The sequence below is a fragment of the Streptomyces sp. NPDC037421 genome (assembly GCF_055602105.1).
In genome coordinates this window covers 1-55,413 of sequence record NZ_JBVJWV010000015.1, presented here as the reverse complement: position 1 = coordinate 55,413, position 55,413 = coordinate 1, and the positions used below count along the sequence as shown (strand labels likewise).

Genomic DNA, 55,413 nt, shown 5'->3' with positions numbered 1-55,413 from the left:
GGCGTTCGGGTCGGTGGCTCGGTGCGGTGAAGCCTAGCCGCCGGCCCCGCCCCCAACCACCGCATCCCCCACACTGGCCGCCGCGCACACCGAGCGGCAACCGCCATGACCCCGGAGGTAATCGACCCCGCCCGGGGCACGGCGGCACAGTGGGGTCATCGGGTTCCGGGGCCGCGCACTCGGCTCCGGGACCCGTCCCCACCAGCACGTACGACCCCGATGGAGGCTGAACCGCCATGTCCGCGACCCTGCTCGGCAGCATCGCCCGCACCACCGTCCCGCAGACCATGCTGCGCCGCTTCCTCGCCCTGGACGCGGTGGTCACCACCGGCAACGGCCTCGCCTACGCGGCCTTCTCCGCCCCGCTCGGCCGGCTCCTCGGCGTCGGCCAGGCCACCCTCTTCGAACTCGGGCTCTTCCTGACCGCCTTCGGTGCCGGAGTCGGCTGGCTGGCCTCGCGCCGCCGTCCGCCGGTCTTCCCGGTGAAGTTCGTCATCGAGGCCAACTACGCCTGGGCCGCCCTCAGCCTGGTGTCGCTCGCCGTCTGGTTCCGGCCGACCGCGGCCGGCGCGCTGTGGATCCCGGCGCAGGCCCTCACCGTGGCCTCCTTCGCGCTCCTCCAGCAGCTGGCGCTGCGCTCGGCGGCCGGCCCGGGCTCAGGGGCCCAGTGAGCGCAGGTACTTCACCGTCGCCGGGTCGGCCGGGAGGAAGGTCTCGATGGCCAGCTCGGCGACGGTCACGTCCATCGGCGTGTTGAACGTCGCGATCGACGACACGAAGGACAGCAGCTGCCCGTCGTGCTCGATCACCAGCGGCAGCGCGATGTACGGGACCGGCTCGTCCGGTTCGCCGTCGCCCGGGCGCTCCGGTACCGGGTAGGCCGACACCTCCTCGTACAGCGCGCGCAGCGGCGCCGAGCGGGCCAGCGCGATCTGCCGCTCCATCTGGGCCAGCAGGTGCCCGCGCCACTCCCTGAGGTTGCGGATCCGCGGGGCGAGGCCCTCCGGGTGCAGGGTGATCCGCATCGCGTTCAGCGGCGGCGTCAGCAGGTGCTCCGGCAGCCCGTCCAGCAGCATCCCGATGCCCCGGTTGGCGGCCACCACGTCGTACACGGCGTCGACGACCAGCGCCGGGTAGGGCTCGTAGCCGGTCAGCAGCCGCTGCATGCCCTCGCGCAGGGTCTCCATGGCCGGGTCGTCCAGCGCGGTGTGCGGGTAGTGCGGGGCGTAACCCGCCGCGAGCAGCAGCGCGTTGCGCTCCCGCACCGGCACGTCGAGCCGGTCGGCGAGCCGCAGCACCATCTCCTCGCTCGGCCGGGACCGGCCGGTCTCGATGAAGCTGATGTGGCGGGACGAGGAGTCGGCGCGGCCCGCCAGTTCCAGCTGGCTGATCCCGCGCCGCTCCCGCCAGGTCCGCAGCAGGGCGCCGACCGTGGGCGCCGAGGAGGTCGTGGTGGTCATGGCCACGACGGTAGTCGAGCGGAGCCTGACCGGTCAGCCCAGGTCGAAGACGTTCCGCAGGCCGAGACGGTAGCGCCACAGGTCGTGCCGCTTCGCGGGCTCCAGCTCCGGAGGACGGTGGCGCGGGATGACCGCGCACCGCGCCGCACCCGAACCGTCCCGGTCCAGCAGGGCGTTGACGGCCGCGCGGGCCGAGGCGTTCGCGCCCTCCATCGTCGCGAGATCGATGTCGACGGCCACGTAGTCCCCGCAGAGGAAGAAGTTGGGCACACGGGTGTCCGCGCTCGGCCGGTCGTGGAAGGTCCCGGTCGGGTGGATCAGCAACTCGTCCTGGTTGGTGGGCTCCGGGGTGCCCAGCCCGTCCACGCCCGGGTCCAGGAACCACGAGTGCAGGGTGCGGTCGGCCAGCAGGGTCCGCCCGGTGTCGTTGAGGGAGGCCTTCAGCTGCGCCCACACCTCCCGCGCCACCTCCTCGCGGGTGCACTGCTTGGCCGTCTTGCCGTACAGGATCCCGGGCTTGTCCCACTCGGAGACGTCCACCGACAGGCAGTCCACGACCGTGCCGTCGCCGTAGTCGGCCGGGAAGTCGCGGGCCGGCCAGTGCTCGGCCTGCTGGATCGCCGTCAACGACCAGGGCGAGTCGATGCAGTTGAGGTGCCCGTGCACCAGCGGGGCGCGCTCGGTCAGATAGAACTGGATGCCGGTCATCCAGTCGGTCCGCAGCCGGTCGCAGCGCCCCAGCATGGGGTCCGCGGCCCGCAGCGCCGGGCTCCAGGTGCGGCGGGCGTGCTCCACGGGCAGGGCGCTGACGTAGTGGTCGGCGGTCACGGTCCGCCGGGCCCCGTCCGGGTCCAGCACCGCGACCCCGCTCACGCGGCCGTCCCCGTACCGCACCTCCTGGACGGTCCAGCCGATCCTGAACTCCACGCCGAGGGAGCGCAGGTGGCGCTCCCACGGGTCGATCCACGCCTCGTTGGTCGGCAGGTTCAGGATCCGGTCCGGCGGGCCGTCCGCGCCCCGGCCGAGCGCGTTGCAGACGAAGGCCTCCCCGAGGGTGCCGACCGTACGGGTCGAGGCCTCCTCGGCCTTGGTGGCCACGATGTTGCGGGTGATGCCCACGGCCAGGATGCGCTGGTACTCGCCCGACATCCGCGCGGCCCGGGTGAACTCCCACCAGGGGGTGCGCTCCCACACCTCGTCGCGGCGCTCGTCGCAGCTGGTGAGGAAGACCAGCACCCGGTTGACGAAGTACGCGGTCTCGTGCGCGGGCAGCCGGACGAGGGACTCCAGCATCCCGGTCAGGGCGCGCCGCAGCTCCTCCGGTGTCAGCCCGGCGGGGGAGTGGCCTGGCCAGGGGATGGGCGCGCGCAGGTCCTCGCGGCCGTCCGCCCGGGCGAACATCATCTCGGGCGGGGCCACCAGGTTGTCCCACACGCCGTTCGCGTTGCCGGGGAAGGGGATGCGCCGCATGGTGTCCGGGAGGTTGTGGTAGATCCCCGGGATGAAGCGGAACCCGTGCTCGGCCGGCAGCGGTCTGCGGCCGCCCCGCGCGCTGCCGGGCACGTCCATGCTGCGGGCCTTGCCGCCCAGTGCCCGGCGCTCGTACACGGTGACGGCGTAGCCGCGTTCCGCGAGCTCGTGCGCGGCCGTCAGCCCGGCCACCCCGCCGCCGAGGACGGCGACGGTACGGCCGCCGCCCTTCGGCGGGCCGGCGGCGGCCGCGGCCGGGGCCGCGAGGGCGCCCAGGGCCGGGAGGGTGCCCGCGGCGGCGGCCGCCGCGCCCGCACCCGCGATGAACACGCGCCTCGAACTTCCCGTACCACCCGTGCCGGACATGCCCCGCCTCCTCGTTACCGGTGGTAATGCTCGGTCCGGCGCTGGAGCATAGGGCGGGGGGACGGGGCCCGGAAGCGCCGTGAAGCACCCGGGCGCACTATGGCGGGAAAGGTTCACCACGGCGCACGCCGTGGAAAACTGACTGCACATCACGGGAAGACGTGCAAGAGGACGGGGAAGGAGACAGCGGATGCCGAGCGACCCGCTTTCGCAGAAGGAGATCGAGGACCGGCTCCGGGAACTCCCCGGCTGGGCCTTCGAGGACGACCGGATCGAGCGCACGTACCGCGTGGCCACGCACCGGGCCGCGAGCGCCCTGGTCGCCCACATCTCCGTGGTCCAGGACGAGCTGAACCACCACTCGGAACTCACCCTCGGCTACAACACCGTCCGCCTCTCGGTGAACAGCCACGACGCGGGCGGCGTCGTCACCGAGAAGGACTTCGGCCTCGCCGAACGCGTCGAGGCCCTGGCCCCCGCCCACGGCGCGAGCTGACACCGCCGGCGCCCCCTCCGTCACGTCAGACGGGCTCCAGCCGCCACCACTGGGAGGGTGAGTCGGTGTCCTCGCCCTGCCGCGCCCGGCCCTCGCCGTCGGCCTCCAGCGGCAGCCCGCTGATGCACGCCACCAGCGACACCACCCCCGGATCGTCGAGGTGCTCCTCCACCAGCCACTCCTGGGCGCCGAAGGCGTTGGCCCGCCACACCTGCACCCGGGCGCCGCTCTCGGTCGAGGCGTTCGCCACGTCCAGGCGCCGCCCGTTGTCCTCGCTCACCAGGTGGAAGACCCCGCCGCCGCTGTGCACGGCGGCGATCCGCCACCGCCGGGCGGCCGCCGGAGCGGGCGGCCCGTCGGGGCCGACCCGTACCCGGGATGCGCCCTCCAGCTGGAGCACGAGCCCGCTGTCCACGTTGCGGATCCGGTAGATCCCGTCGTCGATGCCCATCCGCGCCTCAGTTGTCGAAGACGGCCGGATCCGGCCCGATCCGGTGCCCGCCCGCGCCCAGCGCGTCCAGCGCCGCCAGGTCCTCGGCGTCCAGCTCGAAGCCGAAGACGTCCAGGTTCTCGCGGATCCGCGACGGGGTCACCGACTTCGGGATCACGACGTTGCCCAGCTGGAGGTGCCAGCGCAGCACCACCTGCGCGGCGCTGCGGCCGTGCTTGGCGGCGACCGAGACCACCGCCGGGAGCCCGAGGAGCTCCTTGCCCTGGCCCAGCGGGGACCAGGCCTCGGTGGCGATCCCCAGGGAGGCGTGCAGGGCGCGCAGCCCGGCCTGCGGGAACAGCGGGTGCAGCTCGATCTGGTTCACCGCCGGCACCAGCGGGCTCTCCGCGCGAAGCCGCTCCAGGTCCTCCGGCCGGAAGTTCGACACGCCGACCGCCCTGGCCCGGCCGCTCGCCGCGATCTCCTCGAAGGTCTTCCAGATCGTCACGAAGTCGTCGCGCATCGGACGCGGCCAGTGGATCAGGTACAGGTCGACGTGGTCGAGGCGCAGCTTGCCGAGCGAGTCGTCGAAGGCCCGCAGCGTCTCGTCCCGGCCCCACCGGTGCTTGGAGCTGTTCCACAGCTTGGTCGTGACGAAGAGCTCCTCACGGGGGATCCCGGAGGCGGCCAGCGCCTTGCCGGTGCCGCGCTCGTTGCCGTAGGCCGCCGCCGTGTCGACGCTGCGGTAGCCGGCCTCCAGCGCGGCCGCGACTGCCTTCTTCGCGTCGGCGTCCGGCACCTGCCAGACGCCGTAGCCGAGCTGGGGCATGGACGTGCCGTTGTTGAGCCGGACGGCGGGCACCTGGTTCACGTCTGGTCGTTCCCTCGGGTTCGGTGGTGCGGTGCGGGCGGTGCGGTTCCGGCCGCACCGCGCCGCGGTGTACGGGGGGCGGCAACCGGCCTCGCGCCCACCCTATTCCCGCCACCCGTCCGCTCCGCTCAGGGCGCGTTGATCCCGAGGTTCTGGTGGGTGGTGTTCTTGCCGCCGGGGCTCAGGATGTTGTTGTTGGTGTTGATGTTGTTGAAGAGCGTGACGACGCCGCTGAGGTTGACGGGGAGGACCGAGCCGCCGTCCTCGTCGGGGCAGCTTCCGCCGGTGATCGTGGTGGGGTCGTGCGCCGTGACCAGGACCCCGTCCTCGGGACCGCTGACGGTGACGGAGTTGGTCACGGTGCAGGCGGTGTCGGATGCGACGTTCACGGTGACGTCGAAGTTCGCCGTGCCGCCGGCGTCGAGTGTGAGCTCGCAGACGAGCCCGGTCTCCTGGTTACCGCAAACGGCCCCGAAATCGCTGCCGCTGATGGTGAGACTCTCCTGGGTGAGCCCCTGTGGATAGGTGTCCGTGAGGCGCAGGTTGCCGATGGTCGCCGTGTTGCCGGTGTTGGTGACCTTGATGTGGTAGACGCCTTGCCCGCCGCGGGTGAAGTCCCCCTCATGGGTCTTCGTGAGGCTGATGTCCGCCGCGGCGAACGCCGGGGCGGCACCGGTGGTGAACGGCAGGACGACGCCGAGCCCGATGACGGTCCCGAGGGCGGAGAGGCGGCGCCTCAACGTGTGCACGGACATGGGGAGCTGCTCCTGTCGGGCGGTACGCGGGAATCTCCTGCACCACACCGCAACGCACAGGGGCCGGGGGATCAAGGAAGGCAGCGGCCGGCTCACCCGTTCGTCCCCGGCATCGGGGCGAGCGTTCACCCCGGTGGCCGCATCCGGATCGCGGTGAGCCGGTGGGCGGTGTACGCGCCCACCGCGCACCGGCCACCGCCCACCGGCCCCTACGCCGTCCCCAGGTACGCCTCCCTCACCCGCGGGTCCGCGCGGACCTCGGCCGGGGTGCCCTCGGCGAGGACGGAGCCCAGGTCCAGGACGACGACCCGGGTGCAGAGGTCCATCACGAACGCCACGTTGTGCTCCACCAGCAGCACCGCGCAGCCCTCCTGCGCCGCCAGACGCCGTACCACCCCGGCGAGCCGCTCCCGTTCCGGCGCCGACATCCCCGACGCGGGCTCGTCGAGCAGCAGCACCCTCGGCGGGTCGGCCACCGCACGGGCCAGTTCCACCATCCGGGCCTGCCCCACCGGCAGCCCGCCCGCGTACGAGGACCCGAGCGCGCCGATCCCGCAGTCCGCCAGCACCCGCCCGCCCCGCTCCCGGCGGGCCCGCTCCCGGGCCCGCCGGGCGGGCAGGGCCAGCAGGTCGGCGGCCGGGCCGCCCCCGCCGCCCCGCCACTCCTGGGCGACGAGCACGTTGTCGGCCACGCTCAGCTGCCCGAACAGCTGCTGCCGCTGGAAGGTGCGGCGCATCCCGTTCCGGGCCCGCCACACGGGGGAGCGGCGGGTGACGTCCGCGCCGTCGAGCAGGATCCGCCCCTGGTCCGGGCGCCGGATCCCCGAGAGCACGTCGAACAGGGTGGTCTTCCCGGCCCCGTTCGGCCCGATCAGCCCGCACACCTCCCCGGCCCGGATCCCGATGTCCACCCCGGCCAGCGCCCGGACCCCGCCGAAGCTCACGCCGATCCCGCTCGCGCGGAGCACGTGCCCGTCCGTACCGCCGTCCGTGCCGTCGCTCATGGCGCCATCCCCAGGTAGGCCTCGGTCAGCCGGTCCTCCTCCACCTCGGCCCGGGGGCCGCACCAGGAGACCCGGCCCTGTGCGAGGTAGGCCACCGTGTCGGCGATCCCGAGGATCTCGGCGGCCTTCTCCTCCACCAGCAGCAGAGCGGTGCCGGCGTCGCGGAGCTCGGTCAGCAGCGCGTACACCTCCTCCACGACGCGCGGCGCGAGCCCGAGGGACGGCTCGTCGGCGATCAGCACCGCCGGCGGGCGCTGGAGCAGCGGGGCGAGCGCGAGCATCTGCTGCTCCCCGCCCGAGAGGGCCCCGGCGGCGACGGCGCGCCGCTCGCGCAGCCGGGGGAACCGGCCGTACACGGCGTCCCGTTCGGCCGGGTCCTCCAGGTACAGCGCCAGGTTCTCCTCGATGGTGAGCGTGGGGAAGATCCCGCGGCCCTCGGGGGCGAGCAGCACCCCGGCGCGCGAGCGCCGCACCGGCCCGTCGCGGGTGGCGTCCCGCCCGGCCACGGCGACCGTCCCGCACGTGGCCGGCAGCAGCCCGGCCGCGACCCGGCAGGCGGTGCTCTTCCCGGCGCCGTTGGGCCCGAGCACGGCAAGGATCTCCCCGCGCCGGACGGTGAGGTCCACTCCGTGCAGCACGGTCCCGCCGTCGTACCCGGCGACGACCCCGCGCAGCTCCAGCGCGACCGGCCCGGCGGCTCCGGCTCCACCGCTCGTGGCCTGAGCGGGTCCGGCCCCGGCGGCCACGCCCCCGGCGGCCTCCGCCCCCGGCCCCCGCCCCCGGGGACCGGGCGCCGGGGAAGGGCGCGGACCGGGCAAACGCCCCGCGCCGGAGGCCGTGGGCCCGGCTCCGCCGGTGCCGGCCCGGGAGCCCGGTGCCCCGGCGGCTCCGGCTCCACCGCTCGTGGCCTGAGCGGGTCCGGCCCCGGCGGGTCCGGCCCCGGCGGGTCCGGGCCCGGCGGGTCCGGGCCGTTCCCCGTTCCGCCCGGCCAGGGCACGGGCACGGGACCGGCGCAGCGGACCGGCCGCGCAGTAGCCGTCGGGGTCGTTGGCCAGGGCCAGGCCGGCCAGGCCGAAGAGGATCACCGGGAGGTGGGCCGACTCCGTCACGTAGTCCGACAGCAGCCGCGGGGCCACCGCGAACACCAGCCCCGCCACCACCGCGTACGGCACCCGCCGCACCCCGGCCGCGACCACCACCGCCAGCCACACCAGCCCCGTCATGGCGGTGAAGTCCGTGGCCGTGATCCGGGTGTTGTACGAGGCGTACAGCACGCCCCCGAAGCCGGCCAGCCCCGCCGACAGGGTGAACAGCAGCAGCTTCGTCCGCAGGACGGACACCCCCGAGGCCATGGCCGCCGCCGGGGCGGAGCGCACCGCCAGCATCGCCCGCCCCGACGGGGAGTTGCGCAGCGCGCCCAGGGCGGCCGCCACCAGCGAGACCAGCACCACCAGGGCCACCCCGAGCGCCCGGTCGTCGGACAGGTCCAGCGGACCGATCACCGGCCTCGGCACCGCCCAGCCCGCGTCCCCGCCGCGCAGCCACCGCATCTGGAACAGCACCTGGTCGGCCAGGAACGCCAGCGCCAGGGTGGCCAGCGCCAGCGAGCGCCCGCCCAGGCGCAGCGCGGGCAGCGCCACCAGCGCCCCCAGCGCGGCGGCCACGCAGGTCCCCGCCGCCAGGGCCGCCGCGAAGGGCCAGCCCCGGCTCATCAGCAGCCCCGCCACCAGCGCGGCACCGGTGACGAAGGTGGCCTGCGCCAGGGAGACCATCGCGCCGAGCCCGGTCACCACCGTGAAGGACATGAAGACCAGGCCGATGGCCAGCCCCTGCGCGAGCAGTCCGCTCCAGAAGGGGGTGGTGACGGTGTAGAAGGCCGCGGCGAGCAGGAGGGCGCCCGCTGCCCACACCCCCCACCGGCGGCCCCACGCGGCCCCGGCCAGATGGTCGGGCGGCGGCGGCTCCACGGCCGTCACCCCGGCGGTGCGGGCCCGCCGGGTGAGCACCAGCAGCCCGCCGAACAGGATCAGGAACGGCACCGCCGTGCGGAAGCCGGTGATCCCCTCGGCGAAGGAGGCGTACCCGGCGACGAGGTTCTGCACCACCCCGAGCCCCAGCCCGCCCGCGAAGGCCAGCGGGACGGAGGCGAACCGCCCGATCACGGCCGCCGTCGCCGACACGAACAGGAACAGGGTGAAGTCGTGCGCGGACAGCCCCAGCAGCGGGGTGGCCAGCACCCCGGCCAGCCCGGCCAGGGCGGAGGCGATCATCCAGGCCACCGACGACAGCCGGTCGGCGCTGATCCCGCGCAGCTCGGTCAGCGAGCGGTTGTCGACGGCGGCCCGCAGCCGCAGCCCCAGCCGGGTGTGCCGCAGCAGCACCCACAGGGCGGCCGCCACCACCGCCGTCACCACCCAGGTGATCAGCTGGTCGGAGTCCACGCCGACGCCGTCGGCGAGCTGCCAGGAGCGCGCGGGGCTCGGCCCCACCCCGGGCAGCCCGAACTGGTTCTCGGCGGGCTTCAGCGGCAGGCCCGCCTCCGTCAGGACCTCCACCGCCCACAGCCCGGCCGCCGGCAGCGCCACCAGCAGGCCGATGGTCGCCACGATCTGGGCGGTCTCCCCGACCCGCGCGAGCCGGCGGAACATCAGCCGGTCCAGCCCCCACCCGAGGCCGGGCGCGAGTACGCACACCACCAGCAGGGCTGCCGGGACGGCCGGCCAGCCCAGGCCCGAGTGCAGCTCGTAGAAGGTGAGCGCGCACAGGTAGGCGGTGGCCCCGTGCGCGAAGTTGAACAGCCCGGACGCCGAGTACGACAGCACCAGCCCCGTGGCGAGCAGTGCGTACAGGGCGCCGGAGACCAGGCCGCTCAGTACGAAGACGAGCAGGTCGCCCATGCCGTCGCCCCTACTTGAAGGGGATCGGCTCGTGGCACTCGAACGGCACGGAGACCTCGTACCGGCCGCCCTTGAGCTGTACGAGCGCCCCGCAGCCGAAGCTGTCCTTCTGGCCCTTGGGCTCGGCGCGGTCGCCGACGAGGGTTCCGGTGTCGGAGAAGCTCTGGGCGGCGTTCTGGAAGTGCGTGGTGGTGAGGTCCTTGCCGGCCTTCTGGGCGATGGCGAGGAACAGGTCGGCCGACATGTACCCGGTGAGCATGTGCATGTTCAGCGGGATTTCCTGCCCGCCCGAGGCGGCCTTGATGTCGGCCTTGAACCGGGCCATCCTCGGGCTGTCCGACTCGAAGGGCTCGAACTGGAGCAGGACGTGCACCCCTTCCAGGGCCTGCCGGGTGGCGTCCTTGGCGAGCAGCCCGGGGTCGTAGTCGGTCGGGTCGGAGAGCAGCCCCTTGTAGCCGGCGCGCTTGAGGGCCGTGAAGAGGCCGATGTTGTTCGGGGTCTGCATGACCGAGACGACGGCGTCGGGGGCCTTGCCGCCGCCGCTCTCCATGATCTCCTTGACGTACGCGCTCCAGTCGCTGGGCACGGCCGTCGCGGGCACCGACGCCTTGGCGTAGGAGACGGTGAACCCGGCCGCGGCGAAGCCCTGCTGGAAGGTGCGGATGCCGAACTTGCCGGCGTCGCTGTCGTTCGCGATGACGGCGACCGACTTCCCCTCGGCCCCGCCGAGGAGCTTGGCGATGCCCTCGGGCCAGGTCTGGTTGAGGGTGCCGCCGGGGGAGGGGACCAGACAGCCGTTGAACCCGTAGATGTACTGGGGGCCGCAGAAGGAGGGCAGGGTGCCCCAGCCGAAGGTGGGTACCTTCTCCTGCTCCAGGAAGTCGGCGCCGGAGAAGGTGACCGAGCTCATCGGGGCGACGGCGAAGACCTTGTCCTGCTGGACGAGTTTGCGGGCCGCCGCCAGGTTCTTCCCCGGATCCTGGCCGTCGTCCTCCGCGCCGATGTAGTCGATCGTGCGCCCGTGGACGCCGCCCTCGGCATTGGCCCTGAGGTAGCGGGCCCTGGCCCCGAGGTCGGTGTCCTTCTTGCTGTAGCCGCTGGCGCTGGTCATCGACACGATGCCGCCGACCTTGATGGTCTTGTCGGTGACCCCGCGCCGGTTCCCCGGCGCGTCCCCGGAATTCCCCGGCACCGTCCGGTCGGAAGTGGAGGCGGAATTGCAGGCGGAGACGAGCGCGAGCACGGCCGCCACGGCGGCCAGGGCGCGGATGGGTCGCGACATGGGTGGATCCCCCTCCGTAGGAATCCCCGCATTCTGTGCGCGACCTGACGTACCGTCAATATATTCGGCGGGATGGAATGACGGCCCGTCAGATCGCGCTCCGCCCGTCGCGCGGGGGCCTCAGGGCGCGTTCAGACCGAGGTTCTGGCGCGAGCTGTTGGAGGCGCCGGGGCTGAGGATGTTGTTCTGGGTGCTGATGTTGTTGTAGATCGGGAGGACGCCGTTGAGGTTGATGCCCAGGAGGGAGCCCCCGCCGCCCCCGCCGTCGCCGCCGTCGCCCCCGTTCCCCCCGTTGCAGGTGCCCCCGGTGACGACCGTGGGGTCGCTGTCGGAATCCGCAGGGCTGCCGCCGCCGGAGATGGAGGCCGAGTTGGTCAGGTTGCAGGGGGCGTCCGCGGCGATGTTGACCGAGACGTCGAAGAGCTGGGGGGTGTCCATGGACAGGGCCATGGACGTGGTGCACACCAGCTGTTCCAGGGAGGACTGGTTGCAGTCCCATCCCAAGGGGACGCTGCCGCCGTTGAATGTGAGGCCCTCCGGCATGACGTCGGTGACCGTCACCAGGCCCGTGCTCGTGTCCTGGGACCCGTTGGTAACCGTGAGGGTGTAGATGGCCGTACCGCCACGGACGAAGGTGTCCGTGTGGGACTTCTCGATCTGCAGGAACGCGTCGGCGAACGCGGGGGTGGCCCCGGCCGTCAGGGGCAGGACGCCGCTCACCGCCAGCACCGTTCCGGCCGCCATCAGACGCCGCTTCCACGTGGATGCACCCATCTGCCTGTCTCTCCCGTCCTGAGGGTTCGGTGACGGTCGGAACGCTCGCACAGGCGGCTCCTCGCAGGCGCTGCCCGCCGTGGGCGCTGCCCACTTTCACCCGAACGCCAGGAGACAGGTGCGGCATACGGGGGTCACGGGCCCGGCCGGGGCCAGACACCCCTACGACGGGTACAGGCCCGCGACCTCCCGCTCGTACGCCTTCTCGATCGCCCGCCGCTTCAGCTTCAGCGAAGGCGTCAGCAGCCCGCGCTCCTCCGTGAACTGCTCGGCCAGCACCCGGAAGGCGCGGATCGCCTCGGCCTGCGACACCAGGGTGTTCGCGGCCACCACCGCCCTGCGCACCTCCGCCGTCAGGTCCGGGTCGCCCGCCACCTGCTCGGCCGTCCGCTGCGGCAGCTTGCGCATGGACAGCCAGTGCGCGACCCCCTCCATGTCCAGGGTCACCAGCGCCGCGACGAACGGCCGGTCGTTGCCCACCAGGACGCACTGGGACACCAGCGGATGCGAACGCACCCGCTCCTCCAGGGCCGCCGGGGCCACGCTCTTGCCGTTGGAGGTCACCAGGATCTCCTTCTTGCGCCCCGTGATGGTCAGATAGCCGTCCTCGTCCAGCCGCCCCAGGTCCCCGGTCGCCAGCCAGCCGCCCCGCAGCACCTCCTGCGTGGACCGGGGATCACCCAGGTACCCGGCGAAGACGTGGCCGCCGTGCAGCCACACCTCCCCGTCGTCGGCGATGTGCACCGTGCCACCCGGGATCGGCGGGCCCACCGTCCCGTACTTGACCGCCCCCGGCGGATTCGCGGTCGCCGCCGCGCAGGACTCCGTCAGCCCGTACCCCTCGAACACCGTGATCCCGGCCCCGTCGAAGAACAGCCCCAGCCGCCGCGACATCGCCGACCCGCCCGACATCGCGTACCGCAACCTGCCCCCCAGGGCCTCGCGGACCTTCCCGTACACCAGCTTCTCGAAGACCTGGTGCTCCATCCGCAACGCCGCCGAAGGCCCGGGTCCGCTCCCGAACGCCTTCTGCTCACGCGCCTCCGCGTACCGGACGGCCGCCTCCACCGCCCGGTCGAAGGGACCCCGGCGCCCGTCCGCCTCCGCCGTCCGCCGCGCCGCCGCGAAGATCTTCTCGAACACGTACGGCACGCCCAGCACGAACGTCGGCCTGAACGCGGCCAAGTCCGGCAGGAGTTCGGCCGCGGCCACCGCCGGCTGGTGCCCCAGCTTCACCCCGGCCCGCACGGCAGCCACCTCCACCATCCGCCCGAACACGTGCGCCAGCGGCAGGAACAGCAGCGTCGACGGCTGCTCCCCGCCCGGCCCCGCCCGGAAGACCGCCTCCCACCGCGCCACCAGCGTGTCCGTCTCGTACATGAAGTTGGCGTGGGTGAGCACACAGCCCTTGGGCCGGCCCGTGGTCCCCGAGGTGTAGATGACGGTCGCGACGGCGTCCGGGGTCACGGCCCCGCGGTGGCGGTGCACCACGTCCTCGGCCACCCCCCGCCCGGCCGCCACCAGTTCCTCCACCGCCCCCGCGTCGAGCTGCCACAGCAGCCGCAGCCCCGGCAGCCGCTCGATCACCGAGCCGACCGTCATCGCCTGGTCCTCGTTCTCCACCAGACAGCCCGTGCAGGCGGAGTCGTACAGGATCCAGTGCACCTGCTCCGCCGACGACGTCGGGTACACCGGGACGGGCTGCGCCCCGATCGCCCACAGCGCGAAGTCGAACAGCGTCCACTCGTAACGGGTACGGGACATCACCGCGACCCGGTCCCCGAAGCGGACCCCCTGCGCCAGCAGCCCCTTGGCGAGCGCGAGCACCTCCCCGGCCAGCTGACGGGCGGTCACGTCCCGCCAGACCCCGTCCGTCTTGCGCCCGAGCACCACGTGCTCCGGGTCCTGCCCGGCGCGAAGGAAGACGGTGTCGGCCAGGCCTCCGGCCGGCGCGCCGGTGACCAGGGGTGGGACGGTGAACTCGCGCAAGTTCCGCTCCTCTGCGTGCAGGGCGCCGCGACGCTACCCCACCCGCACCCGTGCCCGGCACCCCCGAGGAAACCTCCACAAGATCCCCCCGCCCCCGCATCCCCCGCGACCTGCGGCGCAGGTGTATGTGCGTGTGTGCGTGTGTGCGTGTGTGCGGACCTCGGGCGCATGGTGCGGCGCGGGTCCGCTATCTCCCCCTCGAGGGGTGGGGGGCGGGCCGGTGGTTGCCCACCCGCCTCCCTGGGTGCGGGCCGGTGGGGTGGGGGTGGGGAGCCCCTCGGGCGGTGTCAGGGAGGGTTTGGGGGTTTCCCGTCAGTCCCATCGTCCTTCCGGTCCGGGCCGGTCCCTCAAGGGCGCTCCCTTCGGTCGCGTCACTTCGTGATCGCCTTCGGCGACCCTTGACCGACCGACCCGCCCCGGAAAGACATAAGGACTGCCGGGAAGCCCCCAAAGGAACGGCACGGTCCAGAGGAGCAGGGGCGGCCGTGTCAGCGATGGCGACGGGGCCGGGCGTCGGCCGGCCGGGCATCCGGGCCCGTGATGCCGGATTCCGGGCCGGGGGTGCGGCCATGCGCACGACAGGTTGATCGGAGCGGCCTGCGGCGCTTCCAGGCGCGCCAGATCGCTACGCGCTCCTGTCGTCCCGGCGTCCGGCGACCGCCTTGGGCTGATACCCGCACCAGAGGATGATCAGGACAGCGCGGGAAGCGTCGGGGCGCAGTAGGGCGCTCATGCCTCACCGCCCTGGTCGAGGCGATCGTGCGGGGACCCGGGCCTGCGCCGGACGCGCCGGGCCCGCTCGATCCGCCTCCCGCCTCGGCCCGCCCCGGGGCCCCCTAGGCCGGGCGGCTCAGGCGGTCGCCGCCCGCCAGGACGGCGGCCGCCAGGGCCTCCGCCGCCGGCGTCGGGCGGCGGCCCTGGAGCAGGGCGAACTCCACCGGCCCCAGCTCCGGCAGCCCGCCCACCCGCACCAGACCCGGCGGGATCAGCCCCCGGGTGTGCGCCATCACCCCGAGCCCCGCGCGGGCCGCCGCGATCAGACCGCTCAGGCTCCCGCTCGTACAGGCGATCCGCCACGCCCGGCCGTCCCGCTCCAGCACCTCCAGCGCCCGCGCCCGGGTGATCCCCGGCGGCGGGAACACGATCAGCGGCACCGGACGCTCCGGGTCCACCCGCAGCCCCTCCGCCCCGATCCACACCATCCGGTCCCGCCACACCAGCCGGCCCCGCTCGTCCCCCGGCCCGCGCCGCTTGGCCAGCACCAGGTCCAGGCGCCCCGCGTCCAACCGCTCGTGCAACGTTCCCGACAGCTCCACGGACAGCTCCAGGTCCACCTCGGGGTGCTCGTGCCGGAACCCCTCCAGGATCTCCGGCAGCCGCGTCAGCACGAAGTCCTCCGACGCCCCGAACCGCAGCCGCCCCCGCAGCCGGGTCCCCGTGAAGAAGGCCGCCGCCCGCTCGTGCGCCTCCAGGATGGTCCGCGCGAAGCCCAGCAGCGCCTCGCCGTCCTCCGTCAGCCCGACGCTGTGCGTGTCCCGCACGAAGAGCGGACGCCCCGTGGCCTCCTCCAGCCGCCGCACGTGCTGGCTGACCGTGGACTGCCGCACCCCGAGCCGGGCCGCCGCCTGCGTGAAGCTGAGCGTCTGGGCCACGGTGAGGAAGGTGCGCAGCTGGACCGGGTCGTACACGGCTCCCAGCCTAGGGCGTCATCGCGTTCCGTGATGGCAGTCAGTGCTGTGTGCGTGTTTCCCGATGACCGCCCACCCGCGACGATGGTCGTACCCCTCGCCTTCCCCCGTACGACAGCAAGTGAGCACCCCCATGCGACGCCCCCGCCTTCCCGCCCGGCTGCCCCTGGACCCGTACGTACTGGCCCTGCTCGCCACCGTGGGCCTCGCCGCACTGCTCCCCGCCCGGGGTACCGCCGCCACCGTCGCCGACGGGGCCTCCACCGCTGCCGTGGCCCTGCTCTTCTTCCTCTACGGGGCCCGGCTCTCCACCCGTGAGGCCCTCGACGGCCTGCGCCACTGGCGGCTCCACCTCACCGTCCTGGCCTGCACCTTCGTACTCTTCCCGCTGCTGGGCCTGGCCGCCCGCCTCCTCGTCCCCGGCCTGCTCACCCAGCCCCTCTACAGCGGCCTCCTCTTCCTCTGCCTGGTCCCCTCGACCATCCAGTCCTCCATCGCCTTCACCTCGATCGCCCGGGGCAACGTCCCCGCCGCGATCTGCGCCGGCTCCTTCTCCTCCCTCGCCGGCATCCTCCTCACCCCGCTGCTCGCCGCCGCCCTCCTCGGCAGCGACGCCGGGGGCTTCTCCCCCGACTCCCTCCTGAAGATCGTCCTCCAGCTGCTGCTGCCCTTCCTCCTCGGCCAGGGCCTGCGCCGCTGGGTCGGCGGCTTCCTGACCCGCAACAAGAAGGTGCTCGGCTACGTCGACCGGGGCTCGATCCTGCTCGTCGTCTACGCGGCCTTCAGCGCGGGCATGGCCGCCGGGGTCTGGCACCGGGTCAGCCTCCCGCGCCTGGGCGCCCTGATGGCGGTGGAGGCCGTACTCCTCGCCGTCATGCTCCTCGCCACCTGGTACGGGGCCGCGCGCCTCGGCTTCGGCCGCGCGGACCGCGTCGCCATCCAGTTCGCCGGGTCGAAGAAGAGCCTCGCCGCCGGACTCCCCATGGCCAGCGTCCTGTTCGGGGCCCAGGCCTCCCTGGCGGTGCTGCCGCTGATGCTGTTCCACCAGATGCAGCTGATGGTCTGCGCGGTCCTGGCCCGCCGCCGCGCCCGGGACCCCGAGGCGGTCCTCCAAGGCCAACTCGGCGCTCGACGTGTGGTGGAGGTCTCGCCCCGGGTCCAACCCCCCGCCGCGCAGGGCCGGTAACGTGCGGCGGTGACCTGGATACGCCCGCTCGCCGCCACCGCCCCGCGCCCCTGCACCCTCGTCGTCTGCCGCGGCTGCTGCTGCGGGGACCCCCGCAAGAACCCCGGCTCCGACCACGCCGGACAGCTCGCCCGGCTGCGGGAGGCCGCCGCCGCGTCCGGGGGGCGCCTCGCGGTCCGTACGAGCGACTGCCTCGGGCCGTGCGCGCAGGCCAACGTGATCGTGGTCCAGCCCACCACCGAGGCCCGCCGCCGCGGCGCCCGGGCCGTCTGGTTCGGCTGGGCCCTGGACGACACGGCGACGGACGAGATCATCGCCTGGGCCGAATCCGGCGGCCCCGGCAGCACCCCGCTCCCCGCCACCCTCGACCTGCACCGCATCGACCCCCCGGAGCCGAAGCAGCCCACGCCCCCGCGCCGGGGCCGCCGCCGCTAGGCCCTGTCCGGGCGATCTTCGCGGGCCCGCGACGTCCGGCACGGCACCTCGCCGCGTTGTCGGAGCGCGCGAGTACGGCCGAGTACGAGCTGCGCTCCTCCGCCTTGCGATGCACCGCACCAGACCCCGCGGCCTGATCCACGAAGATCGCCCGGACAGGACCTAGCCGGCGCCCCCGGGCAGGAGGATCCGCTCCTCGCCCGCGTACACGTTCATGTCGGGGCCGCGCAGGAAGCCGACCAGGGTCAGCCCCGACTCCAGGGCCAGGTCCACCGCCAGTGAGGACGGCGCCGAGACCGCCGCCAGCACCGGGATGCCGGCCATGACCGCCTTCTGCGCCAGCTCGAAGGACGCCCGCCCCGACACCAGCAGCACCGACCCGGCCAGCGGCAGCCGTCCCGCCTGGAGCGCCCGCCCGACGATCTTGTCCACGGCGTTGTGCCGCCCCACGTCCTCCCGTACGTCGAGCAGCTCGCCCTCCGCCGAGAACAGCGCGGCCGCGTGCAGCCCGCCCGTGCGGTCGAAGACCTTCTGCGCCGCGCGCAGCCGGTCCGGCAGCTCGCAGAGGAGCTCCGCGGGGACGCGTACCGGATCGGCTGCGAGCCCCGGGAAACGGGTCGCCGTACGGACCGCGTCCAGGCTGGCCTTGCCGCACAGCCCGCAGGAGGAGGTGGTGTAGACGTTCCGCTCCAGCGTGATGTCCGGGACGGGAACCGAGGGGGCCAGCTGCACGTTGACCACGTTGTAGGTGTTGGAGCCGTCCTCCGTGGCGCCCTCGCAGTACGTCACGGCCTGGACGTCCGAGGTGCGCGCTATGACGCCCTCGCTGACCAGGAAGCCCGCCGCCAGCGCGAAATCGTCCCCCGGGGTGCGCATCGTGATGGCCAGCGGCTTGCCGTTGAGCCGTATCTCCAGCGGCTCCTCCGCGACCAGGGTGTCCGGCCGGACACCGGCCGCCCCGCCCCGGATGCGTACGACACGGCGCCGTTCGGTGACCCGTCCCATCGCGATCAGCCCACCTGTTCCGTCCTCGCGTACACCTGACGAGGACATTCTCCCGGATCCGCCGCTGCGGACGGTTCCGGCAGGAAGTTGCTCGGAACGCTCCAAATTCCAGTGGCAGAATCCTGTTGGGTCACGCGCACACGTACCCACCAGTAGCAGGGAAAGCTGGGTCGACCTGACTGCCTGCCGTACAGAGGGGGACCCCGCCCATGACCGGTTCACGCGTGGTGGCGCTAGGGCACTACCAGCCCGCGAAAGTGCTCACCAACGAGGACCTCGCGGCCATGGTCGAGACGAACGACGAGTGGATCCGCTCCCGGGTGGGCATCCGCACCCGCCACGTGGCGGGTCCCGACGAGCCGGTCGACGAGCTCGCCTACCAGGCCGCCGGCAAGGCGCTCGCGCACGCCGGCCTGAGCCCCGACGACATCGACCTCGTCCTCGTGGCCACCTCCACCGCCATCGACCGTTCCCCCAACATGGCCGCGCGCGTCGCCGCCAAGCTGGGCATGCGCGGCGCGCCCGCCGTGATGGACATCAACGTCGTCTGCTCGGGCTTCACCCACGCCCTGGCCACCGCCGACCACGCGATCCGGGCCGGCTCCGCCACCCGCGCGCTGGTCATCGGCGCCGACAAGATGACCGAGATCACCGACTGGACCGACCGCACCACCTGCGTGCTGACCGGCGACGGCGCGGGCGCGGCCGTCGTCGAGGCCTGCGAGGAGCCCGGCATCGGCCCGGTGCTGTGGGGCTCGGTCCCGGAGATGGGCCACGCCGTGCGGATCGAGGGCACGCCCCCCGTCTTCGCCCAGGAGGGCCAGTCCGTCTACCGCTGGACCACCAGCCAGCTCCCGCCGCTGGCCCGCAAGGTCTGCGAGAAGGCCGGAGTGACCCCCGAGGAGCTCGCCGGCGTCGTGCTGCACCAGGCCAACCTCCGGATCATCGAACCGCTCGCCGCCAAGATCGGCGCCGTCAACGCCGTCGTCGCCCGCGACGTCGTCGATTCCGGGAACACCTCCGCCGCGAGCATCCCCATGGCCCTCTCGAAGCTGGTCGATCGCGGCGAGATCCCCTCGGGCGCCCCGGTCCTCCTCTTCGGCTTCGGCGGCAACCTCTCCTACGCCGGCCAGGTCATCCGCTGCCCCTAGGGCCGGCCGGTCCCCGGCGGCCGGGGCGGGACCCCCGCGCCGCCGGGCTCCAGGCAATGCCCGCAGGTCAGCGCGGCGTGGCGGACCGGCGGCCGCTCGTAAAACGTGGTCGGAAGCCCGTCGATCCCCTGCTATGGTTGTCCATGTCGCCGCGGGAAACCGGGGCCGACCACCTGGTCCGGGTGGCGGAATGGCAGACGCGCTAGCTTGAGGTGCTAGTGCCCTTTATCGGGCGTGGGGGTTCAAGTCCCCCCTCGGACACACAGAGAAAGAACCCCACTTCGGTGGGGTTCTTTCGCGTTTCCGGGCGAAGCCGGGTCCCTTCCGGGGCGAAGCCCGGGTGAGCTCTCCGCGGAACGGGGTGGCCGGATCCACCCGTGCGGCATCATGGGGCCTGACCGGGTCAAGGGGGGAACGTGTCACAGGACGAACCGCGCAACGACGTCGTGATCGCCGGGCGGTACCGCCTGGGGAAGAGGCTGGGCCGCGGCGGCATGGGGACCGTCTGGCAGGCCTCGGACGAGCTCCTGGGCCGCGCGGTCGCCGTCAAGGAACTCCACGTGGGCGAGGGCAAGGAAGCCGCGGGAGCCCTGCGCGAGGCCCGCACCGTCGCTCAGATCAAGCACCCGCACGTCGTCGTGGTGCACGACGTGGTCGAGGACGACGGCCGCCCGTACATCGTGATGGAACTCGTCGAGGGCGGCTCGCTCGCCGACCGCCTCGGCGCCGCCGGGCCGCTGGGCGCCGGCGAGACCGCCCGCATCGGGCTCGCCCTGCTCGGCGCCCTGAGCGCGGCCCACGACCGCGGGGTGCTCCACCGGGACGTCAAGCCCGCCAACGTCCTCATGGAGGCGGGCACCGGGCGGGTCGTGCTCACCGACTTCGGCATCGCCCGCCTCGCGGGTTCCACCACCATCAGCGAGACGGGTGCCTTCGTCGGCTCGCCCGAGTACACCTCCCCGGAGCGGATGCAGGGCGCCGCCGCCGGACCCGAATCCGACCTGTGGTCCCTCGGCGCCCTGCTGTGCGCCGCCCTGACCGGCGAGTCGCCCTTCCACCGGGATTCGCTGGGCGGGGTGCTGCACGCCGTCGTCTACGACGAGATCCGCCCGCCGGTGCAGGCCGGGCCGCTGACCCCGCTGATCCGCGGCCTGCTGGAGCGCGACCCCGAACGCCGGCTGGGCGTGGCGGACGCCCAGCGGATGCTGTCCGCGTACGTCACCACCGGCAGCCTGCCCCTCCTCGACCGCACCCCCGGCCCGGCACGCCCGGCCGGGCCCGCCGCCCCGCCCGGGTACTCGCCGACCGAACGCGTCACGGCGCAGACCGGCCCCGCGACGGAGCCGGGGGCCCGCCGGGCCGGCCTGCGCGTCGGGCTGGTCGCCGCGCTCGTCGTGGCGGCCGTCATCGGCGCGGTGGCCGTGACCTCCCTGCTCTCGGACCGGGCCGGGGACAAGGGCCGGGCGGCCGGGCCGGGCGACCCCACCTCCCCTTCCCCCGGAGTGACCACGTCCGCCCCGCAGTCCCCGACGCCCCCGGCCTCGCCCACGGCCACCGTGGGGGCCACGGCCACGGCCACGACCACGGTGACCGCGCCGGCCCCGGCGCCGCCCGCGCAGCCGGCCCCCGGCAAGGCTGCGCCCGCCGGGTACCGCTTCGTCTCCGACCCGGAGGGTTTCGGGCTCGCCGTACCGCAGGGCTTCCAGCGCACCACCGACGACCAGCGGGTCTTCTACGTCTCCGCGGACGGCGCGATCCGGATCGGCATCAAGGTGAAGCCGGTTTCGGGCGGGCCGCTCGCCGCGATGCGGCAGTCCGACGCCAACGGCCCGTCCAACAACCCGGGCTACCGCGACAACACGATCGTCCCCACCACGCACAACGGACTGCCCGCTGCCCTCTGGGAGTTCACCTGGAACGGCTTCACCGCCGCCGAGGGGCCCCGGCACACCTTCGACCTCTGCTGGGACGAGAACGGCCGGATGTACGACGTCTGGGTCTCGGCCCCCCTCGGCCGCCTCACCCAGGCCAGGGGGAACTTCGACGCGGCCCTGGACTCCTTCGTCCCGGTCGGATAGCCCTCAGGGGCCCGTCGGCCCCGGTCGGGTGCCGAGGACCACCAGGCCCTCCGGGGCCGGGAGGCTGCCCGGGGCGAGCGGCCCCAGGGTCTGCGGCAGCGCCAGGCGCGGCCCCCCGCCCTCCGGGGGCGCGTCGAACAGGTACGCCGCCCCCGACGCGGAGTCGCTGACCAGGTGCGGGCCGCCGGCCGACGCCGTGAAGCGCGTCAGCGGGGCCCGGAAGAGGCGGCCCAGCTGGCGCAGGGTCTCCGGGGTGGCGGCGGGCGGTGCGGCGGGCGCCGCGCCGGCCGGGACGTCCGGGGGGATGGCCCCGGACAGCAGCAGCGCCAGCAGCACCGGGACCGCCTTGCGGCGCAGGGCCTCCGTCGCGGAGCCCAGCCGGTGCGCGTGCGCGGCCGGCAGGGACAGGGCCAGGCTCCCGGCGGCCTCGCCCGTCGCGATCGGCACCGCCGAGCACACGACCCCCGGGGAGTACTCGCGCAGGTCGAACACCGGGGCGCCCGGAGCCACCGCGTCCAGGGCGCTGAACAGGGCCCGGCTGTCGGTGATGGTCCGGGCGGTGAGCCGGGTCGGTCGGTGGCGGGCCACGTGGTCGGCCCGGCCGTCGTGGTCGAGCTGCGTCAGCAGGCACTTCCCGACCGCGCTGGCGTGCGCGGCCGCCCGGAAGTCCACCCACTCCCGCACCGGCGGAGCCCCCGGCCCGTCCGCCATCTGCGTGATCCGGACCTCGCCCTCCGCGTACCGGCTCAGGTACACGGCGGCGCCCGCGCTGTCGCGGGCCAGCGCCAGGGTGCGCTGGAGCTGCCCCGCCAGGCCGGTGCCGCCCGGGGCCGCGAGCCGGTCCAGGGCCGGGCCGGGCGCGTACACCCCGGCGGCCGGGCAGTACGCGTACTCCTCCTCGCGCAGCATCACGAGCAGCGGGCGCAGCTCCGCCGCGGCCAGCCCCGACTGCCGTGCGAGCCGGGCCGCCCGCACCCCGAGCGGGTGCCGCTCCAGGACCCGTACGACGGCCAGCGCGCGCCGCGCCTGCGCCAGGGCCTCACCGGTGTCGGACTGGACCACCGTCCCCCGCGCGGCCGACGTCAGCGCGGGGTGGCGCAGCGGGCCCGGACCCGGGCGTGGCAGCGCGGGCGGCAGCGGGGGCGGCGGCAGGAACGCGGCCAGCACCGCGGGCAGCCCCGGCCTGGGCACCGGTACCGGGCCCAGATCGGGGTCGTCGCACTGGTCGACGTACCGCAGGACGGCCGCCTGGGCGCACAGCCGCACCTCGCGCAGCTCCCGGCGGCCGCCGGGCCTGAATCCCCGGCGGCCCAGCTCCCGCGCCCAGAGGCGGGCGTCGTGGTGCTCGCCGCGCCGGGAGTGGTCCAGGAAGAGGCAGTAGGCGGCCGGCGCGGTGCGCGGGCGGCCGGAGCCGGCGGCGAACTGCCACCAGAAGCGGGAACCCTCGCGCAGCCCGGCCAGGTACAGCATGCAGCCGAAGACGACCGCCCCCGGCAGGTCGCTGTGCCGGCTCTCCAGGAAGGCTTCGAGGTCGGCGCCGGCGCGCGGGTCCCCGACCACGGCCAGGCAGGCGGCCTTCAGGTCGCGCCGGGCCCGCTCCGACTCCAGCGGGCGGTCCCGGGCGGGGTCGCTCCAGCCGAAGGGCCGGCGGCGGCTCCGGGACGGCGCTGCCGCGGGGGCGCCCGGGGCGCGGGGTACGCGCAGCAGCCGGGCCTCGGCCGCGCCCAGGTCGTAGTGCGGGTAGCGGTCGCGCACGCCCGCGCGGGCCAGGAACTCCGCCAGGGAGCGCGGGGCCTCCTCGCGGCCGCCGCCGGTGCCGGGGTCCTCGCCGGGCCTCATGATCCGGCGGAGGCGTCGAGCAGCCGGGCGAGGCGCCGGTGGGCCTGGCCGAGCTGCGAGCGGACGGTGGCCTCGTCGACGCCCATCACGGCGGCGGCCTCGCCGGGGGTGCACTGGAGCCCGTAGCGCAGGAGCACGGTGTCCCGCTGCCGCTCGGCGAGGCGGGAGACCGCCGAGTAGAAGCGGATGGTGTCGGTCAGCACCTCGTACTGGTCGGCGTGCGCCTCCTTGAGGGCCGCCTCGAAGGCGCTGATGTCCATCGGCTCGGGGCGGCGCAGACGCGGGTCGCGGCGCTGCTGCCAGTCGACGATCCGCTGCTTGAGCACGGTCCAGGCGTAGGCGTCGAGGCGGTCCATGTGGAGCATGCGCAGCCACTCGTTCATGATCGAGTCGAAGGTGGCGTCCACCGCGTCCTCGGCGGCCGCGTCGGAGCCGAGCTGAAGGTACGCGAAGCGCATGTACGCGGGCCGCCGGTTCGCGTGGAAGGCCCAGTACGACAGGCGCGCCGTCGGATCCCACTGACTCATGGGCGTCGGCTGCCGCCGTCGGCTGGGCAGTCCCACGGCCCCGCCGGACTCCTCCGGTCCGCCATCGTTCACCGTTCCCCACCTCATCCCCTGGTGCGGGGTCCATGAGAGCAGCGCCTACGCCCTCCGAGGGGGTGGAGGAGCAACATGAGGGGATTAGGTCCGGTGGTGATCGGATGGTGACCGATGCCGATCACGCGAGGTGCCGGGGAGCCCGAACGCATATGCCGAGGCCGGCCCGGGTCCGGCGGGCGGCCCGGCGGGCGGTCCGGTACGCGCTCCGGGTGCGCGGCCCGCGGGCGGTCCGGTGCGCGGACACCGGTCGGGGCCCCGGCGGTGCGGCTGTAGCATGGGGCCCATCGCGAGGGCCGTGACGGAGAGGTCACAGTCCTCGCTTTTGCGTTGCGTCCCGCCCCGGACCCCCGGGAAAAAGCCGACGCGTGGCGTTTCGCCGGTTCGATACGATGAACCGCGCGTTGTCACGCGTAGATCCGTACAAATGAAACGAATGGAGCATCCGAGGATGGCTCGACACCTGATCACCAGCGCGCTTCCCTACATCAACGGGATCAAGCACCTGGGCAACATGGTCGGGTCGATGCTTCCGGCGGATGTGTACTCCCGGTACCTCCGCCAGCGCGGCCACGACGTCCTGTACATCTGCGCCACCGACGAGCACGGCACCCCCGCCGAGCTCGCCGCCAAGGAGAACGGCCTCCCGGTCTCCGAGTTCTGCGCGCAGGCCCACGACGCCCAGAAGGCGGTCTACGACGGCTTCGAGCTGTCCTTCGACTACTTCGGCCGCAGCTCCTCCGCGCAGAACGTGGAGATCACCCAGCACTTCGCGCGGCAGCTCCAGGCCAACGGATTCATCGAGGAGCGCGCGATCCGGCAGGTGTACTCGCCCGCCGACGGCCGCTTCCTGCCGGACCGCTACGTCGAGGGCACCTGCCCGCACTGCGGCTACGACAAGGCCCGCGGCGACCAGTGCGAGAACTGCACCCGCGTCCTCGACCCCACGGACCTGATCGAGCCCCGCTCGGCCATCTCCGGCTCCACCGAGCTGGAGGTCCGCGAGACCAAGCACCTCTTCCTGCTCCAGTCCAAGCTGCAGCACGAGGTCGAGGCCTGGGTCGCGCGGCACGAGGACGAGTGGCCGCAGCTGGCCTCCTCCATCGCCCGCAAGTGGCTGACCGAGGGCCTGCACGACCGCGCCATCACCCGCGACCTCGACTGGGGCGTCCCGGTCCCGGCGGACACCTGGCCCGAGCTGGCCGCCGAGGGCAAGGTCTTCTACGTCTGGTTCGACGCGCCGATCGAGTACATCGCCTCCACCAAGGAGTGGGCCGACGCCGCCCCGGCCGACCGCGACTGGAAGTCGTGGTGGTACGAGGCCGAGGACGTCCGCTACACCCAGTTCATGGCCAAGGACAACGTCCCGTTCCACACGGTGATGTTCCCCGCCACCGAGCTCGGCACCCGCGAGCCGTGGAAGATGGTCGACTACGTCAAGGCCTTCAACTGGCTGACGTACTACGGCGGCAAGTTCTCCACCTCGCAGAAGCGCGGCGTCTTCACCGACCAGGCGCTCGAGATCCTGCCCGCCGACTTCTGGCGCTACTTCCTCATCGCCAACGCCCCCGAGTCCGACGACTCCTCCTTCACGTGGGAGCACTTCGCGGCCACGGTCAACAAGGACCTCGGCGGCACCCTCGGCAACTTCGTCAACCGCGTACTGACCTTCTCCCGGAAGAAGTTCGGCGACGAGGTCCCCGCGGGCAGCCCGGCGGGCGAGGCGGAGGCGAAGCTCGGCGAGCAGATCGCCGAGCTGCTGGCCGAGTACGAGGGCCACATGGAGACCCTCCAGTACCGCAAGGCCGCCGCCGCGCTGCGCGCCCTGTGGTCGGCCGGCAACGCCTACCTGGACGAGAAGGCCCCGTGGCTGGAGGTCAAGACCGACCTCGACGCCGCGGCCCTCACCCTGCGCACCGCGATGAACCTCATCCACCTCTACTCGGTGGTCTCCGAGCCCTTCATCCCGGCCTCGGCGCGCGCCATGCGCTCCTCCTTCGAGCTGGCCGGCGACACCGCGGCCTGGGTCACCCCGGAGCAGGCCAAGGCGCTGGACACGGTCCCGGCCGGCACGCCGTTCACCGTGCCGCCGGTGCTCTTCGCCCGGATCACCGAGGAGGACCTGGAGTCCTACCGCGAGCGCTTCGGCGGCAACCCGGAGGCCTGAGCGCTCCCGTCACCGTCCTGAAGGGGCGCGGCCCGTGCGGCCGCGCCCCTTCGGCGTACCCCGGCGGCGGCGTGCCCCAGGGGCGGCGGGGCGGCCGGTGGTAGGCAAAACCCCACCACCATGACTCCACCTGGGCGTGCAGACCCGACCGGGACCGCACGGCTGGAATGGGTCCATGACCCCTTCCCGTACCGCCCGGTGGACGGCCGGATGGCTGCTCGCGGCCGCCTGGGCACTGTCCTTCCCGCTGTTCTCCTCGCTGGCCCCGCACCGCCTGTGGGGCTGGTGCGCGGCCGCCGGATACCTCGCCGCCGCGGCCGCCACCGCCCTGGGCCGGCGCCGGGAGGCGCTCGCCGCCGCGCTGGTGGGCGCGGTGGCCGTACCGCTGCTCTACCTGGTGCTCACCGGACAGGGGCAGTCCGAGGTCGGCGTCATCGAACGGTCCGGGCGGCTCCTGCTGGAGACCGGAAGGCTTTACGTGGACCGCCCCGCCGGGGTCGAGGAGTACACCCCCTACCTCCCCGGCACGGCCCTCCTGGGCATCCCGCGCGCCCTGCTCGGCGGCGGCTCCGGCGACGGAGACCCCTGGGCGGTGCGGCTGCTGGGCGACGCCCGCGTCTGGTGCGCGGCCGCGCTCTTCGGCGGGATGCGGGCGGGGCGCCGCCTCCTGGGCACCGCCCCCTCCCCGCTGCTCCCGCCGCTGGTGGCTTCGCCGGTCGTGGCGCTCCCGCTCGCGGTGAGCGGGGTGGACCTGCCGCTGGCGGGGCTGTGCTGCCTGGCCCTCGCGGCGGCCGCCTCCGGCCGCCCGGCGGCCTCCGGGGCGGCCCTGGCCGCGGCGTGCGCCCTCAAGTGGACGGCGCTGCCCGCGGTGGCGGTGGTGCTGGCCCTCCTCGCGGCGTGCCGGGGCCGGCGGGCGGCGCTGCGGTGCGCGCTGGTGACGCTGCTGGGGACGGCGGCCCTGGTGGTGCCGGGCCTGCTGCTCCAGCCGGGAGAGCTGTGGCGGCAGGTGTTCGCCTTCCCGACCGGGCGGGCCGAAGTGCCGACCCCGGCGAGCAGCCCGCTGCCGGGGCACCTGCTGGCGGAACTCGGGCCGTGGGGCTGGCACCTGACGGTGGGTCTGCTGGCGCTCGGCGGGCTGGGGATGGCGTTCTCGCTGCTGGTGCGCCCGCCGCGCACCGTGGTGGCCGCGGCCGACCGGCTCGCGCTCGGGCTGACCCTGGCGTTCCTGCTGGCCCCGGCGGGCCGCTTCGGCTACCTGGCGCTGCCGCTGCTGCTGGCGGCCTGGGCCCGCTCGGCGGCCCCGGCCGGCCCGTCCGCCTCCCGCGTGGTGACGGGCTCGGGAGCGGGCCGGCCCGCTCAGCCGGCGGCCGCCGGGAGGGCCGTAGGGCCGTAGCGGGCGGTGGCGGCACCCGTCGACAGGGCCCAGTAGCGGTCCCCGAAGGACCAGTGCCACCACTCCGTCGGGTAGTTGACCAGCCCGGCGGCCGTCAGCGCACCGCTCAGCACCTCCCGGTTGGCCCGCGCCGTGTCGCTGATGTTCCCGGCGCCGGTGTAGCAGGCGCCCTCGCTCTCCTCCGGACTGGCGTTGACCCGGGTGCCCAGGTCCAGCTCGTTCCAGCCGTGGTCGGCCAGGGTGACGTCCACGGCGGCGCCGGCGCTGTGCGGGGCGATCTCCGGCGGTGACACGTACCGGCTCGCGGCGGAGCGGACCTGCCCTTCGGACCATCCGGGGTGCTCGCCGCGCAGCAGGTCCGCGTACTCGGCGAAGTACCGCTGCTGGAGCGCGGGCGGCCGGAACCCCTCGATGAACAGCAGCCGCACGCCCCGGGGGAGCTCCCGCTGAGCCCTGAGCAGCCGCTCCAGCACGCCTTCGCGCAGGTGCGCGAAGGCGTGGGCCGGGTCCTCCTTGCGCAGGTGCACCAGGAGGGTGCCCGCGTCCCGGACGTCCACGAGCGGCTCGCCGCACTCCACGACGGGCACGGCGGCGACCCTCGGGTCCGACATCAGGATGATCTCGTCCATGGGACCATCCTCGCGTACGCCCGTACGCCCGTACGCCCGAGGTGTGTCCTCAGGACGGTTGCGCTCCCCGCAGGTGGGCCAGGACGGCCAGGACGCGCCGGTTGCCCTCCGTCGGGTCCAGGTCCAGCTTCGTGAAGATGCTGCTCGCGTGCTTGACGACGGAGGCCTCGGTGATGAACAGGCGGGCCGCCAGGGCCTGGTTGTTGAGTCCCTCCGCCATCAGCGCGAGCACCTCCCGCTCGCGCGGGGTCAGGCGGGCCAGCGGCTCGTTCGCCGGCCGCGGCGCGAGCAGGACGCGGACCACCTCCGGGTCGATGACCGTCTGCCCCTCGTGCACCCGGCGCAGCGCGTCGAGGAACTCGGTCACCTCCCCGACCCGGTCCTTGAGCAGGTAGCCCAGCCCGGCGGCCGAACCGCCGGTGAACAGCTGGGTCGCGTACGCCGTGGCCACGTACTGCGACAGCACCAGGACCGGCAGGGACGGGTCCGCGGAACGCAGTTCCAGCGCGGCCCGCAGCCCCTCGTCGCGCAGCCCGGGCGGCATCCGCACGTCCGTGACGACCACGTCGGGCCGCTCGGCGGCCACGGCCCGCAGCAGCGCGGGGGCGTCGCCGACGGAGGCGAGCACCCGGTGGCCGCCCAGGGTCAGCAGTTCCGTCAGCCCGGCCCGCAGCAGCACGGAGTCCTCGGCCAGGATCACCCGGAGCACGGGACCTCCACCCTCAGTTCGGTCGGACCGCCCACCGGACTGGACACCGTCAGCCTGCCCTGCAACATCGCCACCCTGTCCGCGAGACCCGCCAGGCCCGCCCCCGCGCCGGGATCGGCCCCGCCGCGGCCGTCGTCGGTGATGGTGAGGGTGAGCCGGTCGCCCTCGACCCTACCGGCGACGCCGACCCGTGAGGCGCCGCTGTGCTTGGCCGCGTTGGCGAGCGCCTCGGCGACGGTGAAGTACGCGGTGACCTCGACCGGTTCGGGCAGCCGGGGCAGCTCCAGGTCCACCGTGACCGGGACGGGATGGCGCAGCGCCACCTCGGCCACCGCCGCCGCGAGGCCGTGGTCGGTGAGCACCTGGGGGTGGATCCCCCGTACGAGGTCCCGCAGTTGGGCGAGCGCCAGCCTGGCCTCCTCGCGGCCCCGGCTCACCAGCGCCGCCGCGTCCGCCGCCTGCGGGTGCTCGCGCAGCCGCAGCTCGGCGAGGCCCAGGGTCATGCTGAGGGCCACCAGCTGCTGCTGGGCCCCGTCGTGCAGGTCCCGTTCGATGCGCCGCCGTTCGGCTTCGAAGGCCTCGACCAGCCGGACGCGCGAGCGGGTGAGCTCCAGCACCCGGTCGTCCTCCGCGCGCGGCCCGAGCAGCAGCCGGGCGCACTTGACCTGGGCCCCGGCGATCAGCGCGCCCGCGTACGCCGTCAGAGCGAGCCCGGCCAGCCCCGCGGCCGTCCCGCCCAGCGCCTCCAGCGGCCCGGCCACCGCCTCGCCGGGTACCAGCATCACCGGCTCCGGGGCGAGGGCCCACACGATCACGGGGGACGCCACCAGCATCAGGGAGAACGCCACCAGTGCCAGCACCCCGAAGCCGGCCGCCCCGAAGACCATCCCGAGCAGGACGGCGTACCCGAACTCCCGCCAGGTGGCGCGCTTGCGCAGCCGCGTCCGCAGCCAGGCGGCCGGGCCGGCCCCGGCGAGCGAGGTGTGCGGGTCGGCCACCGGCTCCGGCTCCACCCACCGCAGCCGGCGCCGCTCCAGCTCCCCGAGGGGCACCGCCCCCGCCAGGGCGGCGACCAGCAGCAACAGCCCGATCCCGGCCACCGCGAGCAGCACCCCGAGCCCCACGAGCAGCGCCAGCGCGAGCAGCACCCCGTACCCGAGCGGGAACCCGCTCGCCAGGTACCCCCAGCACCGCCAGGGCCACCACGAGCCCAGGAACCGCAGCGGCCGCCGCATCACCCGCCAGACGGCGACGGGCGGGGCGGGGGAGGGGGCCGTGGACGCGGACATGCAGAAAGCCTAGGCGAGCCCCCCGTGCTCACCGGCCGTCACATCGCCGCGCCCACCGCCACGAAGCCGCAGATCAGCACGGACAGGATCGCCAGCAGCGGCCAGACGAAGCGGAGGTACTTGTCGTAGCCGACCTTGGCCAGGGCGACACGGGCGGGGGCGGGCGTCCCCGGCCGCGGACGGCCCGGAGGCCGGGGCCGGGGTGCCGCACGCGGTTCGAAGTGAGCCGTCGCACAAGGATCTTGACCTGTCCGGCGCGTGTCCGAAGGCGGTCCTTGATCGTTTCTTCGGGCGTAACCCTCATTTTCGGCTGCCGGATCGGGAGGACCGCGGTGACGGCTTGGCAGTACTTCGCCGGGGCGGGGCTGGTGGCCGCGCTCTGCCCGCTGCACGGCCATGTGGCGGTCGCGGGCGACGGCCACGGCCGCGGGGCGCGGGTCGACGTGTGCGTGCCCGGCGGGCCGCCCGGGCCGCCCGCGGTGCGGCCGCCCGCCATGCCGCCCCCGCCCGTGGCGCGGCCCGGGACCCCGTCGGCGGCACCGCCCGTACGGGTGACGGTGCCCGGCGCCGTCCGGCCCACGGTGCGCCACCCCGGCCACGCGCCGGGGCTGGCGGAGCGGCCCGTACCCGGGGCGGCTGCGCCGGGCGGGCCGGCGCAGCCGCCGCAGGCTCCGCCGGCTGCGGCCGGGGAGCCGGAGCCGGCTCCGGCCGATGCCCCCGCCCCGCCCGGGGCCAGGGCCGCCGTCGAGCGGGTGAGCAGGTTCCACGTACGCCCGTACCACTCCGCGGCCCTGGAGCGGCGCGGCCCGGACGGACTGAGCACCATGATGCTGATGGTGGTCGTGACCACCCCGGCCGTGCTGGCCGCCGCCGCGCTGCGTCCCCGCTCCAAGAGCCGGAGCTGACGCCCCCGGCCCCGGGGGGCCGAGCACCCGCCCCGCACACCCGCCCCGCATACACACACCCCATGCGTCCGCGCATCCACGAACGGGAGATCCCTCGTGTCCGAATGGCTGGTCCTGGCCATCGCCATGGCGCTCGTCTGCGCCCTCGTCCTCGCCATGACCGTGGTCCGGCACCGCCGGGTCGCGGACGACGAGGACACCAGCGAAACCCCCGACGTCATCGAGTACATGACGATGATGGTCGGCGTGGTCTACGCGATCGTCCTGGGCCTGGCCATCGCGGGCGTCTGGGAGGCGCGCGGCGCGGCCGAGGACAGCGTGCGCCGCGAGGCCCAGTCGCTGTACGAGGTCACCCAGCGGGCCGACGTCTACCCCGGGCCCGTCCGCGACCGGATCCGCGGCGAGGTGGACGCGTACGTCGCCCACACCGTCAGCGTGGACTGGCCGCGGCTGGTCTCCGGCCAGGACGCCTCCGCCGAGGGCGCGCAGCTGCTCGGCAAGCTGCGCACCGACGTCACCCACCAGAGCCCCGCCAATGAACTCCAGGCCCAGGCCTACCAGCCGCTGCTCGACCACATCGCCGCCGCCGACGACGCCCGGCACTCGCGCACGCAGAGCGACGAGTCCACCCTGCCGAGCGTGGTCTGGTTCGGGCTGGTGGTCGGCGGCGTCGTCACCATCGGGCTGATCTTCACGTTGCAGATCCGGCGTTCGGGGCGCGAGCTGCTGCTGGCCGGGCTGTTCAGCGCGCTGATCGTGTTCCTGCTGTTCATGGTGTGGAGCTTCGACGCCCCCTACGGGCGGGACGGGACCGACTCCGCCGGCCCCTTCCAGGACCTGTTCCCGGCCGTGTCGGTGACGGCCTCCCGCTGAGTGCCCGCGCCGGCGCCCGCGACGGGGCGGTCCCGGCGGGCTCAGCCTCCCGCCGGGGCCGCCTGCCGCCGCACGGCGGCCACGAGCGGCGAGTGCCGCAGGGCGTGCGAGATCCGCACGAGGTCGCGCGGCCCGTCGGCCAGCAGCGGCACCCGCTCCTCGTCGCCGCTCCCGGACCCCTCCGGGTCGGCGGCGCTGGCCCGTACGGCGGCCACCACCATCGCCGCGTCCGCGACGGCCCGGGCCGTCTCCTCGTCCGCCCCGTCCGCCCGGGCCCGCTCGTAGGCGGTGTCGCGGTGGCGCCGGTCGAAGGCGGGGCCGAGGCGCAGGAAGCCGTCGTGGATGTCGGACTCCCGCTGGATCACCCGGATCGCGGCCGGGGACCACCAGGACATCCGCACGCAGGGCGTGCCCCGGGGCGCGGTGCTCTGCACCTCGTGCCACAGTGCCCCGAGGCGGCGGTAGGTGCTCCAGGTTCGCCAGCTGTCCGACACGCGCTGGCACACCAGCGGCAGCACGAAGCCCACGGAGCTGACGAGGGCGGCGAAGGCGGCCAGCGGCGGGGCGAGGTAGGTGCTCAGGTAGTCCAGGTCGTGGCCCAGCCAGCGGGCGGCGACGGCGGACATCTTGGCCGCGTCGTAGGCGAGGCTGATGGTGTACCCGGCGACGATGATCACCAGTCCGGCCCGGAGCCAGCCGCCGACCCGCAGGGACCAGCGCCAGCACATCGACACCATCATCAGCACGGCGGCGTTGTGGGCCAGCAGGTAGGCCGTGATCATCAGCCGGATGTAGGGCGTGTTCGCGTAGTAGGTGTCGAAGTCCCGCAGCCGCTCGACCGGGGCGTCACCGAGGGCGAACAGGACGACGATGGCCACGACGACCACGGAGTAGCCCGCGATCCAGCGCTGCGAGGTGCGCCGGATCTCCTTCACCGGGCCGCCGCGCCAGTTGAAGACGAGGACGAGGCAGGAGGCGCTGAAGGCGGTCATCAGGCAGTAGACGAGCGGGGCGGAGACGTTGGGGACGCCGGTCCAGCGGTTGACGGCGGCGATGGTGGGCGGGGCGGCGAAGGTGAACACCGCGCCGCCGAGGAGGAGCAGGACGAAGACGGACCGCAGCAGCGGATCGCGGCCGTTGGCGCGCAGCGCCGGCAGCTTGCACACGAGGGCCACTGCCATCGCGGCCGCGGGGATGTAGTAGTCCGGTCCGCTCAACGGTCGTTCCTGCGCCCCCGGTAGCCGAGCGAGGTCTCGATCCGGCCGGCCAGCTCGTCCCGCTGGGCCGGTGGCCGGTGGCCCGCCGAACCGGCCAGCCAGGTGCGGCAGCGGCTGCCCAGCAGGAGCCCGAAGCTCTCCGCCTCCGTCTCCTCCTGGACGTCGGCCCGGGTCCGGGCGGCGACGCTGCGGACGGTCTCGCCGAGGTCGGCGGCGTCGGTCAGCAGGCGGGCGGCGACGGCGGCCCCGTCGACGTGGTGGCTGCAGTGGCCGGCCTTCATGTGCCACAGCTCGTGGCCCAGGATCACGAGCTGGTGGTCGGGCGCCGTGCGCTCCTCGACGACCACCAGGTCCCGGTCCGCCATGTCGAGCCAGAGGCCGCTCGCCGTCCCCTGCGGGAACGCGGCCATCCGGAATTCCACCGGGCGGCCGCGGTGCCTGCTCATGCCCTCGCAGAGGGCGGCGTAGAGGTCCAGCGGTTCCACGGGGGCGGCCAGCTTGATGCCGGACACCAGCTCCGCGCACAACCGCCGCTGCGCTCTGCCTATGCTCACCGTTCTCCCCGTCGGCGCGGATCCGGATCAGGACTCAAGGATCAGATCCAGACTTTCGACTGGGTCATGATTCGTTCGGTTTGACGCTTTCGAGAAGCATGTCCAGCCATTCGGTCACCTTGTCCCGGTGCTTGTCGCTGGGCAGTTGGGCGGCGCGCCAGGCGATGCCCCGTACGCCGTGGTTCTGCAGGAGTCTTGCCAGCGGATCGCCCGCCGAAGCCGCCTCCGCCGGTACGGTCTGCCGCTCGCGCCCCGCGAAGTCCTGGAGCAGCTGCTGCTCGGTGCGCTGGAGGGCGTCCGTGAGGGCGTCGGCGTCATGGGCGGTGAGGAAGCCCGCGTGCACGCCGAAGAACCGCTGGATGGCGTCGCAGTGCTCCATCGTGGGCCGCCGGTCGCCGTTGATCAGGGCGCCGGCCTGCTGCCTGGACATCCCGGCGCCGTCTGCGATCTCCTGCTGCGTGTAGCGGCGGCCGTTGGGTTTGACCCGGGTCCGCCGGAGCAGGTCCAGGCGCTGGAGGAAACGCGCCTGCAGATCGGGTTCGCCGGCCCGCCGGCCGTCGAGCAGGGTCCTGATCACATCAGTGGGGACCCCGGACGCCTCCGAGAGCCGGCGGAGGTCGAAGACCTGGTTCGGGTCGCGGCCCATTTTGTTCGCCAGTTCGGCGACCCGCGTGACGGTCGCTGCCAGGGGCGCGTTGGCCACCGCGACGGGAGCCGGGAAGCCGTCTGTCACCAGTGGTTCTCCTAGATCGCGCGAGGTCAGTGGGCACGTGGTCGGCCTTGAGGAATCTATCCGGTTTGTTTTGGGAGAGCCAGAACTTGCCACAGCTGTGGCGGGAATGAGCTGTCGCTCGGCTGGAATTGCCACAATAGTTGACACTCGAATGAAGTCGGTAGCAGGATCGCCACACGGAAATGAAGATCCAGACCGTTGAGGAGGGGGAGCTCTCGGTGCCACATCTCGCAGCGGTGGGCCCGTCTGATGGCCTCGTCCGAGCCGGTGAGGAGCGCCTGGCGGGCGAGGAGCCCCGCGGCGCAGTGCGGTCGGAGCGGCGCAAGGAGATTTTGCGCCAGCGCCGCGAAGAACTGAGCCTGAGCCAGGAAGACGTCGCGTCGCGGTTGCGCATCAGCGTGCGCGCGTACGGAAACTGGGAGCGCGGGCTCGTCAAGGAGTGGACGGACCGCAAACTCCTCGCCCTGGCCGAGGCCTTGGAGATGAGCGAGCGGCAGTGCTTCTGGCTGTTCCGGGTCATGGTCGACCGGGACCCGCCGCCCACCTGGCGCGCGGCCGAGGAGAACCGGCTGCCCCAGGATCCGGCCCAGCGCGACTACCTGGTCGACTACGCGGCCCTCATGGAGGCCGTGCCCTACCCGAGCTTCCTGGTGGACCACCGCTGGGACGTGGCCCTCACCAACTCGGCCTTCGACCGGCTGTTCCAGTCGGTCCGCCCCCATCCGACGGCCCTGCCGGACGACAACTTCCTGCGCTTCGTGCTGTTCCACCCGGACGCCGCGGCCGTGCTGGAGGACCACGAACCGGCCTGGTGCGTACCGCTGCTGGCCCAGTTCGCGACCGCCCTGGCCGAGGCCCCGGAGGACGAGGGGCTGCGGAGCATCCGTCAGGAGGTGGCCCGGGACCCGTTCATGGAGGCCGCCTACCGCTACGGGGTCCCGCACTGGCTGACCACCCACGGGGAGGCCGCCGCCGAACAGGACGGCGCGGTGCGGACGGTGCGCCATCCCGACCCGGGATGGGGTCTGGTGCGGTGCCGGATGGTGGCGGAATCCAGCCGAATGCTGGAGGGCATGGGCCTCACCCGGATCACCCTCGTGCTCTCGGCCCCGCAGGGCCTGCCGGCCGGTCCGGTGCGCGGCGGAGCGGGCTTCCCGCAGCAGCAGGGCGCGCGTCTGCGGGCCGTGCCGCCGCTGGGGGAGTGACGCCGCGGGGGAGACTGGTCCCCTGAAGCGCGTGCCACGGCCCGTGCCAGGGCGGGGCCGGCGGCGCCGAGCCGTACCGACCGCCTGGTTCGTTCCGTGCGGATGCCACGATCCGCGACATCGCGCGGATGCCACGGATCGTGGCATTCCGACGGGCGTCGCCGGAGTCGTGGCTTCGCCCGTGCCCGGGGCAGCCCCGGGCCGTGGCCGCGGCCACGACGGCGGAAGGGCGGAAATGGGCATGCGGTTGACCATCCTCGGCGGGGGCGGATTCCGCGTCCCGCTCGTCTACGGGGCACTGCTGGGGGACCGCGCCGAGGGCCGGGTGTCCCATGTGACGCTCTACGACGAGGATCCTGCCCGGCTCACGGCCATGGCCCGGGTCCTCGCGGACCAGGCCGCGGCCTCCGGGGCGGCGGACGCCCCGGCCGTCACCGCCACCGGGGACCTGGACGAGGCCCTGCGCGGGGCCGACTTCGTCTTCTCCGCCATCCGCGTCGGCGGCCTGGAGGGGCGCGCCGCGGACGAGCGGATCGCGCTGGCCGAAGGGGTGCTGGGCCAGGAGACGGTGGGTGCGGGCGGGATCGCGTACGGCCTGCGGACGGTGCCGGTGGCCCGGGAGATCGCGCGCAGGATCGCCCGTACCGCCCCCAACGCCTGGGTCATCAACTTCACCAACCCCGCCGGGGTGGTCACCGAGGCCATGGCCGAGGAGCTGGGCGACCGGGTCATCGGCATCTGCGACTCGCCCGTCGGGCTCGGCCGCCGGATCGCCCGGCTGCTCGGCGCGCGGCCCGGCGAGGCCTGGATCGACTACGTCGGCCTCAACCACCTGGGCTGGGTGCGCGGCCTGCACATCGGCGGGCGCGACGAGCTGCCCCGGCTGCTGGCCGACCCCGAGGCCCTGGAGTCCTTCGAGGAGGGACGGCTCTTCGGCGCCGACTGGCTGCGCTCGCTCGGCGCGGTCCCCAACGAGTACCTGCACTACTACTACTTCAACCGCGACACGGTACGGGCCTACCAGGAGGCCAAGCAGACCCGCGGCGCCTTCCTGCGCGACCAGCAGCGCGGCTTCTACGCCGAGGCCGGCCGGCCGGGGCAGCCCGCCGGGGCGGCGCTGGCCGCCTGGGACCGGACCCGGGCCGAGCGCGAGGCCACGTACATGTCGGAGAACCGCGAGGTGGCGGGCGTAGGGGAGCGCGAGGAGAGCGACCTGGAGTCCGGCGGCTACGAGAAGGTCGCCCTCGCCCTGATGCGGGCCATCGCCCGCGACGAGCGGGCCACGCTGATCCTCAACGTCCGCAACGGCCCGACGCTGTCCGTACTGGACCCGGAGGCGGTCATCGAGGTGCCGTGCCTGGTCGACGCGAACGGCGCCCACCCGGTGTCGGTGGCGCCGCTGCCGCTGCACGCGGTGGGGCTGGTCACCTCGGTGAAGGCGGCGGAGCGGGCGGTGCTGGCCGCCGCCGCGAGCGGCTCGCGGGCGGACGCCGTGAAGGCCTTCGCCCTGCACCCGCTGGTGGACTCGGTGGTGGTGGCCCGGCGGCTGCTGGACGGGTACGCGGCGGAGCACCCGGGCCTGGCCTACCTGCGCTGACGTCCCCCGCCGGCGCCGGGTCCGGGGTTTCACCCGGACGGCGGCTTGCGGCATGCGGTGCGGTGGGGTCGCTGTGAGAGTGCGAGATGTGACCACTGCCCCCGCCGTCGCCGCGCCGCCGCCCGTGCTGGACCGGCGGCGGCGCAACGTCGTCTTCGGCACGATCATGCTGGGCGTGCTGCTGGCCGCGCTCGACCAGACGATCGTGGGCACCGCCCTGCCCACCATCGTCGCGGACCTCGGCGGCGCGGCCCACATGGCCTGGGTGGTGACCGCGTACCTGCTCGCGGAAACCGTCGCGACGGTTCTGGTCGGCAAGTTCGGCGACCTCTTCGGCCGGAAGGTCATCTTTCAGATCTCCGCCGTCATCTTCATCACCGGCTCCTTCCTGTGCGGCCTCGCCGGCAACATGACCCTGCTCATCCTGTGGCGGGGGCTCCAGGGCATCGGCGCCGGAGGCCTGATGGTCACCTCCATGGCGCTGATCGCCGACGTGGTCCCGCTGCGCGAACGCGGCAAGTACCAGGGCGCGATCGGCGCCGTCTTCGGCGTCGCCACCGTCATCGGACCGCTGCTGGGCGGCCTGTTCACCGACCACCTCAGCTGGCGCTGGGCCTTCTACGTCAACGTCCCCATCGCCGTCCTCGTCGTCGTGGCCGCCGCCCGCACCATCCCCTCCGTACGTGCCGTCGGCCGGCCCGCCATCGACTACCTGGGCATCGCCCTCGTCGCCGCCGGGTCGAGCGCCCTGATCCTGGCGACCAGCTGGGGCGGCAACGAGTACGCCTGGAGCTCGCCGACGATCACCGGCCTCTTCGCGGGCGGCGCGCTGGCCCTCGCCCTGTTCTGCCTGGCGGAGACCCGGGCGGCCGAACCGATGCTGCCCATGCGGCTCTTCCGCAACCCCGTCTTCACGGTGTGCTCCGTCCTCAGCTTCGTCGTCGGCTTCGCCATGCTCGGCGCGATGACCTTCCTGCCGACCTACCTCCAGTACGTGGACGGTGACTCGGCCACCCTGTCCGGCGTACGGACCCTGCCACTGGTCATCGGCCTGCTCATCGCGTCCGTCTTCAGCGGCAACGCCACCTCCAAGACCGGCCGGTACCGGATCTACCCGATCGCCGGCTGCGCGGTGATGGGCGCCGGCCTCTACCTGCTGTCGCTGATGGGTCCCGGCACCGGCGCCTGGCTGGAGTCCGTGTACATGTTCGTCCTCGGCGCCGGCATCGGCCTGTGCATGCAGGTGCTGACCATCGCCGTGCAGAACACCGTGGACTACGCCGACCTCGGCACGGCGACCTCCGGAGTCACCTTCTTCCGTACGCTCGGCAGCTCCTTCGGGACCGCCGTCTTCGGGACGATCTACGCCAATCGCCTGGAGCCCGAGCTGAAGGCCGGGGTCGCCGAGGCCGCCCGGGCCACCGGTGCCGACCCGGCACGCATCGGCGCCGCCGCGCAGAGTCCGCAGGGGGTGCACGGGCTCGACCCGGCCGAGGCGGGGCCGGTCATCGACGCGTACGCCGACGCCCTGCACACCGTGTTCCTGTGGACGGTGCCGGTGGCGGCCGTCGGCTTCGTCGTCGCACTCTTCCTCAAGCAGGTCCGGCTGCGCGACAGCGCCCGGGCGGGCTCGACCGACATCGGCGACGGCTTCGCCTCCCCGGCCACGGCCTCGGGCGACTCGGCCAAGCTGCTGGAGCTGGCGGTGGGCAAGCTCGTGCGGAACATGGGGCCCGACACGGCGCGGGCCATCGTCGAAGCCTCCGACACGCGCCTCGACATGGCGGGGGCGTGGGCGGTGATGCAGGTGGACCTGATGACCCGGACCGTGGGGCACGCCGGCCTGGGGCTGATCGCGTCGCGGCTGTCGCTGCCGCCGGAGGTGCTGCTGCCGGTCTTCGACCGGATGGTGGAGGAGGGCTTCCTGACGCGGCAGAACGGCTTCTTCGCCCACACGCGGGCGGGCGAGCGCGAAGCCGCGGTCATCTCGCGGGCCTGGGCGGACTGGCTGGGCGACCGGCTGGAGCAGGACCGAGGCCGGCCGCGCAGCGAGGAGCTGCGGGCGGCTGCGGACGCGATCGCCAAACGGCTGCTGGCCGAGGACCTGGGCGAGGGCAACTTCGCGCCCCGGCGCACCGTTTAGGAGTCCCCGGACACGCTCAGCCGCCGTCGGCCGACCGGCGGCGGCTGTGAAAATCGCTGTCCGATCACCGGAGCACGGTGATAGACATCCGGCGTGGAAAAGAATCTTGAGTTCCCTGACCTGCTGCGACTGATCGATGAACGGTCGACCGCCTTCCGCGCCGCGGTCGCCGCCGCGCCCAGCCTCGACGCACAGGTGCCGACCTGCCCCGAGTGGACGCTGTTCGATCTGGTGAAGCACCTGGGTGGGGGGGACCGTTACTGGGCCGCCATAGTCGGCGCGGGGCCTGCCGACGCTCCCCCGGCCGGGGCCGCCGCCGCGCGCGCCGCTCTGGAAGTGCCGCGGGAGCGTGAGGCCCTGCTGGCCTGGCTGGCCGCGTCGACGCAGCTTCTGCTGAGCGCCCTGCGCGAGGCAGGGCCGGACACCGGCTGCTGGGCGTGGTGGAGTGCCCTGCAGACGCCGCGGACCTCCGGCGGAGTCGCCCGGCACCGGGTCCAGGAGAGCGCGGTGCACACCTACGACGCCCAGCTCGCCGCGGGCGCCCCGCAGCCGCTGCCGGCCGGGGTCGCACTCGACGGTGTCGAGGAGTTCCTGTTCACCTGCGTCGCGTCGACCAGCGCCTGGCCGCACAAGCCCACGGCCTTCGACTTCCACGCCGCCGAGGGCCGCTCCTGGCGCCTCACGGTCGACGGCGACGGCGCACGCTCCACCCGCATCCCCGCGCCCACTGCCGCGACCGGCGAGGACTCGGACGCAGCCGGCGCCTCCGTCCATGGCACGGCCAGTGAGCTGGTCGTCTACTTGTACGACCGTATCCCGGCCGAATCCTTGCGCGTTGACGGAGACGCAGGACTGCTCGACCTGCTCCGCGCCTGGGAGCCGGAGGAGTAGGACGCGGCGGGGGCGGCCGGCCGTGCCTTGGGCCGGCAGGACACGACTCTTCGTCAGTCGCGGCACCGGGCTGGAACCCGCGAGGCGGCCTCGGGGCGTCACCCGGCAAGCCTTCCGGCCGCCGAACTAAGAGGCCTTGTTCCCGATGGGGTAGTCGTGCGAGGGGACGGGCGGCAGGGCCGTGAGGTCGGGGCGCCAGACGCGCAGGACGGCCGCCGAGGGCGGGTAGAGGGTGCCGGGGATCTCCTCCGGCGCGAACCACTGCCAGCGGGCGATCTTGTGCGGCTCGGTGACGGCCGGGCTGCCCTCCGCCGAACGGGTCAGGGCGGCCACCGTCAGGCGGGTCGGCGGCTCGGGGTGCGCGTGGAGCTGGACGGCCAGCAGCTCGACGCCCCCGGGCTCGGTCCGCAGGGAGGTCTCCTCGGCCAGCTCGCGGGCGGCGGTCTGCTCGAAGCCCTCCCCGGGGTCCACCTTGCCGCCGGGCAGCTCCCAGTTCCCGTCGTGGGCCTGTCCGAGCAGTACCCGGCCGTCGGGGCCGAGGACGATCAGCCCGACGCCGATGGTCGCGTGGACGCCGGGGACGGCGCGGGCGGGCGGGGAGCCTTCGGGACGGGCTCCGGCGGCGGGTGCGTTCTCGTGTTCGCTGGCCATGCGGTCATTTTCGCCGGTGGCATGCCGGGCGGGCCCCTCGGACGGATGTACGAGTTTCGGCCGGGGCCCGCACGCGCAGGCTCTGGGCGGTCAGATCGTCGTACGGGACGCCGGTTCGGGGGAAAGCCATGGCACATCTGCTGGTCATCGGCGGAGGGATCGCGGGGCTCGCGACGGCCCTCCTCGCGGCCCGCCGGGGGCACACCGCCGAGGTCTTCGAACGCGACACCCGCGCCCCCGGCACCGCCCTCGACCGCGACTTCTTCGGCTGGCGCCGCCCGGCCGTACCGCAGGCGGTCCAGCCGCACGTCCTGCTCGGCGCCGCCCGCGGCCTGCTGCGCGCCGAACTGCCCGACGTGCACGCCGAGATGATCCGCCTCGGCGCCCGCGAGCGGCACGAGCTGGACTGGTTCGAGGTACGGCCGCCCGCCCGCCCGGGGGACGAGGACCTGGTCATGATCCAGGCCCGCCGGATCGTGCTGGAGAGCGCGCTGGCCACCGCCGCGCGCGCGGAGCCGGGCGTGGTGGTGCGGTACGGGGAGCCCGTCGCCGGTCTGACGAGGGCCGAGGGGGCCGGGGCGGAGCCGTGGGTCAGGGTCACCGGGGTGACCACCCCGGGCGGCGCGTACGCGGGCGACCTCGTGGTGGACGCGGCCGGCCGGCGCGGCGGCTCCGCCGGCCTGGCGGCCGCCGCCGGCTGCCGTCCGGCCCCCGCCGAGCGGCACCGCACGGGCCTGGCGTACTTCTGCCGCTGGTACCGGCTGCCCGACGGGACGGAGGAGGGGCCGCGGCGGCCGTGGACGGTGACCGGCGGCGCCTTCGCGGGCTGCGCGGTCTTCCCGTCCGACAACCGGGTCTTCGCCGTCACCGTGTTCGCGCACACCGGGGACCCCACCCGCGCCGCCCTGCGCGACCCGGCCGTGTTCGAGGCCGCCGCGCGGGCCTTCCCGCCCGGCGCGGCCTGGCTGGGGCTGGGCGCAGAGCCGCTGTCGGAGGTGCTGGCGACCGCGGGCCTGGACAACCGGTGGAGCCCCCTGGCCGACGGGCAGGGCCCGGTGGCGACCGGGATGGTGCCGGTCGGCGACGCGCTCACCCACACCAACCCGACCCTGGGGCAGGGGACTTCGCTCGCGCTGTGGGCGGCCGACCGGGTGGCCCGGACGGCCCGCCAGGACCCGGGGTCCTACGGCTTCGCCGCCGGATACCACGGCTGGACGCTGCGCACGCTGAAGCCGTGGTTCGACCTCCAGGTCGGGGCCGACGCGGCGGTGGGGGAGCGGCTCGCTGCGGGGGCCGGCTCCGTGGGCGCCGGCGGGCCCGGCGGGATGGGCCGGGCGCGGGAGGCGGCCGCGCTGTTCGAGTGCGCGCTGGAGGACCCGGAGGTGATGCGGGCCCGGGCCAGGGTGCGGCACCTGGCCGAGCCGCCCGAGCGCGCCTACGCGGACCCCGAGGTCCGGGCGCGGGTGGCGCGCTGGCTCGCGGCCCGGCCGGGCTGGACGCCGAACGCGGTGGGGCCGGACCGGGCGGAGTGGGAGGAGCTCACCGCCGCCGCCGGGCACGGGCCCGGCCGCCCGGCGGTGCCCGGCGGTGCCCGGCGCGGCCCGGGGCGGCACCGGGTGAGCGGTCCGGGTCAGATCCTGCCCGGGTCGTTGGGCAGGAGCTTGAAGGACACCGGCAGGTAGTTCGTGTCCTCGGGAAGCCCCCGCGCCCTCAGGAGGTCCTGCACGACCTGGTGGTACACGCCGAGCGTGGTCATGCCCCACTGCGGGGTGACGGACCCCGCCGTCCCGTACTCGCTCCAGTAGGTCTCACGCTCGACCTTGATGGACACCGTGTAGAAGTGGCTGTCTTCGTCTGTCATCTCTGTCCCCCCCCCCAAGCCTCTCGGGCCGCTCCGTGCGGAGCGGAACCGTCTTCAGAAGGTACAGGAGCAAGCCGACGTGGCCGCTCAGCCGCCGGTGCCCAGCACCTCGGCCAGGTCGTAGCCGACGACCTCCTCAAGCTGGGCGTACGTACAGCTCTCCGGAGTGCGGTCGGGGCGCCAGCGGGCGAACTGCGCGGTGTGCCGGAAGCGGTCGCCCTCCATGTGGTCGTACCGCACCTCGCAGACCCGTTCGGGGCGCAGCGGCACCCAGGACAGGTCCTTCTTGCCCGTCCAGCGGCTCTGGGCGCCCGGCAGCCGGGCGCTCTCGTGGGCCGACTCCTCGGCCCAGGCGGCCCACGGGTGGCCGGCGGGGTCCGGCATGCGCAGGGGGTCGAGCTCCTCGACGAGCTCGGCCCGGCGCTTCATGGGGAAGGCGGCGCAGACGCCCACGTGCTGGAGGGCGCCGTGGCCGTCGTACAGGCCGAGCAGCAGCGATCCGATGATCGGACCGCTCTTGTGGAAACGGAAACCGGCGACGACGACATCGGCCGTACGCTCGTGCTTGATCTTGAACATGAGGCGGGCGTCGGGCCGGTAGGGGAGATCGAGGGGTTTCGCGACGACCCCGTCGAGCCCGGCGCCCTCGAACCGCTCGAACCACTCCCGCGCGAGCTCGGGATCGGTGGTCGCGGGCGCGAGGTGGACGGGGGGCCGGGCTGTGGAAAGTGCGTGGGCCAGGGCGCTGCGGCGCTCGCCGAGCGGGGTGTCGAGGAGGGATTCGTCGCCGAGCGCGAGCAGGTCGAAGGCGACGAAGCTGGCCGGCGTCGTCCCGGCGAGCAGTTTCACCCGGGAGGCGGCGGGGTGGATCCGCTCACTGAGACGGTCGAAGTCGAGCCGTCCGCCGTGCACGATGACGATCTCCCCGTCGACCACGCAGCGGGGCGGCAGGTTCTCCTTCAGCGCCGTCACCAGCTCGGGGAAGTACCTGGTCAGGCTCTTGCCGGTACGGCTGCCGACCTCCACCTCGTCCCCGTCGCGGTGCACGATCGCCCGGAAGCCGTCCCACTTGGCCTCGTACTGCATGCCCGGCGGGATCCTGCTCACGGACTTGGCGAGCATCGGCTTCACGGGCGGCATCACCGGCAGGTCCATACACAGGATTCTCCGGTGGTGCGTCCGGGCCCGCTCGGTGTGCGGGTCCGCCCGAGCCCGCCTACCGTGGCGCCCATGGGCGGTAGCGCGGGTGGTGCGATCGAGCTCGACGCGGGTGGACGGGCGGTACGGCTGTCCAGCCCGGACAAGGTGTACTTCCCGGAGCGCGGCCTCACCAAGCGGGACGTCGCCGAGTACTACCTGGCAGTCGCCGACGGGATCACCCGCGCCCTGCGCGACCGCCCCACCACCCTGGAGCGGTACCCGGACGGGGTGGAGGGGGAGTCCTTCTTCCAGAAGCGGGCCCCGAAGAACCTCCCCGACTGGATCCCCACCGCGCACATCGCCTTCCCCAGCGGCCGCACGGCCGACGAGATCTGCCCGACCGAGCCGGCCGCCGTCCTGTGGGCCGCCAACCTGGGCTGCCTGACCTTCCACCCCTGGCCGGTGCGCCGCGAGGACACCGACCGGCCGGACGAACTCCGCATCGACCTCGACCCGCAGCCCGGCACCGACTACCACCACGCGGTGGCCGCGGCGCACGAACTGCGGGCGCTGCTGGACGAGCTGGGGCTGCGCGGCTGGCCCAAGACCTCCGGCGGCCGGGGCCTGCACGTCTTCGTCCCGATCGCACCGCGCTGGACCTTCACCGAGGTCCGACGCTGCGCCATCGCCCTGGGCCGGGAGCTGGAGCGGCGGATGCCGGGCAAGGTCACCACGGCCTGGTGGAAGGAGGAGCGCGGCGAGCGGATCTTCGTCGACTACAACCAGACGGCGCGCGACCGGACCATCGCCTCGGCCTATTCCGTCCGCCCCCGCCCGCACGCCCCGGTGTCGGCGCCGCTGCGCTGGGACGAGGTGGACGACGCGGAGCCGCGCGACTTCGACATCGTGACGATGCCGGCGCGCTTCGCCGAACTGGGCGACCTGCACGCCGACATGGACGAGCACGCCTTCAGCCTGGAACCCGTACTGGAACTCGCGGCCCGGGACGAACACGAGCACGGCCTGGGGGACATGCCGTACCCGCCGGACTACCCGAAGATGCCGGGCGAACCGAAGCGCGTCCAGCCGAGCCGCGCGAAGCACGAGGACAGCCCTTAGCCTGGCGGCATGGCTGCAGTCTCCCCGCGCCCCTTGCTCTTCCTCGACGTGGACGGCCCGTTGATCCCCTTCGGGGGAACGGGCTACCCCACGCCCGCCGGCTCCTCGGACGAGTCCGGAAACCCGCTGCTCGCCAGGCTCGACCCCGCCCTCGGGCCCCGGCTGCTGGCCCTGCCGTGCGAGCTGGTGTGGGCCACGACCTGGTCGGACGAGGCCAACGAGACGCTCTCCCCGCGCCTCGGCCTGCCGCGCCTGCCGGTGGTCGACTGGCCGGAGCCCTCCGACGACGAGGGCCGGGACGGCCTCCACTGGAAGACCCGCACCCTGGCGGCCTGGGCGGGCGGGCGGCCGTTCGCCTGGGCCGACGACGAGATCACCCCGGCCGACCGGGCCTGGGCCACGGTCCACCACCCGGCCCCCGCCCTCCTCCACCCCGTCGACCCCCGCACGGGCCTGACGGACGCCGACCTCACCGTCCTCGCCCGCTGGCTCGGGCGGGCGGCCCGGTCCCGCCAGGGGGTGTCCGGCGGATCAGGGCCGGGCCCGGGGCGATCGTCACCCACGTCGGCCGCGCCCTCACCCCCGCACGGGCGGTGGCCCGCGCCGCGACCCGCTTCGCGGGCCCCGTCGGCCACGCCGACCCGGGCGCCGCCTTCCCGATCGTCTGAGCCCCGCTGTTGATCAGGCGTTGATCGGACGTCCATCCGGCGGGTTCACGATCGGCGCATGTCGATGAACTCCATTGCCGCCCCCGCCTGGTACGACCAGGCCCTGTGCGCCCAGACGGGCCCGAGCTTCTTCTTCCCGGAGCCGGGATCCTCGCTCCAGGACGCGAAGCGGCTCTGCGGGGCGTGCGAGGGCAGGGCGGCGTGCCTGGAGTACGCGCTCGCGAACGACGAGCGCTTCGGGGTGTGGGGCGGTCTGTCGGAGGCGGAGCGCTCCGCCCTGCGTCCGCGCGGCTGAGCGGGCGCGGCCGGGCATGACGGAACCCCCGGCTCCGCCGGGGGTTCCGGGTGACGGCTCAGCCCTTGCGGGCGGCGATGCGCGCGGCTCGCGCGGCAAGGCGCTCGTCGAGCTTGCGGGCCTCGCTGTCCAGGCCGTTCATGAAGAGCCCCAGCTCCTCCTGGGCCTTCTGGCCCTCCGGACCCAGGCCCTGGATGTCCATGATCTTGAGGAAGCGGATCACGGGGCTCAGCACGTCGTCGTGGTGGATCCGCAGGTTGTAGACCCCGCCGATCGCCATCTGCGCGGCCATCCGCTCGAAGCCGGGCATGCCGTGACCGGGCATCCGGAAGTTGACGACCACGTCCCGCACGGCCTGCATCGTCGGATCGGGGGCGAGCTCGAAGGCCGCCGCCAGCAGGTTCCGGTAGAAGACCATGTGCAGGTTCTCGTCCTGCGCGATGCGGGCGAGCATCCGGTCGCAGACCGGGTCACCGGACTGGTGGCCGGTGTTGCGGTGCGAGATGCGGGTCGCCAGCTCCTGGAAGGCGACGTACGCGACCGAGTGCAGCATCGAGTGGCTGTTGTCGGACTCGAAGCCCTCCGACATGTGCTGCATCCGGAACGCTTCCAGCTTGTCCGGGTCCACGGCGCGCGAGGCCAGCAGGTAGTCGCGCATCACGATGCCGTGGCGGCCCTCCTCGGCGGTCCAGCGGTGCACCCAGGTGCCCCACGCGCCGTTGCGGCCGAAAAGGGTCGCGATCTCGTGGTGGTAGCTGGGGAGGTTGTCCTCGGTCAGCAGGTTCACGACCAGGGCGATCTTGCCGATGTCGGTGACCTTGGACTGCTGGGGGTCCCAGGCCTCGCCGTCCTCGAAGAAGGCGGGGAAGTTCCGGCCGTCGCTCCACGGGACGTACTCGTGGGGCATCCAGTCCTTGGTGACCTTCAGATGGCGGTTGAGTTCCTTCTCGACCACCTCTTCCAGCGCGTACAGCAGCTTGGCGTCGGTCCACGCCTCCGAGCTGCCGAGGTGGGGAGAGGTGATCGTCACGGGTGCTCCTGGGGACAAAGCGAATTACCTACGGTTCCGTAGCCTACGGAGTCGTAGGTTAAGCGCGACATCAAGGAGCGCCAAGCCCCAGTCATTGGTCTGTCCGGCTACATCCCGTTATCTATGCAGTTTGAGAGGGTGCCGGGCTGCTCCGCAGGGGTGAGAATCACGCCGGAAGGTGGTCCGCGGCATCCGGCTTGACGGCGGAGACCGCCATGCGGCCCGGCCCTCGCGCAGATCCGGAGATATCACGGGAAACCATCATCTGGTCGTACAAAAGGTGCCACCGCGCACCCGGCTGCGCTACGTTCGGTAGCGCGCGTTTCACGCGGCGCGATCCCGCCGGCCCGAGGGTTGGAGCACCACGATGACGGGCACCCTCCGCGGCCCGCGACCGGTCCACGAGGCCGGGCCGGTCCCGGTCCCGCACCTGGCGCGGGAGCTGAGCTACTCCCTGGGGCTCCCGGGCGGCGCCCACTGCGCGGGGAGCGCCCGCTCGGCCGTGCGGTCCCTGCTCGACCGGCACGGACTGGCCGACCTCGGCGACCCCGCGGCCCTCGCCGCCTCCGAGCTGGTGGCGTGCGCCGACCGCTTCACGCCCGGCAAGGAGATGCTGCTCGGACTCCGCTGGCGGTACGACGCCCTGCGGATCGTCCTCTACGACCGGCACCCCGCGCACTCCTCGCCCGCGCGGAGCGAGGAGTGCCGCGGCCGGCGCAGCGGCGCGATGTGGCTGCTGGCCCGGGTGGCCGAGTCCTGCGGCGGGGACTGGGGGTTCACCCCGGTCCTGACCCCGCTCGGCGGGAGCAAGTCCTGGGCCCTACTGCCCCATTGACCCCCGGACCTCCTCGGCGGAGGTCGGCCGCAGCACACCGGCGTCGAGCACCAGCCAGCGCGTGATGCCGATCGACTCCAGGAACGGCACGTCGTGGCTGGCCACCAGCAGCGCGCCCTCGTAGGACTCCAGGGCCGCGCCGAGCTGCCGCACGCTCGCCAGGTCCAGGTTGTTCGTCGGCTCGTCCAGCATCAGCAGCTGCGGAGCCGGCTCGGCCAGCAGCAGCGCCGCCAGCGCCGCCCGGAAGCGCTCGCCGCCCGACAGGGTGCCGGCCGCCCGGTCCGCCCGGCCGCCCCGGAACAGGAAGTGTGCGAGCCTCGCCCGGATCACGTTGTTCGTGGCGTGCGGGGCGAACCGCGCCACGTTCTCCACCACCGAGCGCTCGTCGTCCAGTACGTCGAGCCGCTGCGGCAGGAAGCGCGCCGGCACGTGGGTCACCGCCTCCCCGGACGCGGGAGGCAGCAGGCCGGCGACGGTCCGCAGCAGGGTCGTCTTGCCCGAGCCGTTCGCGCCGACCAGGGCGATCCGCTCCGGACCGCGCACCTCCCACTCGCCCGCGACCCGTGCGCCGCCGTGGGCGAGGCGCAGATCGCTCAGGGTCAGCACCCGCCGCCCCGGCGGGACCTCGGTGGCGGGCAGCCGGACGCGGATCTCGGCGTCGTCGCGCACCGCTTCGACGGCCTGGTCCAGCCGCTCCCGGGCGTCCGCCAGCTTCTCGGCGTGCATGATGCGGTGCTTGCCCGCCGACTCCTGGGCGGCGCGCTTGCGGGCCCCCATGACGATCTTCGGCTCGCGCTTGTTCTCGTACATCTTCTGGCCGTACCGCTTGCGCCGGGCCAATTTGACCTGGGCGTCCGCCAGTTCGCGCTTCTGGCGCTGTACGTCGGCCTCGGCGACCCGGACCATCCGCTCGGCCGACTCCTGCTCGGCCGCCAGCAGCCGCTCGTAATCGGTGAAGTTGCCGCCGTACCAGCGGACTTCGCCCTCGCGGAGGTCGGCGATCTGGTCGACCCGCTCCAGCAGTTCCCGGTCGTGGCTGACCAGCACCATCACCCCGGACCAGGACTCGACGGCCGCGTACAGGCGGCGCCGGGCCCGCAGGTCCAGGTTGTTGGTGGGTTCGTCGAGGAGCAGTACGTCCGGCCGGGCGAGCAGCAGCGCCGCCAGCCGGAGCAGGACGCACTGGCCGCCCGACAGCTCGCCGACGGTCCGGTCCAGGCCGGTTCCGGCGAGGCCGAGCTGGTCGAGCACGGCGAGCGCCCGCTCCTCCACGTCCCAGTCGTCGCCGACGGCCGCGAAGTTGGCCTCGGTGGCCTCACCCGCCTCGATGGCGTGCAGGGCCGCGCGGGCGGTGCGGATGCCGAGCGCCCCGTCCACCCGCAGGGCGGTGTCGAGCGTGGCGTTCTGCGGGAGGTAGCCGATGGTCCCGGCGACCGAGACCTGCCCCGAGGACGGGGTCAGCTCGCCGGCGAGGAGCTTCAACAGGGTGGACTTCCCACAGCCGTTGAGACCGACCAGGCCGGTCCGGCCGGGCCCGACGGTCAGGTCGAACCCGTCGAAGACGGGGCTGCCGTCGGGCCAGTCGAAGGAGAGGGCGGTGCAGGTGGCGAAAACAGGGGCATGACTCATGGAGGCCTCCAGGTTGCGTGGATGGTGCGTGCAACGCGGGGAGACAGCCGACTGTCACAGGTATCGCGAGGATGCGGTGAGTGAGGGCGGTCGGTGTCTCGGACCTCAGAAGAGCAATGTCCTACTCCGTTTCGGCGACTGCAGGGCCTTCACGAAGCTACGGGCGGCGCGGGGCCGCCCGCAAACGAATAAATCAGCAGGAGCCGCGCATCAGCTCGTCGAGGCTGTGGTCCATGTCGAGGTAGCGGTGTTCCAGGCCCGGCGGTACGAGCGCGGAGGTGCGTTCGAGGAACCGCTGGAGCTCGGCCGTGGTCATCAGCACGATCGCCACGCCCTCGGGCGCGTGGAACTCGACCGTGGTCCGGTCCCCGTCGTACGGCCGCACCCGCACGTCGCCGCAGCCGGCCGGGTGGCGGAGCCCGGACATCAGCAGCTCGCGGGCGAAGGTCCAGGAGACCTCCACGCCTTCGAGCGTGGCCAGGGCGGGGAAGGCCATGCGGACGGCGAAGGGATCCGAGCGGTCGTAGCGGAGGGTGACGGGGACGGTCTCGACCTTCGGTGCGGTGGCGATCAGTCGGGCCTGCACGGCCTGCTCGATGACAGTGATCAAGGCTCGCTCCCTTGCGGCGGATCTGCTGTCGGGCTGTGGGGTGGAGCCCGGCAACCGGATAGACGCCGGAATCGGCAAATCCGTGCATGGCGGATGACGTGAGCTGTGTCACCGATTGGCGCGATCTCATCCGTGTGATCGCACAGAGTGAGCGATCGTGACATGCGGCCAAAGGGTGCCGGGGTGGCGGCGCGCCCTCCGAGGTGATCCCAATACGTCCGGTAATCGATCGCTCCGCAGGCCTAAGCGGATGCCGGGAGGGGCCGGAGGGGCGGGGGGAGGCCCCCTGGACGGGGCCTGTGGGGTGCGTTAGCTTCCCGCGCCATGAGACTTCTGGGAGTTGGCATGTGCGCGGCGGCCCTGCTGGTCGCCACGGCCGTGGCGCCGGCGCAGGCGGACAGCGGCGCGAACCCGTCCCCGGCGGCGTCCGCTCCGGGCTTACGGGGCGTCGGCTGGGCGGTCAAGGAGACCGGGCAGGGGGGCGTCGAGGGCGTCCGCTTCCGCGGCCTGGCCGCGGTCAGCCGCGGTACGGCCTGGCTGGCGGGCTCCAAGGGGAGGGTGCTGCGAACCGGTGACGGCGGCCGCAGCTGGCGGGACGTCTCGCCGCCCGGGGCGGTGGCCGAGGGGCTGGAACTGCGCGACATCGAGGCCTTCGACGGGCGGCGGGCGGTCGCCCTGTCCATCGGCGAGGGCGAGGCCTCCCGGGTCCTGCGCACCGAGGACGGCGGCGCGACCTGGACCGAGGCCTTCCGCAACACCGATCCGCGTGCCTTCTACGACTGCCTGACCTTCTTCGACTCCCGGCACGGGCTGGCCGTGAGCGACCCGGTCGACGGGAAGTTCCGCCTCCTGGCCACCGACGACGGCGGGCGCAGCTGGCGGGTGCTCCCGGGCGGGGGGATGCCGCAGGCGCTGCCCGGCGAGGCCGGATTCGCGGCGAGCGGCCAGTGCCTGACGGCCTCCGGGCCGCGGGACGTGTGGCTGGCCACCGGCGGGGGACCGGCCGCGCGGGTGCTGCACTCCGCCGACCGGGGCCTGACCTGGCGGGTCGCCGACTCCACCGTCCCCGGCGGGGACCCGGCGCGCGGGGTGTTCGCCCTGGCCTTCCGCGACCGTACGACGGGCCTCGCGGTCGGCGGCGACTACCGCACCGGCCAGGCCTCGCCGCAGGCCGCGGCCCGCTCCGCCGACGCGGGCCGGAGCTGGACCCAGGCGGCGACCCCGCCGCCCGCCTACCGCTCGGGCGCGGCCTGGTACCCGTACGGGCACACCACCGCCCTGGCGGTCGGCCCGACCGGAACGGACGTCACCACGGACGCGGGGCGCACCTGGCGGCAGCTGGAAACGGGGTCGTTCGACACCGTCGACTGCGCGGCCGACGGCGGCTGCTGGGCTGCGGGGGAGAAGGGGCGGGTGGCACGGCTGGAGCGACGCTGAGGCCGTTGCCCTGGCCGGGGGGGGGGGGGGGGGGGGGGGGGGGGGGGGGGGGGGAGGGGAGGGGGGGGGGGGGGGGGGTGGGGGGGGGGGTGGGGGGGGGGGGGGGAGGGGGGGGGGCTGCGTCTCTGTTTTTCCTCCGTTGGTGTCGCCCTCTCCCCCCCCCCCCCCCCCCCCCCCCCCCCCCCCCCCCCCCCCCCCCCCCCGGACGGGGCTACGACGGGAGGGCCTGACGGACCGAGGCCAGGTCGGCCGAGGTCTTGGTGGCGATGAACTCCGTGATGCGGTAGGCGCAGACGCCCGCCACCGCGAAGGGGTCCTCCGCCGCGATCTTCTCGATCTCGGCGCGGGAGACCCCGCCCGCCAGGATGATCCCGCCGTCGCGCGGCACCTTGCGCCCCGAGGCGAGGAAGACGCCGGACGCGTAGTAGCCGTCCAGCCAGGCGATGTGCGCGTCCATCTGCTCTTCGACGGCTTCGACGGGCGCGGTGTAGCTGAGCTCCATGACGAACATGATCGCCAGGCTACCCTCGCACCATCATGACCACTCTGAAGACCCCCGCCAACGAGGCCGAGGCCCGGGCGATACAGGACGAACTGCGCACCCTCGTCGTGCTCGACGAGGTAGGCCCCCGGCCCGGCCAGGGGCTGCTCGCCGGGGTGGACGTGGCCTACGACGACGAGCGGGACCTGGTCGCGGCCGCCGCCGTCGTGCTCGACGCCGCCACCCTGGAGGTCGTGGCGGAGTCGACCGCCGCCGGGCGCGTCAGCTTCCCCTACGTGCCCGGCCTGCTCGCCTTCCGTGAGCTGCCGACCGTGCTCGCCGCCCTGGAGGCCCTCCCCGTCACCCCCGACCTCGTCATCTGCGACGGCTACGGCCTCGCCCACCCGCGCGGCTTCGGCCTGGCCTGCCACCTCGGAGTGGTCACCGGGCTGCCCAGCCTCGGCGTCGCGAAGAACCCCTTCACCTTCACCTGCGAGGAGCCGGGCGCCCCGCGCGGCGAGACCTCCCCGCTGCTCGCGCCCGACGGAACCGTCGTAGGCCGGGCGCTGCGCACCCAGCGCGGGATCAAGCCGGTGTACGTGTCCGTCGGGCACCGCGTCTCCCTGGACAACGCCTGCGCCCACGCCCTCGCGCTGAGCCCCCGCTTCCGCATCCCCGAGACCACCCGGCACGCCGACTCCCTGTGCCGGCGCGCCCTCCGCGAGGCCGTCGACGCCCTTCAGTGACCGGGGGCCGCCCGCCGCTCCCGGGCGAGGTCGACCATGCGGTGCATCACCGCCGGCGGCAGTGCCGGGTTCGCCGCGGCGGCGGCCGCGCGGGCCGGCACCGCGAGGCGCCGGAGCAGCTCGTCGGAGGGGAACCTCCGGTCCGCCACCGCCTTGTTCGCGACGCGGGGATCGGGGTCGTCCGCGAGCCGCAGCAGGATCTCCGGACCGGCGGCCGGATCGTCCAGGGCGACGTACCGCAGCCGGGGGTCGGGATGGCAGGCGTACCGGGCCAGTCCGCCGGGCCCGGGGAGGCTGGGGTGGTCGCGCAGGCGGAACCAGGTCCGTTGGAGACCCATGGCGTAGAGGTCGACGACCAGCTCGTGGGGCGCGTCCTCGTGGGCGAGGCAGAGGTTCTCGCGTACCCCCCGGTCCTCGTCCGAGGCGAGGAGCACCTTGACGTCGGCCGGCAGGTCCGTCCGCGAGGCCAGGGCGCGCCGCACGTTCCGGTCCGGGTCGTGGGCCAGCCGCAGGGCGTCGGTGTGGGTGATGAGCTCGGCTTTCGCCGGCGGTACGGGCTCGGGTCCGGGCTCCGGGTCCGGCTCCGGACGGGCCTCCAGGGCGGCCACCGCCTGGCGGTCCGGCTCCGGACGGGCCTCCAGGGCGGCCACCGCCTGGCGGACCTGCGGGTCGGTGTCGGCCCGCAGCTTCTCCCGTACCGGGTCGGAGAGCAGTTCCCACACCTCCGGCTCCGCCATCAGGGCCCGTACGACGGGGTCCGCGTCTTCGACGAGCACGTCCTGTACGAGAGCGGCGGGGCGGGGGTTGAAGAGCAGTGACCGCCGGACCAGGGGCTCCGGGTCGACGGCCATGACCTCGGCCACGCCCGGTGGGGCGGAGCGCCCGAAGTCGGTGAGGAGCAGCGCGTACCGCCTGCGGATCCGCCGGCTCTCGTCGTGTGCCAGGGGAGCGAGGGCGGCGGCGTCCGCGCTTCCGTTGTCGAGGGCTGCCTGCCGGTGGCCGATCTCCCCGGAGGCCACGAGGAGCTCCGTCATCTCCCGGTCCAGCGGCCGGCTCGTGAGCCACCCGCTCCATACGGGCAGCTCTTCGAACTCCAGGAGGCGCGCCAGGACGGACGGGGGCAGGGCGCTGTTCCGTGCCAGGGACCCGAGCCACTCGTCCACTACGCCCTCGTCCTGGGCGGCCTGTTCGAGGGTTTCGTCCACTGTGTTCATCAGGTCATTCTCGCTGTCGCCCATGTGCTCGCGGCCCTGGTGCATTTGAGCGAACTCGGCCGTTGAAGCCCGAGCCGTCGTGTACGACCCAATGCCCCTTGTGCTCGTCTTTGTCCGGTACGCACGGTACCAACGGTGCGCAGCCTGGCTGCGCTTGGCGGCGGAAGGGTCAGATTCATGAGCACAGGTACGAACGGGACGGTCCAGAGGAAGCGGCAGCGGCGGGGGGTGGCCGCGCTGAGCGCGATCGGCGTCGTCGCCGGGCTCGCGATCGGCACGCTGGCGGCTCCGGTCGGCGCCGTCGCGGCCCCCGCGGGCCCTGCGGGCTCCGCGGCGGTCTCCGATCCGAAGCAGCCGGAGGGGAATCCGGTGGCGTGCGACGGGAAGATCTACCTCTCGGCCGGTGATCCGGACCAGCTCTACACCGTCGAACGGGAGCCCGGGAAGGTCCGGTTCGAGGAACTGGGCGACACCACGCCCTTCCTCTACAACGCCATCGGCGTGAACCCGCACGACCGCTTCCTCTACGGGACCACGTTCGGGGACGGGTCCAACCAGCTGGTCCGCTTCGACGGGAAGGGGGAATACACCCTGCTCGGCCAGATCGCGGACCTGCCGCCCGCCCTCTACATCTCGGGCACGTTCGACGACGAGGGCAACTACTACGTCCTGGCCGACAACACGGGTCTGATCCAGCAGATCGACGTGAAGAACCACAGGGTGACGCGGACGATCGAGATCGCGGACCTGGCTCCCGACGCCCTCGACATCTTCGACATCGCCTTCCGTGACGGGTTCCTCTGGGGTTCGACCGAGGCGGGCGCCATCGCGAGGATCGACGTCGACAACGCGAGCGTGGACTTCTTCCCCGGTGTCCTGCCGGGAGGTTCGGACTTCGGCGGCGTCTTCGTCTACGGCAACGGCGACCTCGGGTTCGTGCGCAACTCCGGAGAGCTCATCCGCGTACACGTGAAGAACGCGACCGGGTCCAACCCGAGGTTCACCGTGCTCTCGCGGCAGACGACGCCGCCGGAGCTGGCACTGGCGAACGTCGACGCCACCTCCTGCTTCTTCGACTCGTCCGCCGACCTGTCGGTCCACAAGCGCGGCCCCGAGGTCGTCAAGGCGGGCGATGAGATCGCCTACGAGATCACGGTGAAGAACGACCACAAGGGCGCCTCCTCCGGCTGGTCGCTGGTCGACGACCTCCCGGCGAAGGTACTGGACGCGGCCACGGAGACCGAGGGGTGCGAGATCAGCAACGGTCTCCTCTCCTGCACGGGCGGCCCGCTGCGCGAGGGTGCCCGCGTGAAGATCACGGTGACCGGCACCGCGGGGAACGTCACCAAGCCGACCGCCGTGCCGAACACCGCCACGGTCTTCGGTGACGACGAGGACCCGCACAAGAAGAACAACTCGGGCTTCGCGTCCACGCAGATCGAGCCGGCCGACGGGGACGGGGGCGGGGAGGAAGAGGAGAAGGAGCACGAGCACGAGCAGCCGGGCAGGCGCTAGCCGGCCGGGAGGCGGGGGGGGGGGGGGGGGGGGGGGGGGGGGGGGGGGGGGGGGGGGGGCTGCCCCCCCCCCCCCCCCCCCCCCCCCCCTCCCTCCACGTAT

General features: G+C 73.9%; 48 protein-coding genes, 1 tRNA gene and 2 pseudogenes. 23 read left to right on the top strand and 28 right to left on the bottom strand.

The window, feature by feature from the left end; translation table 11 throughout:
* Positions 1-236: 236 nt before the first annotated feature.
* Positions 237-671, top strand: a complete 435-nt coding sequence (locus ACZ7IF_RS22045; protein ID WP_470973726.1) for a hypothetical protein — start codon at positions 237-239, stop codon at positions 669-671.
* Here ACZ7IF_RS22045 and ACZ7IF_RS22040 read toward each other — a convergent pair.
* Positions 657-1,460, bottom strand: a complete 804-nt coding sequence (locus ACZ7IF_RS22040) for a helix-turn-helix domain-containing protein (RefSeq protein ID WP_470973723.1) — start codon at positions 1,458-1,460, stop codon at positions 657-659. The two genes, ACZ7IF_RS22045 and ACZ7IF_RS22040, sit on opposite strands and share 15 nt — an antisense overlap.
* 33 nt (positions 1,461-1,493) lie before the next feature.
* Positions 1,494-3,296 (bottom strand): hydroxysqualene dehydroxylase, encoded by a 1,803-nt coding sequence (locus ACZ7IF_RS22035; RefSeq protein WP_470973721.1) that lies wholly within the window; start codon positions 3,294-3,296, stop codon positions 1,494-1,496.
* A gap of 190 nt (positions 3,297-3,486) precedes the next feature.
* Here ACZ7IF_RS22035 and ACZ7IF_RS22030 point away from each other — a divergent pair, with 190 nt between their 5' ends.
* Entirely contained in the window at positions 3,487-3,792 is a 306-nt protein-coding gene (locus tag ACZ7IF_RS22030) for a 4a-hydroxytetrahydrobiopterin dehydratase (RefSeq protein ID WP_470973719.1), read from the top strand.
* 25 nt (positions 3,793-3,817) lie between these two features.
* Here the strand turns inward: ACZ7IF_RS22030 and ACZ7IF_RS22025 are convergent, their stop codons facing one another.
* The 9 genes from ACZ7IF_RS22025 to ACZ7IF_RS21985 form a co-directional block, all read right to left on the bottom strand.
* Complete coding sequence (locus ACZ7IF_RS22025) at positions 3,818-4,243, bottom strand: RICIN domain-containing protein (RefSeq protein WP_470973716.1); 426 nt, start codon at positions 4,241-4,243, stop codon at positions 3,818-3,820.
* A 7-nt stretch (positions 4,244-4,250) separates the two neighbouring features.
* Positions 4,251-5,093: an aldo/keto reductase gene (locus ACZ7IF_RS22020; RefSeq protein ID WP_470973714.1), complete on the bottom strand. Its 843-nt coding sequence runs from the start codon at positions 5,091-5,093 to the stop codon at positions 4,251-4,253.
* 128 nt (positions 5,094-5,221) lie between these two features.
* Positions 5,222-5,848, bottom strand: a complete 627-nt coding sequence (locus tag ACZ7IF_RS22015; protein WP_470973712.1) for a hypothetical protein — start codon at positions 5,846-5,848, stop codon at positions 5,222-5,224.
* 209 nt (positions 5,849-6,057) lie between these two features.
* On the bottom strand, positions 6,058-6,852 hold the full coding sequence (locus ACZ7IF_RS22010; RefSeq protein WP_470973710.1) for an ABC transporter ATP-binding protein: 795 nt from the start codon (positions 6,850-6,852) through the stop codon (positions 6,058-6,060).
* Positions 6,849-9,749: an ABC transporter permease subunit gene (locus ACZ7IF_RS22005; protein ID WP_470973708.1), complete on the bottom strand. Its 2,901-nt coding sequence runs from the start codon at positions 9,747-9,749 to the stop codon at positions 6,849-6,851. Before ACZ7IF_RS22005 ends, ACZ7IF_RS22010 begins: the two co-directional genes overlap by 4 nt.
* A 10-nt stretch (positions 9,750-9,759) precedes the next feature.
* Complete coding sequence (locus ACZ7IF_RS22000; RefSeq protein WP_470973705.1) at positions 9,760-11,031, bottom strand: ABC transporter substrate-binding protein; 1,272 nt, start codon at positions 11,029-11,031, stop codon at positions 9,760-9,762.
* A gap of 120 nt (positions 11,032-11,151) precedes the next feature.
* Positions 11,152-11,805, bottom strand: coding sequence for a hypothetical protein (locus tag ACZ7IF_RS21995; RefSeq protein ID WP_470973702.1), 654 nt, complete (start codon positions 11,803-11,805; stop codon positions 11,152-11,154).
* 162 nt (positions 11,806-11,967) lie between these two features.
* Positions 11,968-13,794: an AMP-dependent synthetase/ligase gene (locus ACZ7IF_RS21990; RefSeq protein WP_470973699.1), complete on the bottom strand. Its 1,827-nt coding sequence runs from the start codon at positions 13,792-13,794 to the stop codon at positions 11,968-11,970.
* Positions 13,795-14,630: 836 nt separating this feature from the next.
* The gene (locus tag ACZ7IF_RS21985) at positions 14,631-15,482 is read right to left on the bottom strand and encodes a LysR substrate-binding domain-containing protein (protein WP_401252993.1); all 852 of its coding nucleotides are present in this window, start codon (positions 15,480-15,482) and stop codon (positions 14,631-14,633) included.
* Positions 15,483-15,615: 133 nt separating this feature from the next.
* On the opposite strand from ACZ7IF_RS21985, the gene ACZ7IF_RS21980 reads away from it, so the two are divergent.
* On the top strand, positions 15,616-16,668 hold the full coding sequence (locus tag ACZ7IF_RS21980; RefSeq protein ID WP_470973697.1) for a bile acid:sodium symporter family protein: 1,053 nt from the start codon (positions 15,616-15,618) through the stop codon (positions 16,666-16,668).
* A 9-nt stretch (positions 16,669-16,677) separates the two neighbouring features.
* A complete protein-coding gene (locus ACZ7IF_RS21975; RefSeq protein WP_470973694.1) occupies positions 16,678-17,103 on the top strand; it encodes a (2Fe-2S) ferredoxin domain-containing protein in 426 nt (141 codons plus the stop codon).
* 162 nt (positions 17,104-17,265) lie between these two features.
* Here ACZ7IF_RS21975 and fdhD read toward each other — a convergent pair whose 3' ends face one another.
* Entirely contained in the window at positions 17,266-18,108 is an 843-nt protein-coding gene (gene fdhD / locus ACZ7IF_RS21970; protein WP_470973965.1) for a formate dehydrogenase accessory sulfurtransferase FdhD, read from the bottom strand.
* A 209-nt stretch (positions 18,109-18,317) separates the two neighbouring features.
* Between fdhD and ACZ7IF_RS21965 the strand changes: the two genes are divergently transcribed.
* From ACZ7IF_RS21965 to ACZ7IF_RS21955, 3 genes are all read left to right on the top strand, one after another.
* Positions 18,318-19,259: a beta-ketoacyl-ACP synthase III gene (locus tag ACZ7IF_RS21965; protein ID WP_470973691.1), complete on the top strand. Its 942-nt coding sequence runs from the start codon at positions 18,318-18,320 to the stop codon at positions 19,257-19,259.
* A gap of 176 nt (positions 19,260-19,435) precedes the next feature.
* Positions 19,436-19,520, top strand: a tRNA-Leu gene (locus ACZ7IF_RS21960).
* A gap of 233 nt (positions 19,521-19,753) precedes the next feature.
* Complete coding sequence (locus tag ACZ7IF_RS21955; protein ID WP_470973962.1) at positions 19,754-21,337, top strand: serine/threonine-protein kinase; 1,584 nt, start codon at positions 19,754-19,756, stop codon at positions 21,335-21,337.
* Between the two features lie 315 nt (positions 21,338-21,652).
* Here the strand turns inward: ACZ7IF_RS21955 and ACZ7IF_RS21950 are convergent.
* Positions 21,653-22,399, bottom strand: a pseudogene (locus ACZ7IF_RS21950) (IclR family transcriptional regulator domain-containing protein); the annotation flags it as partial.
* Between the two features lie 773 nt (positions 22,400-23,172).
* Positions 23,173-23,703, bottom strand: a complete 531-nt coding sequence (locus ACZ7IF_RS21945) for a sigma-70 family RNA polymerase sigma factor (protein ID WP_470973689.1) — start codon at positions 23,701-23,703, stop codon at positions 23,173-23,175.
* Between the two features lie 523 nt (positions 23,704-24,226).
* Here ACZ7IF_RS21945 and metG point away from each other — a divergent pair.
* Complete coding sequence (gene metG, locus ACZ7IF_RS21940; protein ID WP_470973687.1) at positions 24,227-25,942, top strand: methionine--tRNA ligase; 1,716 nt, start codon at positions 24,227-24,229, stop codon at positions 25,940-25,942.
* Positions 25,943-26,117: 175 nt separating this feature from the next.
* On the top strand, positions 26,118-27,335 hold the full coding sequence (locus ACZ7IF_RS21935; RefSeq protein WP_470973685.1) for a glycosyltransferase 87 family protein: 1,218 nt from the start codon (positions 26,118-26,120) through the stop codon (positions 27,333-27,335).
* On the opposite strand, the gene ACZ7IF_RS21930 is transcribed toward ACZ7IF_RS21935, so the two are convergent.
* Genes ACZ7IF_RS21930 through ACZ7IF_RS21920 form a run of 3 tightly spaced genes read right to left on the bottom strand, consistent with a single transcriptional unit; the run spans position 27,299 to position 29,962 of the window.
* Complete coding sequence (locus ACZ7IF_RS21930; RefSeq protein WP_470973682.1) at positions 27,299-27,964, bottom strand: M15 family metallopeptidase; 666 nt, start codon at positions 27,962-27,964, stop codon at positions 27,299-27,301. The genes ACZ7IF_RS21935 and ACZ7IF_RS21930 overlap by 37 nt on opposite strands.
* Positions 27,965-28,013: 49 nt before the next feature.
* Complete coding sequence (locus tag ACZ7IF_RS21925) at positions 28,014-28,673, bottom strand: response regulator transcription factor (protein ID WP_470973680.1); 660 nt, start codon at positions 28,671-28,673, stop codon at positions 28,014-28,016.
* Positions 28,661-29,962, bottom strand: a complete 1,302-nt coding sequence (locus ACZ7IF_RS21920) for a sensor histidine kinase (protein WP_470973677.1) — start codon at positions 29,960-29,962, stop codon at positions 28,661-28,663. Before ACZ7IF_RS21920 ends, ACZ7IF_RS21925 begins: the two co-directional genes overlap by 13 nt.
* A gap of 332 nt (positions 29,963-30,294) precedes the next feature.
* Here ACZ7IF_RS21920 and ACZ7IF_RS21915 point away from each other — a divergent pair, with 332 nt between their 5' ends.
* Positions 30,295-30,867: a hypothetical protein gene (locus ACZ7IF_RS21915; protein ID WP_470973991.1), complete on the top strand. Its 573-nt coding sequence runs from the start codon at positions 30,295-30,297 to the stop codon at positions 30,865-30,867.
* Between the two features lie 96 nt (positions 30,868-30,963).
* Positions 30,964-31,740, top strand: a complete 777-nt coding sequence (locus tag ACZ7IF_RS21910; protein ID WP_470973675.1) for a bestrophin-like domain — start codon at positions 30,964-30,966, stop codon at positions 31,738-31,740.
* A 41-nt stretch (positions 31,741-31,781) separates the two neighbouring features.
* On the opposite strand, the gene ACZ7IF_RS21905 is transcribed toward ACZ7IF_RS21910, so the two are convergent.
* From ACZ7IF_RS21905 to ACZ7IF_RS21895, 3 genes are all read right to left on the bottom strand, one after another.
* Complete coding sequence (locus ACZ7IF_RS21905) at positions 31,782-32,957, bottom strand: MAB_1171c family putative transporter (RefSeq protein WP_470973672.1); 1,176 nt, start codon at positions 32,955-32,957, stop codon at positions 31,782-31,784.
* Positions 32,954-33,511 carry a toxin-antitoxin system, toxin component gene (locus ACZ7IF_RS21900; RefSeq protein WP_470973671.1) on the bottom strand — a complete coding sequence of 186 codons (558 nt, stop codon included), beginning with the start codon at positions 33,509-33,511 and terminating at the stop codon, positions 32,954-32,956. Before ACZ7IF_RS21900 ends, ACZ7IF_RS21905 begins: the two co-directional genes overlap by 4 nt.
* 64 nt (positions 33,512-33,575) lie before the next feature.
* Positions 33,576-34,244 (bottom strand): helix-turn-helix domain-containing protein, encoded by a 669-nt coding sequence (locus ACZ7IF_RS21895; RefSeq protein WP_125818527.1) that lies wholly within the window; start codon positions 34,242-34,244, stop codon positions 33,576-33,578.
* Positions 34,245-34,462: 218 nt separating this feature from the next.
* On the opposite strand from ACZ7IF_RS21895, the gene ACZ7IF_RS21890 reads away from it, so the two are divergent.
* The 4 genes from ACZ7IF_RS21890 to ACZ7IF_RS21875 all read left to right on the top strand — a co-directional run bounded on the left by ACZ7IF_RS21890 (position 34,463) and on the right by ACZ7IF_RS21875 (position 40,080).
* Positions 34,463-35,449, top strand: coding sequence for an MmyB family transcriptional regulator (locus ACZ7IF_RS21890; protein ID WP_470973668.1), 987 nt, complete (start codon positions 34,463-34,465; stop codon positions 35,447-35,449).
* 241 nt (positions 35,450-35,690) lie between these two features.
* Positions 35,691-37,046, top strand: a complete 1,356-nt coding sequence (locus ACZ7IF_RS21885) for a 6-phospho-beta-glucosidase (protein ID WP_470973667.1) — start codon at positions 35,691-35,693, stop codon at positions 37,044-37,046.
* Positions 37,047-37,098: 52 nt separating this feature from the next.
* Positions 37,099-39,189, top strand: a complete 2,091-nt coding sequence (locus tag ACZ7IF_RS21880) for an MDR family MFS transporter (RefSeq protein WP_470973664.1) — start codon at positions 37,099-37,101, stop codon at positions 39,187-39,189.
* 93 nt (positions 39,190-39,282) lie between these two features.
* Positions 39,283-40,080, top strand: coding sequence for a maleylpyruvate isomerase family mycothiol-dependent enzyme (locus tag ACZ7IF_RS21875; RefSeq protein ID WP_470973662.1), 798 nt, complete (start codon positions 39,283-39,285; stop codon positions 40,078-40,080).
* 126 nt (positions 40,081-40,206) lie between these two features.
* On the opposite strand, the gene ACZ7IF_RS21870 is transcribed toward ACZ7IF_RS21875, so the two are convergent.
* Complete coding sequence (locus ACZ7IF_RS21870; RefSeq protein ID WP_470973659.1) at positions 40,207-40,731, bottom strand: nucleotide triphosphate diphosphatase NUDT15; 525 nt, start codon at positions 40,729-40,731, stop codon at positions 40,207-40,209.
* Positions 40,732-40,859: 128 nt separating this feature from the next.
* On the opposite strand from ACZ7IF_RS21870, the gene ACZ7IF_RS21865 reads away from it, so the two are divergent.
* A complete protein-coding gene (locus tag ACZ7IF_RS21865) occupies positions 40,860-42,413 on the top strand; it encodes an NAD(P)/FAD-dependent oxidoreductase (protein WP_470973658.1) in 1,554 nt (517 codons plus the stop codon).
* Here the strand turns inward: ACZ7IF_RS21865 and ACZ7IF_RS21860 are convergent.
* Both ACZ7IF_RS21860 and ACZ7IF_RS21855 read right to left on the bottom strand, forming a co-directional pair.
* Positions 42,362-42,592 carry a hypothetical protein gene (locus ACZ7IF_RS21860; protein ID WP_470973655.1) on the bottom strand — a complete coding sequence of 77 codons (231 nt, stop codon included), beginning with the start codon at positions 42,590-42,592 and terminating at the stop codon, positions 42,362-42,364. The two genes, ACZ7IF_RS21865 and ACZ7IF_RS21860, sit on opposite strands and share 52 nt — an antisense overlap.
* Before the next feature lie 87 nt (positions 42,593-42,679).
* Positions 42,680-43,747, bottom strand: coding sequence for an ATP-dependent DNA ligase (locus tag ACZ7IF_RS21855; RefSeq protein ID WP_470973654.1), 1,068 nt, complete (start codon positions 43,745-43,747; stop codon positions 42,680-42,682).
* A 75-nt stretch (positions 43,748-43,822) separates the two neighbouring features.
* Between ACZ7IF_RS21855 and ligD the strand changes: the two genes are divergently transcribed.
* The 3 genes and pseudogenes from ligD (at position 43,823) to ACZ7IF_RS21840 (ending at position 45,814) form a co-directional block, all read left to right on the top strand.
* On the top strand, positions 43,823-44,851 hold the full coding sequence (gene ligD, locus ACZ7IF_RS21850) for a non-homologous end-joining DNA ligase (protein ID WP_470973652.1): 1,029 nt from the start codon (positions 43,823-43,825) through the stop codon (positions 44,849-44,851).
* A gap of 9 nt (positions 44,852-44,860) precedes the next feature.
* A pseudogene (locus ACZ7IF_RS21845) lies at positions 44,861-45,358 on the top strand (HAD domain-containing protein); the annotation flags it as partial.
* A gap of 219 nt (positions 45,359-45,577) precedes the next feature.
* Positions 45,578-45,814, top strand: a complete 237-nt coding sequence (locus tag ACZ7IF_RS21840; RefSeq protein WP_007267554.1) for a WhiB family transcriptional regulator — start codon at positions 45,578-45,580, stop codon at positions 45,812-45,814.
* A gap of 58 nt (positions 45,815-45,872) precedes the next feature.
* Here the strand turns inward: ACZ7IF_RS21840 and ACZ7IF_RS21835 are convergent, their stop codons facing one another.
* Positions 45,873-46,844 (bottom strand): acyl-ACP desaturase, encoded by a 972-nt coding sequence (locus tag ACZ7IF_RS21835; RefSeq protein ID WP_470973649.1) that lies wholly within the window; start codon positions 46,842-46,844, stop codon positions 45,873-45,875.
* 367 nt (positions 46,845-47,211) lie between these two features.
* Here ACZ7IF_RS21835 and ACZ7IF_RS21830 point away from each other — a divergent pair, with 367 nt between their 5' ends.
* Entirely contained in the window at positions 47,212-47,679 is a 468-nt protein-coding gene (locus tag ACZ7IF_RS21830) for an ATP-binding protein (RefSeq protein WP_470973647.1), read from the top strand.
* Here ACZ7IF_RS21830 and ACZ7IF_RS21825 read toward each other — a convergent pair.
* Together ACZ7IF_RS21825 and ssgD are read right to left on the bottom strand one after the other, a co-directional pair.
* Positions 47,665-49,308 (bottom strand): ABC-F family ATP-binding cassette domain-containing protein, encoded by a 1,644-nt coding sequence (locus tag ACZ7IF_RS21825; protein ID WP_470973645.1) that lies wholly within the window; start codon positions 49,306-49,308, stop codon positions 47,665-47,667. The two genes, ACZ7IF_RS21830 and ACZ7IF_RS21825, sit on opposite strands and share 15 nt — an antisense overlap.
* A gap of 193 nt (positions 49,309-49,501) precedes the next feature.
* Positions 49,502-49,918, bottom strand: coding sequence for a spore wall synthesis regulator SsgD (gene ssgD, locus ACZ7IF_RS21820; RefSeq protein ID WP_470973644.1), 417 nt, complete (start codon positions 49,916-49,918; stop codon positions 49,502-49,504).
* A gap of 345 nt (positions 49,919-50,263) precedes the next feature.
* Between ssgD and ACZ7IF_RS21815 the strand changes: the two genes are divergently transcribed.
* Positions 50,264-51,355 carry a WD40/YVTN/BNR-like repeat-containing protein gene (locus ACZ7IF_RS21815; RefSeq protein WP_470973959.1) on the top strand — a complete coding sequence of 364 codons (1,092 nt, stop codon included), beginning with the start codon at positions 50,264-50,266 and terminating at the stop codon, positions 51,353-51,355.
* Between the two features lie 211 nt (positions 51,356-51,566).
* On the opposite strand, the gene ACZ7IF_RS21810 is transcribed toward ACZ7IF_RS21815, so the two are convergent.
* Positions 51,567-51,866: a YciI family protein gene (locus ACZ7IF_RS21810; RefSeq protein WP_470973642.1), complete on the bottom strand. Its 300-nt coding sequence runs from the start codon at positions 51,864-51,866 to the stop codon at positions 51,567-51,569.
* Between the two features lie 26 nt (positions 51,867-51,892).
* Between ACZ7IF_RS21810 and ACZ7IF_RS21805 the strand changes: the two genes are divergently transcribed.
* Positions 51,893-52,582: an endonuclease V gene (locus tag ACZ7IF_RS21805; protein ID WP_470973641.1), complete on the top strand. Its 690-nt coding sequence runs from the start codon at positions 51,893-51,895 to the stop codon at positions 52,580-52,582.
* On the opposite strand, the gene ACZ7IF_RS21800 is transcribed toward ACZ7IF_RS21805, so the two are convergent.
* On the bottom strand, positions 52,576-53,796 hold the full coding sequence (locus tag ACZ7IF_RS21800; RefSeq protein WP_470973639.1) for a hypothetical protein: 1,221 nt from the start codon (positions 53,794-53,796) through the stop codon (positions 52,576-52,578). The genes ACZ7IF_RS21805 and ACZ7IF_RS21800 overlap by 7 nt on opposite strands.
* 177 nt (positions 53,797-53,973) lie before the next feature.
* On the opposite strand from ACZ7IF_RS21800, the gene ACZ7IF_RS21795 reads away from it, so the two are divergent.
* A complete protein-coding gene (locus tag ACZ7IF_RS21795; protein ID WP_470973638.1) occupies positions 53,974-55,311 on the top strand; it encodes a DUF6923 family protein in 1,338 nt (445 codons plus the stop codon).
* The last annotated feature ends 102 nt before the right edge of the window (positions 55,312-55,413 follow it).

What these genes read in the sequence shown, in the direction of transcription:
- ACZ7IF_RS22045 (WP_470973726.1), top strand. Translation starts at nt 237, where the DNA reads ATGTCCGCGACCCTGCTCGGCAGCATCGCCCGCACCACCGTCCCGCAG.
- ACZ7IF_RS22040 (WP_470973723.1), bottom strand. Translation starts at nt 1,460, where the DNA reads ATGACCACCACGACCTCCTCGGCGCCCACGGTCGGCGCCCTGCTGCGG.
- ACZ7IF_RS22035 (WP_470973721.1), bottom strand. Translation starts at nt 3,296, where the DNA reads ATGTCCGGCACGGGTGGTACGGGAAGTTCGAGGCGCGTGTTCATCGCG.
- ACZ7IF_RS22030 (WP_470973719.1), top strand. Translation starts at nt 3,487, where the DNA reads ATGCCGAGCGACCCGCTTTCGCAGAAGGAGATCGAGGACCGGCTCCGG.
- ACZ7IF_RS22025 (WP_470973716.1), bottom strand. Translation starts at nt 4,243, where the DNA reads ATGGGCATCGACGACGGGATCTACCGGATCCGCAACGTGGACAGCGGG.
- ACZ7IF_RS22015 (WP_470973712.1), bottom strand. Translation starts at nt 5,848, where the DNA reads ATGTCCGTGCACACGTTGAGGCGCCGCCTCTCCGCCCTCGGGACCGTC.
- ACZ7IF_RS22010 (WP_470973710.1), bottom strand. Translation starts at nt 6,852, where the DNA reads ATGAGCGACGGCACGGACGGCGGTACGGACGGGCACGTGCTCCGCGCG.
- ACZ7IF_RS22005 (WP_470973708.1), bottom strand. Translation starts at nt 9,749, where the DNA reads ATGGGCGACCTGCTCGTCTTCGTACTGAGCGGCCTGGTCTCCGGCGCC.
- ACZ7IF_RS22000 (WP_470973705.1), bottom strand. Translation starts at nt 11,031, where the DNA reads ATGTCGCGACCCATCCGCGCCCTGGCCGCCGTGGCGGCCGTGCTCGCG.
- ACZ7IF_RS21995 (WP_470973702.1), bottom strand. Translation starts at nt 11,805, where the DNA reads ATGGGTGCATCCACGTGGAAGCGGCGTCTGATGGCGGCCGGAACGGTG.
- ACZ7IF_RS21980 (WP_470973697.1), top strand. Translation starts at nt 15,616, where the DNA reads ATGCGACGCCCCCGCCTTCCCGCCCGGCTGCCCCTGGACCCGTACGTA.
- fdhD (WP_470973965.1), bottom strand. Translation starts at nt 18,108, where the DNA reads ATGGGACGGGTCACCGAACGGCGCCGTGTCGTACGCATCCGGGGCGGG.
- ACZ7IF_RS21965 (WP_470973691.1), top strand. Translation starts at nt 18,318, where the DNA reads ATGACCGGTTCACGCGTGGTGGCGCTAGGGCACTACCAGCCCGCGAAA.
- ACZ7IF_RS21955 (WP_470973962.1), top strand. Translation starts at nt 19,754, where the DNA reads ATGGGGACCGTCTGGCAGGCCTCGGACGAGCTCCTGGGCCGCGCGGTC.
- ACZ7IF_RS21945 (WP_470973689.1), bottom strand. Translation starts at nt 23,703, where the DNA reads ATGAGTCAGTGGGATCCGACGGCGCGCCTGTCGTACTGGGCCTTCCAC.
- metG (WP_470973687.1), top strand. Translation starts at nt 24,227, where the DNA reads ATGGCTCGACACCTGATCACCAGCGCGCTTCCCTACATCAACGGGATC.
- ACZ7IF_RS21935 (WP_470973685.1), top strand. Translation starts at nt 26,118, where the DNA reads ATGACCCCTTCCCGTACCGCCCGGTGGACGGCCGGATGGCTGCTCGCG.
- ACZ7IF_RS21930 (WP_470973682.1), bottom strand. Translation starts at nt 27,964, where the DNA reads ATGGACGAGATCATCCTGATGTCGGACCCGAGGGTCGCCGCCGTGCCC.
- ACZ7IF_RS21920 (WP_470973677.1), bottom strand. Translation starts at nt 29,962, where the DNA reads ATGTCCGCGTCCACGGCCCCCTCCCCCGCCCCGCCCGTCGCCGTCTGG.
- ACZ7IF_RS21885 (WP_470973667.1), top strand. Translation starts at nt 35,691, where the DNA reads ATGCGGTTGACCATCCTCGGCGGGGGCGGATTCCGCGTCCCGCTCGTC.
- ACZ7IF_RS21880 (WP_470973664.1), top strand. Translation starts at nt 37,099, where the DNA reads ATGCGGTGCGGTGGGGTCGCTGTGAGAGTGCGAGATGTGACCACTGCC.
- ACZ7IF_RS21870 (WP_470973659.1), bottom strand. Translation starts at nt 40,731, where the DNA reads ATGGCCAGCGAACACGAGAACGCACCCGCCGCCGGAGCCCGTCCCGAA.
- ACZ7IF_RS21865 (WP_470973658.1), top strand. Translation starts at nt 40,860, where the DNA reads ATGGCACATCTGCTGGTCATCGGCGGAGGGATCGCGGGGCTCGCGACG.
- ACZ7IF_RS21860 (WP_470973655.1), bottom strand. Translation starts at nt 42,592, where the DNA reads ATGACAGACGAAGACAGCCACTTCTACACGGTGTCCATCAAGGTCGAG.
- ACZ7IF_RS21855 (WP_470973654.1), bottom strand. Translation starts at nt 43,747, where the DNA reads ATGGACCTGCCGGTGATGCCGCCCGTGAAGCCGATGCTCGCCAAGTCC.
- ligD (WP_470973652.1), top strand. Translation starts at nt 43,823, where the DNA reads ATGGGCGGTAGCGCGGGTGGTGCGATCGAGCTCGACGCGGGTGGACGG.
- ACZ7IF_RS21840 (WP_007267554.1), top strand. Translation starts at nt 45,578, where the DNA reads ATGTCGATGAACTCCATTGCCGCCCCCGCCTGGTACGACCAGGCCCTG.
- ACZ7IF_RS21830 (WP_470973647.1), top strand. Translation starts at nt 47,212, where the DNA reads ATGACGGGCACCCTCCGCGGCCCGCGACCGGTCCACGAGGCCGGGCCG.
- ACZ7IF_RS21825 (WP_470973645.1), bottom strand. Translation starts at nt 49,308, where the DNA reads ATGAGTCATGCCCCTGTTTTCGCCACCTGCACCGCCCTCTCCTTCGAC.
- ACZ7IF_RS21815 (WP_470973959.1), top strand. Translation starts at nt 50,264, where the DNA reads ATGTGCGCGGCGGCCCTGCTGGTCGCCACGGCCGTGGCGCCGGCGCAG.
- ACZ7IF_RS21810 (WP_470973642.1), bottom strand. Translation starts at nt 51,866, where the DNA reads ATGTTCGTCATGGAGCTCAGCTACACCGCGCCCGTCGAAGCCGTCGAA.
- ACZ7IF_RS21805 (WP_470973641.1), top strand. Translation starts at nt 51,893, where the DNA reads ATGACCACTCTGAAGACCCCCGCCAACGAGGCCGAGGCCCGGGCGATA.
- ACZ7IF_RS21800 (WP_470973639.1), bottom strand. Translation starts at nt 53,796, where the DNA reads ATGAACACAGTGGACGAAACCCTCGAACAGGCCGCCCAGGACGAGGGC.
- ACZ7IF_RS21795 (WP_470973638.1), top strand. Translation starts at nt 53,974, where the DNA reads ATGAGCACAGGTACGAACGGGACGGTCCAGAGGAAGCGGCAGCGGCGG.